A 55,517-nucleotide genomic window follows, 5' to 3' on the forward strand; every position below is an offset into this window, starting at 1 on the left:
CGTGCTCCGTCGTGGGGGGGCTCGGCCGGGGTGTTTTTCCCCCCCCCCCCCCCCCCCCCCCCCACGCCGGTCTTCAGCCCACTCAGCACCACGGCGGTCTTCGCGCCGCTGTCATCGGTGATGATCCACTGCTTCAGCGCCACCGGCGCATCGGTGAACACCAGCCGGATCGTGCCGTATTCCGGATGATCGGGGTCCTGCGCGACGATCGTGGTGGTGGTCGCATCGCTTTCGCGCCCGACCACCATCTTCGCCCGACCGAGGTCGACCTTCGGCGCCAGAATCAGGTTCAGCGGCGTGCGGGCGAGCGGATATTGCTCGGCCGGCTGGTTCGATTTCGGATCGAAGATCGCCACCTGCCCGCCCGAAGCCATCACCAGCGTCTTGTCGGTGGCATATTCGAACCGCACCCGCCCCGGCCGCTTGATGTAGAGCACGCCCTTCGCGGTGGAACCATCCGCGTTCACCTGCAGGAAATCCGCCTGCGCGGTCTCGAGCCCGTTCAGATAGGTCGAGATCTGGTCGAGCGACAGCGCCCCGGCCATGGCCGGAACCGCAAGAACCAGGGCGAAGACGGGCGCGAGGGCGAAGCGAAGCAGGGTCATGGCGGAAATCTAATCCAAGTGCGGCAAAGAAAAAGCCCCGCCCGATCACTTCGGGCGGGGCGTCGCATCACGTTCGTGCCAGATCACTGCTCGGGCACGAGGATCTCGCGCTTGCCGACGTGGTTCGCCGGGCTGACGACGCCCTGCTCCTCCATCTGCTCGACCAGCCGCGCGGCCTTGTTGTAGCCGATGCCCAGCTTGCGCTGGATGTAGGAGGTCGAGCACTTGCGGTCCTTGATGACGATCGCGACCGCGGTGTCGTAGAGCGCGTTCTCGGCGTCGTCGCCCGAGCCGAGGCCCAAGACCGCGTCGATATCGCTCGCCACTTCCTCGTCCGGCCCCTCGAGCACGCCCGACATGTATTGCGGCGGGCCGAAGCTCTTCAGGTGGTTGACGATCTCCTCGACCTCTTCGTCGGAAACGAAGGGCCCGTGGATACGGGTGATGCGCGAGCCGGCGCCCATGTAGAGCATGTCGCCCATGCCCAGCAGCTGTTCCGCCCCCTGCTCGCCCAGGATCGTGCGGCTGTCGATCTTCGAGGTCACCTGGAACGAGATCCGGGTCGGGAAGTTCGCCTTGATCGTGCCGGTGATGACGTCGACCGACGGGCGCTGCGTCGCCATGATCAGGTGGATGCCCGAGGCACGCGCCATCTGTGCCAGACGCTGGATGCAGGCCTCGATCTCCTTGCCCGCGACCATCATCAGGTCGGCCATCTCGTCGACGATGACGACGATGTAGGGGAAGGGCTGGGGCTGGAATTCCTCGGTCTCGAAGACGGGCTCGCCGGTCTCCTCGTCAAAGCCGGTCTGGACGGTGCGCTTGAACATCTCGCCCTTGTCCATCGCCTCGCGGACGCGGCCGTTGTAGCCCTCGATGTTGCGCACGCCCATCTTCGACATGCGGCGATAACGCTCCTCCATCTCGCCCACGACCCATTTCAGCGCCACGACCGCCTTCTTCGGGTCGGTGACGACCGGGCTCAGCAGATGCGGGATGCCATCGTAGACGGAAAGCTCCAGCATCTTCGGGTCGATCATGATCAGCCGGCATTCCTCGGGCGACAGCTTGTAGAGAAGCGACAGGATCATCGTGTTGATCGCCACCGACTTGCCCGAACCGGTGGTGCCGGCGATCAGCAGGTGGGGCATCTTGGCGAGGTTGGCGATCACCGGCTCGCCGCCGATGTCCTTGCCGAGCGCCAGCGGCAGGCGCAGGTTGCTGTCGCCGAAATCGCGCGCGGCCAGGATCTCGCGCAGCACGACCTTCTCGCGGTGCACGTTCGGCAGTTCGATGCCGATCACCGAGCGGCCGGGCACGGTCGAGACGCGCGCCGACAGCGCCGACATCGAGCGTGCGATGTCATCGGCCAGACCGATCACGCGCGAGGCCTTCAGCCCCGGCGCGGGTTCGAGTTCATACATGGTGACCACGGGGCCCGGGCGGACCGAGACGATCTCGCCCTTCACGCCGTAATCGTCGAGCACGTTTTCCAGCATCCGCGCGTTCTCTTCCAGCGCGTCGTCCGACAGGCTGTGGCGCTGGATCGTGGTCGGATTGGTCAGCAGGTTCAGCGGCGGCGGCTCGTAGGCCGGATGCGCCGGCGGCTCGAAGCGCAGCTTCGGCTGGGCCTCGGCGATCGCCTGCTTCGAGGGCACATGCGCCTTGCGCGGCGGCGCCATCACCCGGCGCTCGGGCGCGGGCGGGACCACCTGCCGGTTCAGCATGATCCGCGGCGCCGAAGCCGGAACCTGCGGGATCTCCTCGTCAAGATCGGCAAAGGCGTTGCGGTCGAAATCGGTCTCGGCCCAGTCGTCGGCGTCATCCGCCTCGCGGTCGACGCGCGGCGTCTCCCAGCCGGTCGCGGCCGGGTCGACCGCCTCGCGCGGCACGGCACGTTCGACATAGGCCGGAGCGGCGTCGGGATAGGTCGGCGCCGCATCGTGCAGCGGCGCCTCGTCGACGGCGGTTTCCCACATCGGCGGCAGCTCGGGAGCCACGACACGGGGCGCGGCCATGGTGGGCTCGGGCGAGCGCAGCACCGGCTCGTTCAGATGCGAGGCCGGCGCACTCGCCGATCCGGGCAGGAAGCGCGGGCGGGCCTGGATCGGCGGCTCCGAGCGCCGCACCGGCGCCGCGGGCACCGACGCCGCCGGGCGGGCACCACGGGCCAGACGCGCCGCGACCGCCGCCAGCACCGAGGCGGGCGTGGCAGGCACCGGTGCCGGCTGCGGCGCGTAATGCTGCGGCGCGGAATACGGTGCCGGCTCGACCTGACGCGGCGTCGCGCGCAGCTCGGGCATTGCTGCCGGCGCGGGCTCCATCGCCTCCCAGTCCTCGGGCTCGGCATGGACCATCGGCGCCACGGCGCGGGTCTTCACCGCCTGCGCGATGCGGGCGCGGATGCGGTCCTCGGAGGGGGCCTCGACGGCCGGCGCCGGCCAGCCGCGTTCGACCAGCTCGGAGTCGTACTCGAGGAGCCCGTCTTCCTGCGCGTAATCCGGTTCGGGCGCGCGGCGGATACGCGACAGCAGCGAGGACTTCGTCGCCGCGCTCATCGCCGGCTGCGCCGCTGCGGGGGCATAGCCACCCTGGCTCTGCTCCCAGGCGGCCTGCTGCGCCTCCCAGGCGGCCAGATCGGCGGCACGTTCGGCGGCCTCGGCCCTGCGCTGGCGCGCCCGTTCGGCCGCCTGCTGCGCCGCGCCCTGTGCCATCCGCACCGAGGCGGCGGCGCCGCGGCCAAAGGCATTCAGCGCCGCGTCATAGGCGGCCACCGAGCCGAGCAGCAGGAAGCGGGTGATGGTCTGGATCTCCGCCCGGTCGAAGCCCAGCACGAAGGCGCTCATCGCGATCGTCGCCAACGCCAGCACCAGCGACATCAGCTTGAGCCCGATCGAGCCCGAGACCGGCGACATGCCCAGAAGCGAGCCGGCGATCATGTCGCCGAAATGGCCGCCGAGACCGAAGGCCTGGCCCCAGTCGGCGCTCGGCACCAGCAGCGCGGCATAGACCGAGGCCAGCGCCACGCCGATCGGCAGGAAGACGGCACGGGTACCGAGCCGTTCCTCGCCGCGATGCAGGATGTGGCGCACGCCCCAGGCGATCAGCCCGAGCGGCAGCAGCCAGGCGCCGCGCCCGACGATGACGTAAAGCGGCGAGGCGATCCCCGCCCCGATCCGGCCGAGCCAGTTCTGCACCGGCGCATCCGACACCGCCATCCAGCTCGGATCGTCGGGCGAATAGCTGGCAAGCAGCATCCCCACCAGAACGCCCGCAAAGACCAGAACCCCGCCCAGCAATTCCTTGCCGCGCCGTTCAAGCGCTGCCTGGGTGTTCTGGTCCAGAAGCGGGTCGCGTTGCCGTGCCTGATAGGATGCCATGCTCTACCGTCCTCACGTATACAGGCAGTCGCGGAGCCGGATCAGCCCGCGCTGCGTTTCTTCTCTTGGGGCGACCAAGGCCACCCGGATATATCCCTTGCCGGGGTTTTCCCCGTTCACCTCACGCGCGAGATAGGCGCCGGGCAGAACCCGCACCCCGGTCTCGCGCCACAGCTTCAGCGCCGCTTCCTCGCCGTCGGGGACCGGCAGCCAGAGGAAGAAGCCGCCGTCGGGCAGACGGAAGCTGTTGACGCCGGCGAAGATCTCGGCGGCATCGGCGTATTTCTCGGCATAGAGCGCGCGGTTCTCGACCACATGCGCCTCATCCGCCCAGACCCGTTCGGACACCCGCTGGATCGGCAGCGGCAGCGGCGCACCGGAATAGGCGCGCAACCGGCGGATATGGCGGATGTTCTCGACGCCGCTCGCGACGAAGCCCGAGCGCAGGCCCGGCAGGTTCGAGCGTTTCGACAGCGAATGGAACACCGCCACCCGCTCGGGGTCGATGCCCTCGGCCGCGGCAACCTCGAGCGCGCCCGGAGGCGGCGCCTCGCGCCACAGCTCGGAATAGCATTCGTCGGCGAAGACGCGGAAATCGTGCTTCTCGGCCAGATGCAGCAGCTGCGCGAGATAGTCGCGCGGGGCCACCGCGCCTTGCGGGTTCGCGGGCGAGCACAGATAGGCGATCGTCGCGCGGTCCAGCACCTCGGCCGGCAGGCTCGCATAATCGGGCAGGAAGCCGGTCTCCTCGGTCGCGGGCACGAAGACGGGCTCGGCGCCGACCTCGACCGCCGCGACGGCATAGACCTGATAGAACGGGTTCGGGATCAGCACGACGGGCTTCTTGCCGCGCTTCGTCTCGGGGCTCAGCGCGACGGCGGCGTTGAACAGCCCCTCGCGCGTGCCGTTGAGCGCCATGATCCGGTTTTCCGCGACCTCGACGTGAAAGCGCCGCTTCAGCCAGCCCGAGATCGCCGCCAGCAGTTCGGGCGTGCCGTCGTTCGCCGGGTATTTGCCAAATTCCGCAAGGCTTTGCGCCAGAACCTCGCCGACGAAGGCGGGCATCGGATGGCGCGGTTCGCCGATGGTGAACGCCACCGCTTCGCCGCCGGGAGCGTGCGAATCGAGAAGCGCCCGCAAACGCGGGAATGCGTATTCGGGCAGGTTCGCAAACCGCTCGGGATAATCCATCTGTGCCTCGTTCATCGGGGTCGTGTCGCCCCGTATGATTGCAGGTTACCGAAGCCGGGCGCCCGCGTCCAGAAAAAGCACGCCCGCGCCATGGCTTGCCGGGCGTGCCTGTGGCTTTTCAGTGCAGCGCCGCCTCGGCCGCGCTCCCCAGTCGCAGCAGGCGTTCCTCCGCCATCGGCGCGGCCATGAGCGAAATTCCGCACATCGGCTCGCCGCTCGGCAGGGTCAGCGCGCACAGCCCGAAGATGTTGCCGATCCGGGTGTTGCGCAGGGCGAGCAGATTCTCGGCGGCGAAATAGTCGGGATCTGTCTGAAGCCGGTCGGCATCGGGCGGCAGGATCGGCGCCGTCGGCACCAGAACCGCATCATAGCCCGCCGTCGCCGCGTGCCAGCGCGCGCGATGCTCGTCCAGCGCCGCCCAGCCCGCGACGTAATCGGCGGCGGACGCCCCTGCCCCGCCGCGGAAACGCTCGAGGATCGGCGGATACATCTTCCCGGGCGCCGCCTCGATCTCGGCCTGCCACAGCCCATAGGCCTCGGGCGCGAACAAAAGCCCCGACAGCGCCATCGCCGGCGCCACCATCGGCAGCGCGCGCCGCTCGATCACCGCACCCGCGTGCCCCAGCCGCTCGACCGCCGCCTCGAACCCGCGCAGCGGCTCGGTCCGCGCGCCCTCGAGCGGCAAGCCCTCGAGCACCAAAAGCCGGGCCCCCGCAAGTGTCGCGCCGCGCAGATCCGGCGCGGTGCGCCCTTCAAGCGCCGCCAGAACCAGCGCACAATCCTCGACGCTGCGGGCGAGCGGCCCGACCGTGTCGAAACGCCGGCACAGCGGCACCACGCCCCGCGTCGACACGCGGCCATGCGTGGTCTTCAGCCCGACGATGTCGTTCCAGGCGGCCGGGATCCGCACCGAGCCGCCGGTGTCAGAGCCCACCGCCGCCGCGGCGAGCCCCAGCTTCACCGACACCGCCGCGCCCGAGCTCGATCCGCCCGGGGCGAGATGCGGGGTCACGGCATTCGGCGGCGTCGCGGTCATCGGGTTGATGCCAAGGCCGGAGAACGCCAGTTCCGTCATATGCGTCTTGCCAAGGCAGACCGTGCCCGCCAGCGTCGCCTGCGCCAGCACCTCGGCGTCATCCTCGGGCACCCGGCCCTCGAGCAGGCGCGAGCCCGCCTCGGTCTCGGTGCCCGCGCTGTCGAACAGGTCCTTCCAGCTCAGCGCCACACCGTCGAGCGGCCCGCGCCCAAGGCCAAGCCGCAGCCGCGCCCGCGCCGCCATCGCCTCGCCGCGCGCCCGTTCGGGCGTCAGGCGCGCATAGACGTCGGGCACCGCCGCCGCGGCCTCGAGATAGGCCTCGGCCATCTCCACCGGATCGAGCCGGCCCTCGGCCATCGCCCGCCCCTGCTCTGCCGCCGACCAGAACCGTTCGTCCATCGCGCCCTCCACTCGTTTGCGCCACGCTAGCCATTGCCTGCCCGCCGGACAATCCCACCCGGACAATCCCGCGCATGGACAATCGCGCGCGCCGCGCCATACTCCGCGCCATGACACATGATTCAGACATCCTCATCGCCGGCGGCGGGCTGAACGGCCCCGCGCTCGCCCTCGCCCTCGCGCAATCGGGGCTGACCGTCACCGTCGTCGACGCCGCCCCCGCGCGGGCGCGGGCCGAGGATGACTTCGACGGCCGCGCCTATGCCCTGGCGCTTGCCTCGCAAAAGCTGCTGGCCGCCATCGGGCTCTGGCCGATGCTGGCGACGAACGCCCAGCCGATGCTCGAGGTGAAGGCCTCGGACGGGCGGCCGGGCGAAGGCGCCGCGCCGTTCTTCCTGCATTTCGACAGCCGCGAGCTTGACCAGACGCCGGTCGGCTACATGCTCGAGGACCGCTTCCTCTACCGCGCCTTCCTGCACGCGATGGAGGTCGACCCGAAGATCACCCTGCTCACCCAGACCGCAGTCACCGCGCAGGAGGTGGTGCCGGGCGGCATCAGGGTGACGCTGTCGGATGGCAGCACGCGGCTGGTGAAGCTGCTGGTCGGCGCCGACGGCCGCCGCTCGGGCGTGGCCGAGCGCGCCGGCATCACCCGCGAGGGCTGGGGCTATGGCCAGACCGCGCTGGTCGCGGCGATCGAGCACGAACTGCCCCACCAGGGCATCGCGCAGCAGTTCTTCATGCCGAACGGGCCGCTCGCCATCCTGCCGCTGCCGGGCAACCGTTCGTCGATCGTCTGGTCCGAGACGGACGCGAATGCCAAGGTGATCTCGGCGCTGTCGGACGAGGATTTCCTCGCCATCCTGCGGCCGCGCTTCGGCGATTTCCTCGGCCAGATCCGGCTGGCCGGGCCGCGCTTCAGCTATCCGCTGAACCTGACGCTGGCGAAAAGCTATGTCGCGCCGCGGGTGGCGCTCATTGGCGATGCGGCGCATGGCGTGCACCCGATCGCCGGGCAGGGGCTGAACCTTGGCCTGCGCGATGTGGCGGCCTTGGCCGAGGTGCTGGTCGAGGCGACACGCCGGGGCGAGGATCTCGGCGCCCCCGATGTGCTCGACCGCTATCAGGGCTGGCGGCGCTTCGATTCCGTCTCGCTCGCGCTTGGCATGGACACGGTGAACAAGCTCTTCTCGAACGACAACCCGATCCTGCGGGCCGGGCGCGACCTCGGGCTCGGGATCGTGCAGGCGGCGGGCCCGTTGCGGCGCGCCTTCATGCGGCAGGCGGCGGGGCTGTCTGGCCCCTTGCCGCGGCTGCTGCAGGGCCGCGCGATCTGACCGGAAAGGCCGCCCCTCGGGGCGGCCTTTTCAGTCCAGCGGGCGGGCCTCGTCGGGCACCATGATCGGGATGCCCGCGCGGATCGGAAAGGCCAGATGCGCGGGTTTCGAGATCAGCTCCTGCCGCGCCGCATCATAGTGCAGCGGCGCCTGCGTCAGCGGGCAGACCAGTGCCTCGAGCATCCGCCGATCGAAGGCCGCACGGTCCTCTTCCTCGGGCATATCGCTCATTGCTCACGCTCCTCGCAGCCGCCGTGCAGGTGGAATTCAAGCAGTGTCACCAGCGTCTCGCGCCGCGTCGTCAGGCTCGGCGCCTCGAGCAGGGCCTGCTTGTCCTCGGGCTCGAGCGGCAGGAGCATCGAGAGCGAGTTGATCAGCAGCTCGTCCTCCGCCTCCTTCAGCGTCTCCCAGTCGGTATCGAGCCCCTGCGAGTGGAAGAACCGCGCCAGAAGCTCCAGGAAGCCGTCGCGGTCGAAGCCCGGGTCATGCTCGGCCCGGCCAAGGTCGCGCTCGAAATCGCTCCAGCCGACCTCGGCGCGGAGATAGGGGCAGAACCCCTCCTGCTCGCGCAACAGCCGGAACCGCGAGATCCCCGACAGAGTGATCATGTAGCGCCCGTCCTCGGTTTCCGAGAACCCCGTCAGCCGCCCCGCACAACCGATCGCGTTCAGCTTCGCCGTCCCGTCGCGCCCCTTGCAGGGCTGGATCATCCCGATCAGCCGGTGCGGCGTCTTCAGGCAATCCTCGACCATCTGCAGATAGCGCGGCTCGAAGATATGCAGCGGCAACCGCCCCCGGGGCAGCAACAGCGCCCCCGGCAGCGGAAACAGCGGGATCAGATCTGGCAGGTCGCAGGCTTTCATCATGCGCATGAGCTAGCCCGCCCGCGCGATCAGGCAAATATCATCGACGAAAGCCGCCGACGCCCCTTCACCGCGATCGGATCGGTGGGCTTCAGCGCGTCGAAGATGGTGAAGAGCTGCGTCTTCGCGGCGCCCTCGTTCCACTCGCGGTCGCGGCGGAACAGCTCGAGCAACTGTTCGACCGCTGCCTCGACCTCGCCCGCGGCATGGAGCGCGGTGGCATAGTCGAAGCGCGCCTGATGATCGGCGGGGTCGGCCTCGACCTTCGCCTTCAGCGCATCGAGCGGGCCGGCCTTCGCCGCCTGCTTTGCGAGCGCAAGCTGCGCGCGCGCGGCCTCGACCGGCGCGGCGGTCGCGATCTTCGCCGGCACCGCGGCGAGGAACTGTTCCGCCTGCTCGAGATTGCCAAGCGCCAGATGGGCGCGGACCAGCCCGCCATAGGCCTCGGCGTTCTCGGCATCCTCACCGAGGATCGCGGCGAAGGTCTCGGCTGCATCGACGGCGGCGCCCTCGGTCAGCATCTCCTCGGCGGCCGCGACCGCATCCGCAAGCCCGCCGTCGCCCGCAAGCGCCGCAAGCTTGTCGACGAAGGTCTTCAGCTGCGAGGCGGGCAGCGCGCCCTGGAACCCGTCGACCGGCTGGCCCTGCCAGAAGGCATAGACGGTCGGGATCGACTGCACCCGCATCTGGCCGGCGATCATCTGGTTCTCGTCGACGTTGACCTTGACCATCACGACCTTGCCCTTGGCCGCCTCGACCGCCGCCTCGAGCGCCGGGCCAAGCTGCCGGCACGGGCCGCACCAGGGCGCCCAGAAGTCGACGATCACCGGAACGGTCATCGACTTGTCGACGACTTCCGCCATGAAGGTGGTCTCGTCGACGTCTTTCACGAATTCGGAATGGGTGGTTTTCGCTTCGGTGCCAATCATGGTCGCCTCTCCCAGATCTTTTGTTCCCTATATGCGCGCCGGGGCGGCCCTCGCCAAGGGGCGGATCGCCTCAGAGATCGAAAGTCGCGAAGACCGGAACGTGGTCCGACGGCTGTTCCCAGCTCCGCGCTGCGCGCAGGATCCGGCTGCCATGCGCCGCAGTCGAGATGTCGGGCGTCGCCCAGACGTGATCGAGCCGGCGCCCCTTGTCGGCCGCGTCCCAGTCCTTGGCGCGATAGCTCCACCAGGAATAGAGCTGCCCCTCGGGGATGTCCTGCCGGGTCACGTCGACCCAGTTCCCGGCATCGCGCGTCTGCGCCAGATGCTCGACCTCAACGGGCGTGTGCGAGACGATCTTCAGAAGCGCCTTGTGGCTCCAGACGTCATCCTCGCGCGGCGCGATGTTCAGATCGCCCACCAGAATCGCCTTCTCGGGCCGGTTCGCGAAGAAGTCGTCGCGCATGTGGGTCAGGAAATCGAGCTTCTGGCCGAATTTCTCGTTCTGCTCGCGGTCCGGAATATCGCCGCCCGCGGGCACATAGAAATTGTGGATCGTCACCCCGTTCTCGAGCCGACCGGCCACGTGCCGGGCATGGCCGAGCCCGGCATAATCGCCCGCCCCCGCCTCGACGAGCGGCAGCTTCGACAGGATCGCGACGCCGTTGTAGCCCTTCTGGCCGCGCGCCACCATCCACTCGTAGCCAAGCGCGCGGAAGCGCTCGAGCGGGATCTTCTCGACCGGGCTCTTGCATTCCTGCAGGCAGAGCACGTCGGGCGCCTCCTCCCGCATCAGCTTCTCGACCAGCCCCTCGCGCAGGCGGACCGAGTTGATGTTCCAGGTGGCAAGGGTGAAGGTCATGGGCGCTCTCCTCTCAGGCCGCGCAGTTTCGCCCGCGCGGACCGGAAGGGCAAGGCACCCGGCCCCGGCGACAGATGAGTATTTTTCCAAGGAAAAGGCGCATCGGCTTTTCCCTGGCCCAAAGACTCACCTTTCAACGCCGGGGCCGGGGGCGACGGCGGGGTTACTCGACCCAGCCGCCGATCGATTTCACGTCGCAGAACTCCTCGATGCCCCAGCGGCCGCCCTCGCGCGCCCGGCCAGAAGCCTTGACGCCGCCGAAGGGGGCGCCGGCGCCGCGGCTCTTGCCGTTCGCGACGACCATGCCCGCATCGAGCGCGCGCAGCAGCCGGTTGGTGCGGGCGGGGTCCTGCGTCTGCAGGTAGTTCGTCAGCCCGTAGGGGGTGTCATTGGCGATCGCCACCGCCTCTTCCTCGGTGTCGAAGGGCATGATCGACAGCACCGGGCCGAAGATCTCCTCGCGCATGATCGTCATCTCGGGCGTGCAATCGGCGAAGATCGTCGGGCGCACGTAATAGCCCTTGTTCAGCCCCTCGGGCCGGCCAAGGCCGCCCGCGATCAGCCGCGCACCTTCCTTGATGCCGCTCTCGATCAGGCCCTGGATTTTCTCGAACTGGCTCTTGTTGATCACCGGACCGAGGTGACGGCCGGGCTCGCGCGGGTTGCCGGTCTGGGTCTCGGCCGCGGTCTGTGCCGCGATTTCCAGCGCCTTTTCGTAATAGCTGCGCTCGACCAGCATCCGGCTCGGCGCGTTGCACGACTGCCCGGTGTTCTCGAACATGTGGCGCACGCCGCGCTTCACCGCCTTCTCGTCGCAATCGGCAAAGACCAGGTTCGCGCCCTTGCCGCCCAGCTCCAGCACCACGCGCTTCAGCGTCTCGGCCGCGGCGATGGAAATCGCCTTGCCGGCCCGCGTCGAGCCGGTGAAGGAGATCATCTGGATATCGGGATGGGTCGAGAGCTGCGAGCCAACGCCCACACCGTCACCGTTCACCAGGTTGAACACGCCCGCCGGCACGCCCGCGTCATGGATGAACTCGGCAAAGAGCAGCGAGCTGAGCGGCGCCTCCTCCGAGGGTTTCAGCACCATGGTGCAGCCCGCGATCAGCGCCGGGATCACCTTCAGCGTGACCTGGTTCATCGGCCAGTTCCACGGCGTGATCAGGCCGACGACGCCGATCGCCTCATAGGCGATCATCGCGCCCGGGGTGCCGTCGCCGAGCGGATGGACCCACTCGAAGTCCTTCGCCGCCTTGATGAAGTTCTCGATGTGCCAGGTGCCGGCGCCGGCCTGCTCGGAGCGCGCGAAGTCGATCGGCGCCCCCATCTCGAGGCTCATCGCCTCGGCCATCTCCTCGTAGCGCTCCTTGTAGATCGCAAGGATCTTCTCGACATAGGCGAGGCGTTCCTCGGGCGCGGTGGCGCGCCAGGCGGGCAGCGCCGCCTTCGCCGCGGCGACGGCGGCCTCGGTGTCGGCGCGATCGCCGAGCGAGATCACCGCGCAGGGCTCTTCGGTCGACGGGTCGATCACCGCATAGTCGCGCGCCGCGGCCGGGGCGGTCCAGCGCCCGTTGATGTAGAAATCGCGTTTTTCGATCATGGAAACCTCCTGTTGGCGCGCAGGGTGGCACCCGCGCGCGGCAAGGGCAAGCCGGCGCTTCGCGCAGCGGCTGCGCAAATCGGCAAGCCCGGCGGATGCAGAAGAACGTTCCACCGACGCGATTGCGGGTGGCATTTCCTCCCATTCTGCAGCGAATTCACCGCGGGGGGATGAAACTTCGTTCCGCCTGTCTTAAGTTTCCGCCCGAAACGTCAACCAGGGAGACCAACATGGCTCTGCGCATCAACGACATCGCCCCCGACTTCACCGCCGACACCACCGAGGGCAAGATCAGCTTCCACGACTGGATCGGCGACAGCTACGCCATCCTGTTCTCGCACCCGAAGGATTTCACCCCGGTCTGCACCACCGAGTTCGGCGCCGTCGCGCAGCTCGCCGACGAATGGGCGAAGCGCAACACCAAGGTGATGGGCGTCTCGGTCGACACCGTCGAGGAGCACAAGAAGTGGAAGGCCGACATCTCCGCCTATGCCGGCGCGCCGGCAACCTTCCCGATCATCGACGACACCTCGCTGACCGTGTCGAAGCTCTATGACATGCTGCCGGCCGAGGCCTATCTGCCCGACGGACGCACCCCGGCGCATACCTCGACCGTGCGCACCGTCTTCATCATCGGGCCCGACAAGAAGATCCGCCTGATGATGATCTATCCGATGTCGGTCGGCCGCAACTTCGCCGAGGTGCTGCGTGCCCTCGACGCGATCCAGGCGACCGACGGCGCGCCCTTCGCCACCCCCGCGAACTGGGTGCCGGGCCAGGACGTGATCCTCGCGCTCTCGGTCTCGACCGAGGACGGCAAGGCGAAGTTCGGCGACGTCGACGTCAAGCTGCCCTACCTGCGCTTCGTCAAGAAGCCGGAATAAGGCGCCGGATCCGACCGATCGCAAGGCCCCGCCTCCATGCGGGGCCTTTTGCGTCCCGGGCGTTCCGTCACCGGGCGGCAGGGTAGCGCGTCACCCGGTCCTCGGGGCCGAGTTGCGCCGCCCCATCCGGGCCGAGCCACTGATCGACGCCGCGCTCGGCGCGCAGCAGGCCGAGCGCGCGGGTGCGTTCCTTCACTGCGCGGCTGCCCGCCCGCGTCTCCGGGGTGGCATAGCCGCGCTCGTGATGCAGGTGCAACGCCACGGTCGAGAACCGGATCCGCCAGGCGGTCAGCCCGAGCCGGTTCAGCCGCAGCCCGAACTCGACGTCGAGCCCGCCATAGCCCATCTCCTCGTTGAACCCGTTCACCGCCAGCGCCTCGCTGCGCAGGCAAGAAGCGGAATGGCCGTTCCAGGTCGGGCTTGCCCCGGACAGCCGGTCCATCAGCCAGCCCAGCCGGCCGTGGCCGATCACCTTCACCATCCGCCGCGCCGGCGCCCCATGCGCCATCAGCCAGTGCGGGGTGAAGCAGGCCTGGCTCGCCACCGAGGCCTCGTCGATCGCCGCCGAGGTTTCGGGCGTCTGCTTGAAATAGCTGCCCGACAGGAAATGCCCCGGCCGCGCCTGGCGGATATGGGTGTCGACGAAATCATTGCGCACGACGCAATCGCCATCGGTGACGATGATCCGCTCGCCCGCGGCCAGCGCCAGCGCCTTGTTCAGGATCCGGCACTTGCCGAAGCCCGCGTCCGGCTGCCAGACATGGGTCACCGGCACCGGGCTGCGCGCCGCCATCCGCGCCACCAGCTCGGCCGTTTCGGAGCGCGAGCCGTCATCGGCGATCAGCAGTTCGAAATCACGCCGGTTCTGCGCGAAGAAGCCCCAGAACACCTTTTCCAGCGCCCAGGGCCAGTTGTAGGTGGAGATCAGGACCGAGGCGGTCACCTTGGGGCTCATCTTCTCGCTCATGTCTCATTCTCCGTCCGCCGGAAATCCATAGTGCGCGATCATCGCCGCGATCGCCGCGTCATTGCCGCCCTCGTGCATGTTCAGGCTGCGCAGGTTGCTGTCCTGGCTGCCCGGCCATTCGATCTGCTTGTGGCCCAGTCCCAGCAGATGCGGCCGGCTGCCGCGCAGCCGGTGCATCCACCACAGCCAGACGTCATCGGCGCGCGGACACAGCGCCATGAACAGATCGCGGCGGGTCACCTCGGGGTGGAAGGCGCGCGGATCATAGAGCACCCCCATCACTCCGGTCGGAAACACCTGCGGCCCGGTGACGGCACGCTCGGGGGCACTGATCCAGTCGCGATAGCCGAGCGGCATCCCATCCGGCCCGCACCGCACCAGATGCGCCCGGTGGCACACCACCGCATGCCCCGATGCATGCGCCGCCACCAACTCCTCAAACCAGCTTGGCCAATAGTAGATGTCGTCATCCGCCGTGACCACGATGCTGTCTGGAAAGGCCTCGAGCGTCGGGATGATTTTCTTGAAGGACAGGATGTCATCACAGCCGCGAATCTCGAGACCGAAGCGCGCGAGGTCACGCACCTCCGGCGGCAGCCGGTCAAGATCGGCATGGGCGATCCAGAGCACCGTCACATCCGGCCGGACAGTCTGGAACAGCAGCGACAGGAGGGTCTGCGCCAGCCCCTCGAAGCGGGCCGGATAGCTGGTCACCGACAGCACGATGTGACGCGGCAGCCCATGCGGCCGCGCGGGCCAGGCACTCCCCTGCGTGACACGGCCCGCCAGATCGCGGCGTGCCGCGGCAAGCCGCCTGGCCTTCTTGAACATGCGGACCCTGTGCGAAAGGCCCGGAAAGAGGTTCAGCCGCAAGATCCGCTCCTAAGGTTGCCCCCCGGCACTTAGCATTCCGCCCCCGGTCATGCCAGCGCGGGCTTCCGGCCGGGCAGTGCCCGCCGCCGGAAAGGTGACGCAAAAAGGATGCATGCCATCAGCAATTCCTTTAAAGCCGAAGCATCCCGCCCCCCCTGAGGCAGGCGCCATTTCAACGAGGAAGCCGTGACGTCCGACCGCCCCCTGCATCGCAAAGCGATCAAGCTCGCCTTCCAGATTTTTGCCGGGCGCGCTCACGCTCATGCGCAAGGGACCTGGCCGCATCTGCAGCTGCAACGTGACGACACCGGGGCGGGCGGCATCCTTTATCGCGGCCGCCGCGTCGCCGGGCTCCTGCCCGCGAAGCTGCCGCAGAACCTTGCGGAAATCACCATCATCGGCTCCGGCCCCTCGCTTGCGACCCAGGATGTCACCCGGCTCGCGCCTCACAGCGCGATCCTTCTCAATGGCGCGATGACCCTCGCCGAGCGCCTGCCGCCGCTGGCGATCGCCATCGAGGATGAACGTTTCGTCTGGCGTCACCGAGAGATGATCCGCCACGCCCCGGCCGATTGCCTGTGGCTGCTCTCGCCCTCGGTGATCCGCGCACTCCTCGAGAACGATCCGGCCGCGCTGGCCGAGCGCCGCGTGGTACTGATCGACAGCCTGCTGAAACCCACCCATGCCGCACGCCGGCGGGTGGACGACCCGGTGATCGCCGGCTTCGTGCAGCGCGGCGCGGGCGGGGCGGGGTTGTCGCTCGATCCCGGACGCGGGGTGATGCCCGCAGGCACCGTCGCCTTCACTGCGATGCAATTCGCCCTTGCTGCGCGGCCCGGCCGGATCGGACTTGCCGGGATTGATCTCGCGAATGCGGCAATGCCACGCTTTTACGAAAACGCCGGCAACAGCGCGGCCTCGGGGATCGTGACGGGACTCGACCGGATTTTGAAGAACTTCGCCGTGGCACGCGACCTCGCGGCGACGCAGGGTATCGAGCTTGCCTGCTATTCCCCGGTCTCCGCCCTGCTGAAGATCGGCTACCCCCATTCCGACCGCCTCGAACACCGCTGACCGGAGCCCGTCGTGCCCGCACCTGTTTCTCCGCCGCCAGAACCCCGCATCGTCTACGTCACCGATGCCGGGCTGCTGAAACCCACGCTTGTTTCGCTTTGGAGCCTGCTGGAACACCTCTCCACGTCTGCCGAAGTGCAGGTCTGGGGGGATGGGCTGAGCACGGACGAATGGGAGGCCGTGCATCGCGTCGCAAAGGTCAACCCGCGGGTGACACTGGTGACGCGCGCCCTCTCGGCCGAGATGTTTGCGGGCGCACGAAGCCCGGCAGCACATATTTCCGCCGCGGCGATGGGGCGTCTTTTCATTCCGCGACACCTGTCTGGCCGTGTGCTCTACATCGACGGCGACACGCTGATTTGCGGCGATGTTTCGCCACTGTTCGCCACCGAATTTGGCGGGGGCCGGATCGCCGGGGTGCGGGACTACCTGATCTCCAAATGGATAGCTCTCGGGCAGGGCGACACCCCCAGTCACATTGCGCGGATCACAGATATCCGCCGCAATGCTCCCCCCGAAGGGTATATCAACTCCGGTATCCTGCTGCTGGACTGCGACTCCATCCGCGAAGCGCCCGGCCTGCTGGCGCGCCTCGAGGACGTCGCCGCCGCCTCGGCCGCCCGCTGGGGCGACCAAGATCACCTGAACTTCCTGTTCGCCGGCTGCATCCACCACCTGAACCCCGCCTGGAACGCGTCGTGGAGCCGCACGGGCGACCAGCGGCGCTTCATCAGGGCCCTCGGCGGCACGCCCGAAGAGCTGGCGCCAAGACCCGCCGCCATCATGCATTTCCACGGCCCGAAGAAGCCGTGGAAGGCCCCGCGGTTCGACCTGTGGTCGCGGCGCGCCCGCGCGGTCTGGCACTATCGCCGGGAACTGCGCCGCTTTCGCAGCCTGTTCCCCGACCTCGTCCCATGAAAAAGCCCCGGCTGCACGCAGCCGGGGCTTTCAATATCACGACGAAGAAAGGGACCGATCACTCGGCCGTTTCGTCTTTCTTCTCGGCGGCGAGTTCCTCGCCGGTCTCCTGGTCGACCATCTTCATGCCGAGCCGGACCTTGCCGCGATCGTCGAAGCCGAGCAGCTTGACCCAGACTTCCTGGCCTTCCTTCAGCGCATCCGACGGATGGTTCAGGCGCTTGTTGGCGATCTGGCTGACGTGCACGAGGCCGTCACGCTTGCCGAAGAAGTTCACGAAGGCGCCGAAATCGACGAGCTTCACGACCTTGCCGCGGTAGATCTTGCCTTCTTCCGGCTCCGCCACGATCGAATAGATCATGTCGTAGGCGCGCTTGATCGCCTCGGCATCGTTCGAGGCAATCTTGATCACGCCGTCGTCGTTGATGTCGACCTTGGCGCCCGAGGTTTCCACGATCTCGCGGATGACCTTGCCGCCCGAACCGATCACTTCGCGGATCTTGTCGGTCGGGATCTGCATCGTCTCGATCTTCGGCGCGTATTCCGAGAAGCCCTGCGGCGCGGAGATCGCCTTGGCCATCTCGCCGAGGATGTGCATCCGGCCGTCCTTCGCCTGGGCGAGGGCCTGCTCCATGATCGCCGGGGTGATGCCCGCGACCTTGATGTCCATCTGCAGCGAGGTGATGCCGTTCTCGGTGCCGGCGACCTTGAAGTCCATGTCGCCGAGGTGGTCTTCGTCACCGAGGATGTCGGTGAGCACCGCCCAGCGGCCATCGTCCTCGAGGATCAGGCCCATCGCCACACCCGCGACCGGCGCCTTCAGCGGCACGCCCGCGTCCATCATCGACAGCGAGCCGCCGCAGACCGAGGCCATCGACGAGGAGCCGTTCGATTCGGTGATCTCCGACACGACGCGGATCGTGTAGGGGAAGTCGGTCGCCGCCGGCAGCACCGCCTGCAGCGCGCGCCAGGCGAGCTTGCCGTGGCCGATCTCGCGACGGCCGGGCGAACCCACGCGGCCCACTTCGCCGACCGAGTAGGGCGGGAAGTTGTAGTGCAGCAGGAAGTTCGAGCGGAAGTTGCCGTTCAGCGCGTCGATGATCTGTTCGTCATCGCCGGTGCCGAGCGTGGTCACGACCAGCGCCTGGGTTTCGCCGCGGGTGAACAGCGACGAGCCGTGGGTGCGCGGCAGGACGCCGGTTTCCGACACGATCGGGCGCACGGTGGTGTTGTTGCGGCCGTCGATGCGGGCGCCACCGTTGATGATGTCGCCACGCAGGATCGACGATTCGAGCTTCTTGATCGCCATGTCCAGGTTCGGATCGGCAAGCTCTTCCTCGCTCAGGCCGGCCTTCGCGGTCGCCACGGCGGCGGCGATGGCGTCCTGACGGGCCAGCTTGTCCTTGATCGCGAAGGCGGCGCGCATGTCGGCCTCGCCGGCGGCTTTCACCTTGGCGTAGAGCGCGGCATAGTCGGGCGGGGTGAAGTCGAAGGGTTCCTTCGCCGCAACCTCGGCCAGCGAGATGATCAGGTCGATCACCGGCTGCATCTGCTCGTGGCCGAACTTGACCGCGCCCAGCATCTCGGCTTCCGAAAGCTCATAGGCCTCGGATTCGACCATCATCACCGCGTCCTTGGTGCCGGCGACGACGAGATCGAGCCGCTGCTCGGGGTTCTCGCGCAGCTTGGTCATCTCGTCCATCTTCGGGTTCAGGATGTAGGCACCATCCTTGAAGCCGACGCGGGCGGCGCCGATCGGGCCGCGGAACGGCACGCCCGAGATCGTCAGCGCGGCCGAGGCAGCGATCATCGCGACGATGTCGGGATCGTTCTCGAGGTCGCACGACAGCACGGTGGCCATCACCAGGACTTCATTCTTGAAGCCCGGCACGAAGAGCGGACGGCAGGGGCGGTCGATCAGGCGGGAGACGAGGGTCTCCTTCTCCGACGGGCGCGCCTCGCGCTTGAAGAAGCCGCCCGGGATCTTGCCGGCGGCGTAGTATTTTTCCTGGTAATGCACGGTCAGCGGGAAGAAGTCCTGGCCGGGCTTCGGCTGCTTGGCGAAGGTGACGTTCGCCATGACCGAGGTCTCGCCGACCGTGGCGATGACCGAGCCGTCAGCCTGGCGGGCGACCTTGCCGGTTTCCAGCGTCAGCGTCTCGTCGCCCCACTGGATGGATTTTTTCATAACGTTGAACATTCAGCGTATCCTGTCTGGGAAACTCCGGACCCTCCGGGCCTCCCGTTTGCATGGCGGCCCCATTGCCGCCGCCCCCTGATCCTTTGCATGTGCCCGGGGGCTCTGGGCGTCACGTCGCAGATGGCCCGGGCCATACAGGAAAACAAGGGTTTTGGAAAGCGGCGAGTTGGGGCGTGACAATCAGGGGCCACGGCCGGGGAGGCCGTGCCGCACGCCGCACCGCGGTTCGGTCTCACCCCCAGATCGCAGGCAAAACGAGATCCCGCGTCAGCGGCGCCAACTCGAGCTGGCCCTGCGCGCCGGGCTGCAGCCAGCGGATCTCTTCGATCTCGGCGCGAGGTTCGAGGTCACCGGTAATGCGCAGGCAGAACATGTCCGCCGTCACGATACATCCCGGCTCGTTCGCGGCGGGCGCGGAGAACCGGCCGAGATACTCCGCCGCCTCCGGGCGGATATCCAGTCCGAGCTCCTCAAACAGCTCACGACGCAGCGCCACGAGAGGCGTTTCGTCGCCGTCGATCTTTCCGCCGGGCTGCATGAAGGCCGAGGCTCCGCGTTTGCACACAAGCAGGGTTGCCCCGTCTTCTCGAAGCAGCGCGGCGGCGGCGATGCGGATCTCCATAAGAGTGTCTCCTCGTGGTTCGTGCTTTCGGCCGTCATATAACCGCCCCCCCGGCCTGGCCAACGGCCCTGCCCGCGCCGGAGAAAACCAAAACGCCCGCCTCTTGCGAGGCGGGCGTCCGGTTTTCCGATCGGAAGAAATTAGCGGCGCAGGCCGAGACGCGCGATCAGCGCGGCGTAACGGCTTTCGTCTTTCTTCTTCAGGTAGTCGAGCAGTTTGCGGCGCTGAGCCACCATCATCAGAAGGCCACGACGCGAGTGGTTGTCCTTCTTGTGCTCTTTGAAGTGCTCGGTCAGGTTGGCGATCCGCTTCGACAGCAGCGCAACCTGGACTTCGGGGGAACCGGTATCGCCTTCTTTGGTGGCGAATTCCTTCATCAGGCGGTTCTTGTCTTCGACGGTGATCGACATCGGGATCTCCTGTGTCAAAAGGGTGATGGCGCAAGCCGGGATGTCGTCCAGCAAGGCCCGTGGAGGCATCCGTTCCCGGACCGAGGACCGGAGGCGGATGCGCGCCTATAGGCGAGAATCGTCCCAAAAGGAAGGGCAAAACCCGGCGCCGGATCAGAAATGAGCGAACTCGGCCGGGGTGAGCAGCAACACGTCCCGCGGCGCCAGGCTGCCGGCCTCCAGCACCTCTGCAAGCCGCGTGCCGTTCAGCACCACCCAGGCCGCGCCCATGGTGTCGGACGGCTCGATGCTCAGCCGCGGCGCAGCGCCCGCCTCCGGGTCGTAGACGACGACGATCTGGTCCTCCCAGGCATCGTAATCGGCGATCGTGGCCGGGGCCTGCGGGTCGATCCAGGCGCCCAGCGCGAAAAGCACGCCGCCAGTGCCGTCAGGGCTGCCGCCTTCCGCCCCGGCCATCAGCCCGTCCGCCCCCGCGTCACCATCCGCGCCATCCGCCGGCCGCCGTGCTCCGCCCACTGTCCTCACTGTCGCCCCCTCGCATAAGCCTGCTGCACGGGCCTGCCCCGCGGTGCCGTCAGCATAGGCGCGAAATCCCTGACCGAAGGTGAACGGTTCAGCGCAGCCAGCGCTCGGGCTGGCGGTCGTAGCCGATATAGAGCGGGTGCTTCGGGGCGCCGGCCTTGGTCAGGCCGAGGTGCCACAGCTCGCGCCCGGTCGCGCGCAACAGCCGCTCGACCGCCGCGCCGCGATCGAGATGCGCGCCATGCGCGCCCCAGGCACAGACGATCTTCGCCCCCGCGCCCGTGGCCCAGTCGACGCTCGCGCGGATCGCCGCGTCATTCTCCGGCCCGACCGGATCGGGCTGCGCGCGCATCTCCTTCGGATCGGTGGCGCGCCAGGCGAAGATGTTCGTCACCCGGAAGGCGCCGAAGCCCAGCGTCCGCGCCCGCCGTTCGCAGCGCTCGACGGTGGGGTCGTTCTGCACCTCGGTCGCGGTCGAGGGGTTCAGCATCACGAAAAGCGCGCGCGGCCGGGTCTCGTCCCAGACCCGGGTGAGCAGATAGCGGTAGTGCTCGCAATCGGAATAGACCGCGACCGAGGGGGCATCGCCCTTGATGTGGCTGCGGGTGATCATGACCCGGCGGTGTTGAAGACGCGCGCGGGGTGCAGCTCGCCCCCCATGTAGCGCCCGACCGCCACCGCACGCCCCTCGAAGCTCGCCCAGGCCTCCTCGCCGAATTCGACGTCGCGAGCGATCACCTGCCCCGGGTTGCCATGCGACAGCCGCACCGCGCCCTCGGCCGTCGCCCGCACCTCGGGCAGATCGGCCAACCCGTATTCGAGCGGCAGCAGATGGTTTTCAAGCTCCGGCGTGCGCGCAAGCCGGTCGATCTCGTCAAGGCTCAGCCCCTCTTCGGCACGGAACGGGCCGGCCCAGTCGCGGCGCAGCCACAGCACATGGCCCAGACAGCCAAGCGCCCGGCCCAGATCGCGCGCGATCGAGCGGACATAACCGCCCTTGCCGCAGACCATCTCAAGTTCGACGGTATCGCGGTCGGGTCGGGCGACGAAATCGAGGCTCTCGACCCAGAGCGGACGGGCGGCCAGATCCATCACCTCGCCTTCGCGCGCCAGATCATAGGCGCGCTCGCCCTCGACCTTCACCGCGGAAAACTGCGGCGGCACCTGCTCGATATCGCCGCGAAACGCCTTCAAGGCCTCCTCGATCTCGACATCGGTGGGACGCAGCTCCGAGGTCTCGATCACCTTGCCCTCGGCATCGTCGGTGGTGGTGGCGGCGCCCAGCCGGACCTGGAAGCGATAGGATTTCAGCGCATCGGTGACATAGGGCACGGTCTTCGTCGCCTCGCCCAGCGCGACGGCCAGCACCCCGGTCGCCGCCGGATCGAGCGTGCCCGCATGCCCCGCCTTCTTCGCGTCGAACGCCCAGCGCACCTTGCCCACGACCGAGGTCGAGGTCACCCCCGCCGGCTTGTCGATCACGACCCAGCCCGAGATGTCGCGTCCCTTCTTGCGGCCCATCATGCCCTCCGTCTCAGAAGGCCCGCCTGCTAACGCGAAGCGGGACCCGGGTCAATCTTGCCCGTCGACGGGCGCCACCACGCCGACGATCGGCCCCATCGGCAGGCCGAGATCGGCGCGCCCCTCGGCCGGCACGATCAGCCGCGAGATCGAGCCGTCGAGATAGAGCGCATCGCGCGCGCCCAGCACGTCGCGGAAGAAGCGGGCGAAGCGGTGGAAGGTGACGGGGCGGTCCGAGATCACGAACCAGGCCCGGTCGCCCTCGGCCGAGACGCCGACGCCGTTGCGGATATTGGTGCTGTCGCTGTCGGGCAGGAAGCGCGGATGCAGCGCCCCGTCGATCACCAGCATCGGCCCCGACTGGGTGGCAAAGCGGCACGCCGGCGGCGCCGCGGCAAAGGCGCGGCTCTCGATCACCCGCAGCCGCTCGCCGATGCAAAAGACGCCATTCGGCAGCAGGCCGAAATTCCCCGGCCCCTCGGCGGTGACGATCGGACGAAGCTCGACGCCGCTCTCGATGAAAAGCCCCACCGGCTGCCGGTCGGGCGCATACATGCCGGCGTTCATCGCGAAGACCAGCCGCTCGCTCGGGGCAAGCTGCGCCCGCAACCGCTCGGGAGTGCCGATGAGCGCGCCGGTTCCGTCCTTCAGCCACAGCCGGATGTCATCGCCCGCCCGCGCCTCGCAGACCGAGAAGGGGATGCCCTCGAACTCCTGCGTCCGGCACGGATCCGCGGCCAGCGCGACGCGCGGCACAATGAGCGCCAGCGCGGCGAACAGGCTAGCCCAGATCGTCTTCGTCTTCATCGTCGTCGCGCTGCGCAATGTCGCGCTGCACCGTCTCGTCAGAGAACATCCGCCGCGTCTCGTCCAGCCGGTCGAAGGTCTCGTCCAGCCGGAAGCGCAGGTCGGGCGCATATTTCAGCGTCATCGCCTTGGCGACATGGTGGCGCAGCTCGCCGGTGTGGCGGCGCAGTGCCGCGAGCATCGCCTCGGCGGTCTCGCCGCCCAGCGTGCCGCCCAGCGGCGCGACATAGACCGTCGCCACCTTCAGGTCGGCCGAGGGCCGCACCTCGCCCACGGTGATCGAGATCTTGTTGAGATCGGGATCGTGCACCTCGCCACGGATCAGCACGTCCGACAGGGTGCGCCGGATCAGCTCGCCGACGCGGAGCTGACGTTGCGAAGGGCCATCGCCCGAGGAAAAACGGTTCTTTGCCATGACCCGCACATAGTGCCTTGTGCGCGCCCCCGCAACAAGGACTGTCGCGAGCCTTTGCCAAGCCCGCCGCAACGGGCTAGAACGCGGCAAAACAGGAGGGTTTCATGAGCGATCTGCCGGGTATCGTCGTCACCGGGGTCTCGGGCCGGATGGGCCGGATGCTGACCGAGGTCATCACCGCCTCCGGCAAGGCCCGCCTCGCCGGCGCGGTCGAGCGCAGCGGCCACGCCTGGATCGGACGCGATCTCGGCACCTGCCTCGGCACCGCGCCGATGGGTGTCACCGTCACCGACGACCCGCTGACCGCCTTTGCCGGCGCCAAGGCGGTGATCGACTTCACCGCCCCCGCCGCCACCCTCGCCTTTTCGAAGATCGCCGCTCAGGCGCGCTGTGTGCATGTGATCGGCACCACCGGCTTCGAGAAGGAGCAGATCGAGGCGCTCGCCCCGGCCGCCCGCCACTGCACGCAGATCCGTGCCGGCAACATGAGCCTCGGCGTCAACCTGCTCACCGTGCTGACCCGCAAGGTGGCCGAGGCGCTTGATGCTGAGTGGGACGTCGAGATCGTCGAGGCGCATCACAACCGCAAGGTCGACGCGCCCTCGGGCACGGCGCTGATGCTGGGCGAGGCGGCGGCCGCGGGCCGCGGCATCTCGCTCGAGGAGAACCGCGAATCGGGGCGCGACGGCATCACCGGCGCGCGCAAGCCCGGCGCGATCGGCTTTTCCTCGATCCGCGGCGGCGACATCGTCGGCGAGCATGACGTGATCTTCGCGACGGCGGGCGAGCGGATCGTGCTGCGCCACATCGCCACCGACCGCGCGATCTTCGCCCGTGGCGCGCTCAAGGCCGCGCTCTGGGGCCTCGACCGCAAGCCCGGCCAGTATGACATGATGGACGTGCTCGGGCTGTAAGCCGCCCGCGCCATTCATCTTGCCCCAAATACCTCGGGGGGCCGAGGCCTTGCCTCGGCGGGGCAGCGCCCCACCGACGCTGCCGCCATCGGCTCAGAAGTCGATGGCGAGCCCCTTCTTCTCCCAATCGCCATAGCGCACCGGCTCTGCCCCCTCGCGGCCGCCGAGCTCGGGGGGCAGGCCCAGCCCCTTGTCGGCCTTGCGCCGTTCCTCCGCCTCGGCCAGCGCGCGCAGCGCGGCGGCGGGCAGTTCCTTCTTCGGCTCTTCGCTCATCGCGACCTCCGTTTCCTTGTCAGGGCACGGCGCTTGTTATAGGCCGCCCCTCGACACGGAACAAGAAAGCTCAGGAGGGCAGCCATGGCCGGCATCGACCTTGCGCGCCGCGCGGCCGCGGCGCTGATCGCCGGGGTGACCGAGGCGCACGAGACACTTGCCGAACAGGCGGGCGTGCTCGAGGGCCTCGCGCCGCCCGACCGCGCCCGGGCGCAGCGGCTTGCCATCGCCACGCTGCGCGCCCTGCCGCGCGCCGATGCGATGCTGAAGCCGCACCTGCGCAAGGCGCCCCCCGCCGATCTGCGCGCGCTGCTGCGGCTTGCCACGGTCGAGCTGTGCACCGGTGGCGAGGCGCATGGCGTGGTCAGCGCCGCGGTCGAGCTGACCCATGCCGGCGGCCGGCGGACCGAGGGGTACGCGGGCCTCGTCAACGCGGTGCTGCGCAAGGTCGCAGCCGAGACCGACCGCTGGGCGCGCCTGCCCGAGCCCGCCCTGCCGGGCTGGCTGCGCGGCCGGCTGATGTCGGCCTGGGGCAAGGTTGCGGTGCAGCACATGGAGACCGCGCAGCGGGCCGGCGCGCCGGTCGATCTGAGCGTCAAGGCGGATGCCGAGGGCTGGGCCGGGCGGCTCGGTGCGACGCTGCTGCCCACCGGCTCGCTGCGGCTTGCCCCCGGCGCGCAGATCTCGGAGCTTCCGGGCTATGCCGAGGGCGCCTGGTGGGTGCAGGACGCGGCGGCGGCGATGGCGGCGAAGGTGCTCGCCCCTGCCCCCGGCGCGCGGGTCCTTGACCTCTGCGCCGCACCCGGCGGCAAGACGCTGCAACTCGCGGCCATGGGGGCCGAGGTCACTGCGCTCGACATCTCGCCCGCGCGGATGGAGCGGGTGCGCGAGAACCTCGCGCGCTGCGGCCTGACGGCCGAGACCGTCACCGCCGACGCGCTCGAGTGGCAGCCCGCCGCCCCCTTCGACGCCGTGCTTCTGGATGCCCCCTGCTCGGCCACCGGCACGATCCGGCGCCACCCCGACCTGCCCTTCGTCAAGGATGCGGCCGGGATCAAGCCGCTCTTCGCGCTGCAGACCGCGCTGCTCGAGCGCGCGCTCGAGCTCGTCGCGCCGGGCGGGGTGCTGGTCTTCTGCACCTGCTCGCTGCTGCCCGAAGAGGGCGAGGCGCAGCTTGCCGGCCTGTGTGAGCGTCACCCCGAGCTCAGCGTCGAGGCGCCCGACCTGCCCGGCATCGAGCCCGCCTGGCGCGCGGACAGCGGCGCGCTGCGGCTGCGGCCCGACTTCTGGCCCGAGCGTGGCGGCATGGACGGCTTCTTCATCGCCCGCCTGCGCCGGCCCGCCTGAGCCCGGAAAACGCCGATGACAGCCGCCGCCCCCCGCACTATGGTGCGCGCGACTTCGACAGGCAGAGACGGGCTGGCGCCGCGACGACCATGACGGGCACGAGACAGGGCACGGGCAGCAACGGGATGCGCGGACGGTGGGCAGGCACGCTCGACCGGCTGGCCGTGCTGCGCGCCGCCCGCGCGCGCCCGGCGACGGGCTTTGCCAGCCACCCCGAACCGCGCACCATCGGCTCCTTCGCCCGCGGCCGGCAGCTGATTGCCGGCAACTTCCTGTTCGCAGGCTACCTGATCGAGGGGCCGGGGCTGAAGATCTGGGATCTGCCGATGCCGGATCCCTCCTTCGAGGAAGAGCTGCAGGGCTGCACCTGGCTCGACGACCTGGCCGCCGTCGGCGACCGCGCCGCGCGCGAGCGGGCGCAGGACTGGGTCTTCGACTGGATCGCGCGCTATGGCGCGGGCAAGGGCCCGGGCTGGACGCCGGAGCTGACCGGGCGGCGGCTGATCCGGATGATCAACCACGCGCTCCTGATCCTGAACGGCCGCGACCGCGCCGCCTCGGAACTCTTCTTCCGCGCGCTCTCGCAGCAGACGCTGTTCCTCGCGCGGCGCTGGCACTCGGCCGCGCCCGGCCTGCCGCGGTTCGAGGCGCTGACAGGGCTGATCTATGCCGGGCTCGCGCTGAGCGGGATGGATCGCCTTGCCGGCCCCGCGGAAGAGGCGCTGGCGCGCGACTGCGCCAGCCAGATCGACGCCACGGGCGGCATCGCCACCCGCAACCCCGAGGAGCTGCTCGAGGTCTTCACCCTGCTGATCTGGGCCGCCGATGCGCTGACTGCCGCTGGCCGCACCCCGGCCGAGGCGCATCTCGCCGCCATCGCCCGCATCGCCCCCACCCTGCGCGCGCTGCGCCATGCCGATGGCGGGCTTGCCCGCTTCCATGGCGGCGGCCGCGGTGCCGAGGGGCGGCTTGATACCGCGCTTGGCGCCTCGGGCGCGCGGACGCCGGCGCGGCCGGGCCTGGCCATGGGCTTTGCGCGGCTCCACGCCGGGCGCACCACGCTCATCCTCGATGCCGCCGCCCCGCCGCAGGGCGAGGCCTCGGCCAATGCCCATGCCTCGACGCTGGCCTTCGAGCTGACCTCGGGGCGCCGGCCGCTGATCGTCAACTGCGGCTCGGGCCGGCTGTTCGGGCCGGAATGGGCGCGCGCCGGCCGCGCCACCGACAGCCATTCGACGCTGGCGATCGAGGGCTATTCCTCGTCGCGGCTCGGCCCCGAGCGCCGCTTCGGCACCGCCACCCGCACCCGGCTTGACGAGACCCCGCGCGAGGTCTGGATGCGCCCCGAAAGCGACCCCACCCGCCATGCGCTCTTCGGCCATGACGGCTATGTGCCGACGCACGGGCTGACCCATGTGCGCGAGCTGGAACTGAGCCCCGACGGCCGCACCCTGCGCGGCGAGGACACGCTGGGCGCGATGACCACGGCCGACCGCAAGCGCTTCGACACCGTGTTCGAGCGCGAGGGGATGCGCGGCATCGCCTTTCAGGTCCGCTTCCATCTGCACCCCGATGTCGATGCCGCGCTCGACATGGGCGGATGGGCGGTGTCGATGGCGCTGAAATCGGGCGAGATCTGGGTGTTCCGCTTCGACGCGCCCGTCGATCTCAGCCTCGCGCCCTCGGTCTATCTCGAAAAGGGCCGGCTGCGGCCGCGCGCCACCCAGCAGATCGTGCTTTCCGGCCGCCTCTATGACCATGCCGTCCAAATCGGCTGGACCTTGGCCAAGGCACAGGATACCCCCGCCGCCATCCGTGACACCGTTGCCGATGCGCCAATCGACCTCTGAGCATAAGGACTGCCAGCCGTGACCAGAAACGTCCCCCTCACCCGCGCCCTGATCTCCGTCTCCGACAAGACCGGGCTGATCGACTTTGCCCGCGCGCTTGCCGCCCGTGGCGTCGAGCTGCTGTCGACCGGCGGCACCGCCAAGGCGCTGCGCGAGGCCGGGCTGAGCGTGCGCGACGTGGCCGAGGTGACGGGCTTCCCCGAGATGATGGACGGCCGGGTGAAGACGCTGCACCCGAAGGTGCACGGCGGCCTGCTCGCGCTGCGCGACAACGAGGAACACCTCGCCGCGATGGCTGCCCATGACATCGAGGCGATCGACCTGCTCGTCGTCAACCTCTACCCGTTCGAGGAAACCGTCGCCAAGGGCGCCGATTACGAGACCTGCATCGAGAACATCGACATCGGCGGGCCGGCGATGATCCGTGCCGCCTCGAAGAACCACGCCTTCGTCGCCACCGTGGTCGACGTGCAGGATTACGCGGCGGTGCTGAAGGAGCTGGACGCGCAGGACGGCGCCACCAGCTACGAGTTCCGCCAGAACCTCGCGCAGATCGCCTATGCCCGCACCGCGGCCTATGACGCGGCGGTCAGCACCTGGATGGCGGGCGCGATCCACGAGGACACGCCGCGCCGGCGCGCCTTCGCCGGCACCCTCGCCCAGACCCTGCGCTATGGCGAGAACCCGCATCAGAAGGCGGCCTTCTACCTCGACGGCACGAACCGCCCGGGCGTCGCCACGGCGCAGCAGTTGCAGGGCAAGGAACTGTCCTACAACAACATCAACGACACCGACGCGGCCTTCGAACTCGTTGCCGAATTCGGCACCGAGACCCCGGCCTGCGCGATCATCAAGCACGCCAACCCCTGTGGCGTCGCCACCGGCACCAGCCTGCTCGACGCCTACAAGCGCGCCTTCGACTGCGACCGCACCTCGGCCTTCGGCGGCATCATCGCGCTGAACCAGACGCTCGACGCGGAAACCGCCGAGGCGATCACCGAGGTCTTCTCGGAAGTCATCATCGCCCCCGCCGTCGACGAGGCGGCAAAGGAAGTGGTGGCGAAGAAGAAGAACGTGCGGCTGCTGGTCACCGGCGCGCTGCCCGACCCGAAAGCCGAGATCACCACCTATCGTCAGGTGGCCGGCGGCTTCCTCGTGCAGGGCAAGGACAACGGCGACATCACCCTCGACGACCTGAAGGTGGTGACCGAGCGCGCCCCGTCGGACGAAGAGCTGAAGGATCTGCTCTTCGCCTGGAAGGTCGCCAAGCACGTCAAGTCGAACGCCATCGTCTATGCCAAGGCCGGCCAGACCGTCGGCGTCGGCGCCGGCCAGATGAGCCGCGTCGACAGCGCGATGATCGCCGCGAAGAAGGCCGAGCGGATGGCGAAGGCCGTGGGCCTTGCCGAAAGCCCGGCGAAGGGCGCGGCCGTCGCCTCGGACGCCTTCTTCCCCTTCGCCGACGGCCTGCTCGAGGCGGTCGAGGCGGGCGCCACCTGCGTGATCCAGCCCGGCGGCTCGATGCGCGACCAGGAAGTGATCGACGCGGCGAACGAACGTGGCCTGGCCATGGTGTTCACCGGCATGCGGCACTTCCGCCACTGACACGACCCCGGCCCGTGCCCTGCGGCGCGGGCCTTTCCGACAGCGAAGACAGGAGCGCGGATGCGGCTGACAGCCTGGATTGCGGCGGCGGTGCTGATCGTCGACCAGATCTCGAAATACGTGGTCGTGCACCTGATGGGGCTCGACCGGGTGGGGGCGATCGAGGTGTTGCCGCCCTGGCTCAACTTCCGCATGGCCTGGAACCAGGGCGTGAACTTCGGCCTCTTCGCGGGCGAGGATGCGCTCACCCGCTGGGGGCTGATCGTGCTGGCGCTGGTCATCGTCGTCTGGGTCTGGCGCTGGATCGCGCGCGACGGCGCGGCGGGGCGCGGGCTGCGGGTGTCGGCGGGGCTGCTGATCGGCGGCGCGCTCGGCAATGTGATCGACCGGCTCCTCTATGGCGCGGTGGCCGATTTCCTGAACATGTCGCTGCCCTTCTGGCGGAACCCCTTCTCCTTCAACGTCGCCGATATCGCGATCTTCGTCGGCGCGGTGGGGCTTGTCTTCCTGTCGGGCGAGACGGGCGCGAAACGCCGCCGCTGACGCGGATCAGGGCGTGACGGACGCAAGGCGATAGGCTAAGACGGGATCGAAACGGTGAGGGAGAGCTTCATGCACGGGTCTTTCGGCAAGATCGGGATCGCGCTCGCGATTGCCCTGCTGGCGGCCGGCTGTTCCTCGAACCGCACGCCAGAGCTGATGCACCTGCGTTCGGCGACCAACGGGCCGGACGAGTTCGGCATCCTGCCGACGAAACCGCTGCAGATGCCCAACAGCCTGACCGAGCTGCCGGTGCCGACCCCGGGCGGCAGCAACATCACCGACCCGACCCCCAACGCCGATGCCATCGCCGCGCTTGGCGGCAAGCCGCCGGTTGCCGGCAAGGGCGTGCCCGCAGGTGATGGCGCGCTGGTCGCGCGGGCGGGCCGCTACGGCACCGATGCCGGTATCCGTCAGGAACTGGCCGCGGCCGATTACGACTATCGCAAGAAGAACGACGGCCGCCTGCTCGAGCGGATGCTCAGCGTCAACGTCTATTACAAGGCCTACCGGCCGATGGCGCTGAACCAAGAAGCCGAGATCGAACGCTGGCGCAAGCTCGGCCTGACCACGCCGGCGGCCCCGCCTTCGGGCGCAGCGCAGCAAGCGCTGCCGTAACACCCGTTCAACTCCGCGTTTTTCGGCGCATCGGCGGTTGCCTCGTGCGGCGGGCGACGTAAAGTTCGCCCGTCATCAACGAGGAGCCCATGCGCGCATCGATCGCCACCGCTTTCGCGGCCTTCGCCGTCTTCCAGGCCTCCGCCCTTGCGGCCGAGGCCGGCCCTGTCAGCCATTTCACCCTGCCCAATGGCCTCGAAGCCGTGGTGATCGAGGATCACCGCGCCCCGGTCGTAGTGCAGATGGTCTGGTACAAGGCGGGCTCCGCCGACGAGCAGCGCGGCCGCTCGGGCATCGCGCATTACCTCGAACACCTGATGTTCAAGGGCACCGACACGATGGCGGCCGGCGAGCTGTCGAAGACGGTGGCGGCGAATGGCGGCTCCGACAACGCCTTCACCTCCTATGACTACACCGCCTATTTCCAGCGCATCGCCGCCGACCGTCTGCCGCTGGTGATGAAAATGGAAGCCGACCGGATGCGGCATCTGAAGATCTCGCCCGACGACTGGCAGACCGAGCGCGACGTGATTCTCGCCGAGCGCGCGCAGCGCACCGACAGCGATCCGGGCGCGCTCTTCGGCGAGCAGTCGCGCGCCGCGCAATTCCTCAACAGCCCCTATGGCACGCCGGTGATCGGCTGGCGTCAGGAGATGGAGCAGCTCACCCGCGACGATGCGCTCGCCTGGTATCGCCGCTTCTACGCGCCGAATAACGCCGTTCTGGTGGTGGCGGGTGATGTCACGCCGGACGAGGTGAAGACCCTCGCCACGGACTATTACGGCCCCCTTGCGCCCTCTGACGACATCCCGCCGCGCCTGCGCCCGCAGGAGCCGCCGCAGCTGGCCGCGCGCCGGCTCACCTTCACCGACGACCGCGTGGCGCAGCCCTATCTGAGCCGCTCCTATCTCGCGACCGAGCGCAACCCGGGCGACCAGAAGAAGGCCGCAACACTGACGCTGCTGGCCGAGATCCTCGGCGGCAACCCGCAGACCTCGGTGCTGTCGCGCAAGCTGGTCTTCGACAAGGGCGACGCGATCTATGCCTCGGCCTTCTACGACGGCATGTCGATCGACAAGACCACCTTCTCGATCGCACTGATGCCGGCGCAGGACGTGTCCCTGCCCGAGGCCGAGACGGCGCTCGACGCGGCGCTGAGCGAGTTCCTGACCGAAGGCATCGATCCGGCGCAGTTCGAACGCATCCGCACCCAGATCCGCGCCGCACAGATCTATCAGCAGGACGACGCGCAGGGGCTGGCCCAGCAATACGGCGAGGCGCTGGCCTCGGGCTTCAGCATCGCGGACGTGCAAAGCTGGCCCGACGTGCTGATGTCGGTCACCGCCGATGACGTGATGGCTGCGGCGCGCGAGGTGCTGACCCCCGCCGATTCGGTGACGGGCTATATCGAGCGGCCGAAGGACGCACCGCCCCCCGCCCCCGATGCCCCCGTCTCGCTGCCCGCCACCCAGGAGGTGACGCAATGATCCGCGTGGTTCTCTCCACCCCGCTGCGCCTGGCCGCGCTGACCCTTGCGGCGCTTCTCTTCTCGGTGCCGGCACAGGCGCTCGACATCGAGGAAGTGACCTCGCCCGGCGGCATCAAGGCCTGGCTCGTCGAGGCCCACGACATCCCCTTCACCGCGCTCGAGATCCGCTTCCGCGGCGGTGCCTCGCTCGATGCCGAGGGCAAGCGCGGCGCGATCAACCTGATGACAGCGACGCTCGAGGAAGGATCGGCCGATCTCGACAGCCAGGGCTTTGCCGCGGCACAGGAGGCGCTGGCGGCGAAATTCGGCTTCGACGTCGATGACGACACGCTGTCGGTCTCGGCCCGGATGCTGAGCGAGAATCGCGACAAGGCGGTGGAACTCTTGCGCGGCGCGCTGACCGACCCGCATTTCGATCAGGCCTCGGTCGACCGGGTGCGCGGCCAGGTGCTCTCGATCCTCGCCTCGGATGCGAAGGACCCGAACGCCATTGCGGGCACAACCTTCCGCAAGCTCGCCTGGGGCAATCACCCCTACGGCAGCTCGCTCAACGGCACGGAAGACAGCGTCAAGGCGCTGACCCGCGAGGACCTGTTCGACGCCAAGGCGCGGGTGATGGCGAAGGACCGGCTGGTCGTCGCCGCGGTCGGCGACATCACCCCCGAGGCGCTTGGCCAGATGCTTGACCGGCTGCTGGGCGACCTGCCCGCGACCGGCGCACCGATGCCCCCCAAGGCCGAGCTGAAGCTGACCGGCGGCACCACCACCGTCGACTGGGACAGCCCGCAATCGGTGGTGATGTTCGGCCAGAAGGGGCTCGCCATGGACGACCCCGACTTCTTCCCGGCCTATGTGCTGAACCAGATCCTCGGCGCCGGCGGCTTCTCCTCGCGGCTGATGGACGAGGTGCGCGAGAAGCGTGGCCTGACCTATGGCATCTACACCTATCTGGTGCCGAAGGACCTGTCGGAGACCTGGCAGGGCAGCTTCGCCTCGGCCAATGACAAGGTCGCCGAGGCGGTGACGCTGGTGAAACAGGAATGGGCGAAGGCCGCGACCGGCACGGTCAGCGACAAGGAGCTCGAGGACGCCAAGACCTACCTGACCGGCGCCTATCCGCTGCGCTTCGACGGCAATGCGAACATCGCCGACATCCTGGCGGGGATGCAGCTGAACCACATGCCGATCGACTACATCGCCACCCGCAACGACAAGGTGAACGCGGTGACGAAGGACGACATCGCCCGCGTGGCGAAGCGGATGCTCGACGCCGATGCGCTGCGCTTCGTGGTGGTGGGCAAGCCCGTCGGCCTGAACTGAGCCCCGATCCGGGGCGCGCCCGAATCAATTGGGCTCGCCCCGGGGCTGTGCTATCCCTTGTGGAATGAACGCACAGCCCCCCCAGATCAGCCTCGAACGCCCGGTCATCCGGCAGCTTGACGATGCCGCGGCGAACCGGATCGCCGCCGGCGAGGTGGTCGAACGCCCCGCCTCGGCGGTGAAGGAGCTGGTCGAGAACGCGCTCGACGCCGGGGCGCGGCGCGTCGACATCGCCTATGCCGACGGCGGCAAGACCCTGATCCGCATCACCGACGACGGCTGCGGCATGACCGCCGAGGACCTGCCTTTGGCGATGAGCCGGCACGCCACCTCGAAGATCGACGGCTCGGACCTTCTGAACATCCACACCTTCGGCTTCCGCGGCGAGGCGCTGCCCTCGCTCGGCGCCGTCGGCCGGCTCACCATCACCTCGCGCGCCGAGGGGTTCGAGGCGGCGGCGATCACCGTCGCGGGCGGGCAGATCGGCGCGGTCAGGCCCGCGGCGCTGAACCGCGGCACGGTGGTCGAGCTGCGCGACCTGTTCTTCGCCACCCCGGCGCGGCTCAAGTTCATGCGCACCGACCGCGCCGAGGCCGGCGCCATCGCCGATGCGGTGAAGCGGCTGGCGATGGCCGAACCCTATGTCAGCTTCACCCTGCGCGACGTCTCGGGCGGCGGCGAGGGGCGCGAGATCTTCCGCGCCGATGCCGAACAGGGCGAGCTCTTCGGCGCGCTGGCCGGCCGGCTTGGCCGGGTGCTCGGTCGCGCCTTCAGCGACAATGCCCTGCCGCTCGACGCCGAGCGCGAGGGCATCCGCCTGACCGGCTATGCGGCCCTGCCGACCTATTCGCGCGGCGCCGCGGTCGAGCAGTTCCTGTTCGTGAACGGCCGCCCGGTGCGCGACAAGATGCTTCTGGGCGCGCTGCGGGCAGCCTACATGGACGTGCTCAGCCGCGACCGCCACCCGGCGGCGGTGCTGTTCCTCGGCTGCGATCCCGAGCGGGTCGACGTCAACGTGCATCCGGCGAAGGCCGAGGTGCGCTTCCGCGAATCGGGCATCCCGCGCGGACTGATCGTCACCGCGATCCGCCACGCCCTGGCCGAGGCCGGGCATCGCGCCTCCTCGACCGTCGCCACCGCGACTCTCGGCGCGATGCGGCCCGAACCCGCCCAGATGCCGCCGCGGATCTATCAGATGGACCGGCCGAGCCTTGGCGCGATGCGCACGAGTTACGCCGCGCAGATGCCACTGATGCCCGAGCCGGGCCTTGCCGAGGCCCCGGCCCCCTTCGCTGCCCCCGCCTGGCCGCCCGAACCCGTCCTCTACGACGCGCCAAGCGCGCGCGCCGAAGTGCCGCCCGCGCAGGACGAGGGCCTGACCCATGCCCCCCTCGGCGCCGCCCGCGCCCAGGTGCACGAGAATTACATCATCGCCCAGACCGAGCGCGGCATCGTCATCGTCGATCAGCACGCGGCGCATGAACGGCTGGTCTACGAGCGGTTGAAACGGCAGATGGCCGAGAAGGGTGTCGCCGCGCAGGCGCTGCTGATCCCCGAGATCGTCGAGTTCTCACCCGCCGACGCGGCGCGGCTGCTGGAGGCCGCCGACGACCTCACCCGTCTTGGCCTGACGATCGAGCCCTTCGGCGGCGCGGCAATCGCGGTGCGCGAGACCCCGGCGATTCTGGGCGAGATCAACGCCGAGGCACTGCTGCGCGACGTGCTCGACGAGCTTTCGGACCTTGGCGACAGCGAGCTGGTGCTGGCGAAGATCGACGCGGTGCTGTCGCGCATGGCCTGCCACGGTTCGATCCGCTCGGGCCGGCGGATGCGGGTGGACGAGATGAACGCGCTGCTGCGTGAGATGGAGGCGACGCCGCTGTCCGGGCAGTGCAACCACGGCCGGCCGACCTATGTCGAGCTGAAGCTGAGCGACATCGAACGGCTGTTCGGACGGACATGACGACGCTTCCCGCCCTGAACGATCCGCTGGTCCTGGCCGGGCTTGGCGGTGCGGCGCTGGTCGTCGTACTGCTGCTCTTGGTGCTGCGCGCCGCCGGCCGCTCGGCCCGCGCGCTCGATCCGCTGGTGGCGCAGCTCACCGCGCTTGGCGGCCGGGTGCAGGCGCTCTCGGACGGGCAGCACCAGCTTGCCGGCGGGCTGCATCACGTCTCCGAGGCGCAGGCGGCAAGCCAGGCGCGGGTGCTGCAGCTGATGGAGGCGCGGCTCGCCGAGGTGAACCGGGCGATGACCGAAAGCCTGCATGGCACCGCCACCCGCACCGCGCGCTCGCTCGGCGACCTGCAGCAACGCCTTGTCGCGATCGACAAGGCACAGGCGAATATCGAGAAGCTGTCGGGCGATGTGCTGGGCCTGCAGGACATCCTGTCGAACAAGCAGACCCGCGGCGCCTTCGGCGAGATCCAGCTCCACGACATCGTGCTGAAGGCGCTGCCCGCCGACAGCTACACGATGCAGGCGACGCTGTCGAACGGGCGGCGGGCGGATTGCCTCATCCACATGCCGAACCCGCCCGGGCCGATCGTGATCGACAGCAAGTTCCCGCTCGAAGCCTACGAGGCGCTGCGCCGCGCGAAAAGCCAAAGCGCCCTGATCGAGGCACAGCGGATGATGCGCATCGCCGTGCGCGCCCATATCCGCGCGATCTCGGAGCGCTACATCGTGCAGGGCGAGACCGCCGACAGCGCGCTGATGTTCCTGCCCTCCGAGGCGGTCTATGCCGAGCTGCACGCGAATTTCCCAGAACTGGTGCGCGAGGGCTTTGCGGCGAAGGTCTGGATCGTCTCGCCCACCACCTGCATGGCGACGCTGCACACCATGCGCGCGGTGCTGAAGGATGCGCGGATGCGCGAGCAGGCCGGCGCGATCCGACAGGAGCTGGCCGCGCTCTACGCCGACATCGACCGGCTCGGCCAGCGCGTGGGCAACCTCGACCGCCATTTCTCGCAGGCCGCGAAGGACATCGAGGAGATCCGGATCTCCGCCGACAAGGCCGGAAAACGCGCGCATCGGCTCGACAATTTCGACTTCGAGGAGCTTGCCCCCGGCGCTGATGTGACGCGCCCCCCGGGGCTGCTGCCCTGACAGATGCGCCTTGCGCCCGCCGCCGTCTGGGGCGACACTGCAAGACCACAGGAGGTCTCCATGCAGCTGCCGATCAGCCCGTCCAAAGTCGCCCATGTCATCATTCGCGCCCGCAAGTTCGACGCCGACATTCCCGGCTCGGGCCAGGGCCGCGAGCTGCGCGCCTTCATCGCGTCGCTGAACGAGGATGAGCAGGCGGCGCTGACCGCGATCATGTGGATCGGCCGCGAGACCTTCGACGCGAGCGAATTCGACGAGGCCTGGCGGACCGCCCGGGAAGAGGCGAGCGCACCGACCGAGGATTACCTGCTCGGCGTGCCGATGCTGGCCGATTACCTCGAAGACGGCCTGAACGCGCTCGATATCAGCCTCGAGGAAGCCGAGGACGGCATCGACCCCTCCGTCTGAACGCGGATCGAGGGGCGCTGCCCCTCTTCGCCTGCGGCGAATTCACCCCGAGGTATTTGCGGCAAGATGAAAGACCATTTTTTTCATCTTGCCACAAATACCTCACGGGGGTGCGGGGGTGTGAAACCCCCGCCCTCATCGCTTACGCCACCAGCCGGTAGCCACCCGATTCCGTCACCAGAAGGCGCGCATTCTGCGGATCGGGCTCAATCTTCTGCCGCAGCCGGTAGATGTGGGTTTCAAGCGTGTGGGTGGTGACCCCGGCGTTATAGCCCCAGACCTCGTGCAGCAGCACATCGCGCGGCACCACGCCATCGGTGGCGCGGTAGAGGAACTTGAGGATGTTGGTTTCCTTCTCGGTCAGCCGGATCTTGCGGTCCTTGGCGTCGACCAGCATCTTCATCGCCGGCTTGAACGTATACGGCCCAAGCTGGAACACAGCGTCTTCCGACTGCTCATGCGTGCGCAGCTGCGCGCGCAGACGCGCCAGAAGCACCGGGAACTTGAACGGCTTCGTCACGTAGTCGTTGGCGCCACTGTCGAGGCCAAGGATGGTATCGGCATCGGTGTCATGCCCGGTCAGCATCACGATCGGGCATTTCACCCCCTGCTTGCGCAGTTTCTTGCACAGCTCGCGCCCGTCGGTGTCGGGCAGGCCGACATCCAGCACCACGAGATCATAGAGCGCTTCCTTCGCCTTCTCCACCGCCTCGGCGCCCGAGCCCGCCTCGTACACCTCGAAATCCTCGGTGGCGACCAGCTGTTCGGCCAGCGCCTCGCGCAGATCGGTATCGTCGTCCACCAGAAGGATCTTTTTCAGTCCAGCCATCTTGTTCGGGCCTCCGTTTCTGTCGGTGTCCTGCGTTCGGTGCAAAGCTGATACCCGATCACGCGCACGGCAAGGGGCGTGAAATCTTTCTCACGCGCTCGTGTCGCAGCACCGCGCCATGTTTCAATTTGTTTCAGGCATCGCTATCTCTTGGGCCATGATGACGCCCTTCTCCCTTGGCCCGACGGCCGCCGAACGCCTGAACCGTGCCCGCGCCGACCTGCGCATGGGCCTGCCCGTGGTGCTGTCGGGGCAGCTTGCCGTGGCGATCGAGACACTGAGCCCCGAGCGGCTGGCGGCGCTTGCCACCCTCGGCCCGCTCACTCTCGCGATCACCTCCTGGCGCGCCGAGACGCTGAAGGCCCGCGTCTATGACAATGACCTCGCCCGGATCGTGGTGCCCAAGGACGCCGATCTTGCCTGGCTGCGGGCGATCGCCGATCCGGCCGACGACCTGCGCATGCCGATGAAGGGCCCGCTCGCCAGCCGGCGCGAGGGCGACGCCACCCTTGCCCGCGCTGCGATCGCGCTGGCGAAAACCTCGCAGCTGCTGCCCGCGGCGCTGCTCGCCCCCCTTCCCGATCCGGCACCCGAGGGGCTGACCACGCTCGACGCCACCGAAGTGCTGCGCGAGATCTCGGCCGCCGCGGTGCTCGCCCCGGTCTCGGCCGCCCGCGTGCCGATGCGCGCCGCGGAAAAAGGCCGGCTCCACATCTTCCGCCCCGACGACGGCGGCGAGGAGCATTACGCCGTCGAAATCGGCTCGCCCGACCGGTCCGAGCCGGTGCTCGCCCGGCTGCATTCGGCCTGCTTCACCGGCGACGTCCTCGGCTCGCTGAAATGCGACTGCGGGCCCCAGCTTGACGCCGCGCTGACGCAGATGGGGCACGAGGGGGCGGGGATCCTGCTCTACCTCAATCAGGAGGGGCGCGGCATCGGCCTGGCCAACAAGATGCGTGCCTATGACCTGCAGGATCAGGGCTTCGACACCGTCGAGGCGAACCACCGCCTCGGGTTCGAGGATGACGAGCGCGACTTCCGCATCGGCGCGGCGCTGCTGAAGAAGCTCGGCTTCTCCAAGGTGCGGCTGCTGACCAACAACCCGGCCAAGGTGCGGATGCTCGAGGCGAACGGCATCGAGGTGGTCGAGCGGGTGCCGCTGAAGGTCGGGCTCAGTCGCCACAACGCCGCCTATCTGGCAACGAAGGCGGCGAAGTCGGGCCACATCCTGTAAGCGCGCCGCGGCGGGCTGATCCGCCTCGCGCTCCCCCTCCGCCCGGGCGCCGAGATCGTGATTCCCGATCTCGCCTGCTTTCATCTTGGTAAAAATACCTCGGGGTCCGGGGCAGCGCCCCGGAACCTCCGCCCCGCCCGCGACACGGCCTGAGGCTCAGCCCGCCCGTGGCCCATAATCCCGCGCGCCGAAGATCGCCGAGCCGACGCGCACATGCGTTGCCCCGGCGGCGATCGCCGCCTCGAAATCGGAACTCATCCCCATCGACAGCCCGGTCAGCCCGTTGCGCGCCGCCATCGCGGCGAGCGCGGCGAAATGCGGCGCCGGGTCCTCGCCCTCGGGCGGGATGCACATCAGCCCGACGACCGGCAGATCCATGCCCCGCGCCTCGGCCACGAAGGCATCGACGCCCTCGGGCAGCACCCCCGCCTTCTGCGGCTCACTTCCGGTGTTCACCTGGATGAAAAGCTCGGGGCTCGCGCCCCGCGCCTGCGCCAGATGAGCCAGCTTCGTCGCCAGCGACGGCCGGTCGAGGGTGTGGATCGCCTCGAAAAGCTCGACCGCGATCTTTGCCTTGTTGCTCTGCAACGGGCCGATCATGTGCACCGCAACGCCCGGAAAACCCGCGCGCCAGGCCGGCCACTTGCCCTGCGCTTCCTGCACGTAATTCTCGCCGAAAAGCCGGTGGCCGGCGCGCAGCACCGCCTCGACCCGTTCGGCCGGCTGCACCTTCGACACCGCGATCAGCTGCACCGAACCGGCAGCCCGGCCCGCAGCCGCCTCTGCCGCGGCGACGCGGCGGGTGATTTCCTCAAGTCCCATGGCATCCTCCATCGCGCCCCAGAAACCACGCGATGGCGCAAAAGAAAAGAGCGGGCCCAAGGCCCGCTCTTTCCCGATCAGGTTCTGAAGAATCAGAACTTGAACTTCACGCCGAGGTCGGCGGTGACGTTCGAGCCGTCCAGATCCGAGTCCGAGATGCCGCCGGCGACCGAGGCACCACCGCCCAGATCGTAGGAAGCACCGAGGCCCCACCAGGTCGCGCTGTCGGTGCCGGTGTCGGCAACGGCGTCGTCGATGAACTCGACCTTCTGCACGTAGCCCATGACGGTGGTGGCGCCGAAGACCGACGACACGCCGAGGCCGTAGGCCTGGTCAACCGGGTTGCCGTCGTCGCCGGCCGCGTAGTAGGCCTTCACCGAGGTGTCGCCGAAGGTCGCGACGCCGGCCAGCTCGAGCTGGGTGGCTTTGTCGTGGCCGTACTTGGTCACACCGCTCTTGAAGTCGAGGACTTCATAGCCCAGACCCACGGTGTAGTTCTGGAAGGTGTAGGCCGCGGCGATCGCGTATTCCTGATCCGAGTCGTTGGCGATGTTATAGGCGTTCGAACCGGTCGCTTCCTTGCCGTCCGACAGCGACGCGGCGACCGAGAAGGCGCCAGCCGAGTAGGTGTACAGCAGGACCGGGTTGTTCGCCGAGGTGGTGGCGCCCGAGTCACCGGTCAGGTAGGGGATGTCGTTTTCGAGCAGGCCCTGGCCGTTCAGCTTGGCGAAGCCGGTGTAGTCGCCTTCACCCGCGGTCAGGTCTTCGTAGCCGACTTCCGGCAGGTCGCCGAACAGGGCTTCCGGAGCCGAGACGACGTCGCCCATTTCGATCTTGCCGAAGGCGCCCGAGATGTAGACCGAACCGGCCGAACCGTTTTCAGCAGCGCCCGACTCGTGAGCCTTGAACGAGCCACCGAATTCGAGGCCGCCATCGGTCTGACCCGAGAGCGTGAACACCACGCGGGCGCGGCTCGAGAAGTTCCAGTCGTCGCCGTTGTAGACGACGCCCATGCGGCCGTCGCCCGAGAGCGACACTTCAGCAGCGGCGAAGCCGGCCGAGAAGACCAGGGCGGTCGTCGCGAAGAGAACCTTTTTCATCGTTTTCCCTCATTGTCTCTAAGGTAAACCCCAACTCAGGGAAATCCGAATTGGGTATGGCTGCTTTTTCCCTCCCGCCGCCCCTCATTGCAATGAAAACGACTGGCGCCGGGGCATTGCCGCGGGGCGTGGTGCACTCTTGCCACAGTCCGGCCAACCCCTTGCGCGCGGAGGCCCGCACACGCCCCGCACACGCCCACGTGAAAGCGGCAAGCCGCCGGAAGCGCGGCGCAAGGGCGCCTCCTGCCGGGAAAATCCTTGTCGCCCCGCGGGGCTTGGGCTAGAGACGGTCAAGGCCAACAGCTCGAAGCTCACGGGGACTGCATCCGATGAAAATCCGACACATCCTGCGCGCCGGGACCATTGCAGGTGTCACCCTCACGCTCGTGGGCTGCGGCGGCATTTCCAGCGGCAATCTTTTCGGCGGCGGCTCGAAAAAGGCGGCGCAGACCGAAGCCACCGGGCCGATGCCGGACCCGACCCAGGTCTCGCATTTGAGCGGCACCAACAACGACTGGGAATATCGCCAGAAATCCTCGACGGTGTGGGATCTGTTCTCGAACAGCGACGACCCGAACGTGAAGCTCGAGGTCAACAAGTACATCTGGAATGCGACGCTCGACGTGCTCGATTTCCTGCCGATCCAGACCGTCGACCCGTTCTCGGGGCTGATCGTCACCGGCTATGGCACGCCCCCGGGCGGCGGCCGCGCCTATCGCGCCACGGTGCACATCACCGATCCGGCGCTTGACGCGCGCAGCCTCAAGGTCTCGCTCGAAAGCAAGGGCGGCGCGGTCTCGCCCGATACCGTGCGCGCCGTCGAGGATGCGATTCTCACCCGCGCCCGGCAGCTGCGGATCGCCGATTCGAAGCTCTGAGCCCGGCCGGGCGGGGAATTTTGCCCCCGCCCGCCGGCTCGTCTCTGGACCTCGTGCCCTGCCACGGTGTAGCAAGCGCCTCGCAGACTTCGTTTGAGGGGCCGAGATGACGCGCTACGCACCCGCCGAGACCGAGAAGAAATGGCAAGCCGCCTGGGATGACGCCGGCGTCTTCACCGCGAAACGCGACCCGGCCAGACCGAAATATTACGTGCTCGAGATGTTCCCCTATCCGTCGGGGCGCATCCACATGGGCCATGTGCGCAACTACACGATGGGCGACGTCGTGGCGCGCTACAAGATGAGCTGCGGCTATTCCGTGCTGCACCCGATGGGCTGGGACGCCTTCGGGATGCCGGCCGAGAACGCGGCGATGGAGCGCGGCGGCCACCCGAAGGACTGGACCTACGGCAATATCGCCGACATGCGCGGGCAGATGAAACCGCTCGGCCTGTCGATCGACTGGAGCCGCGAATTCGCCACCTGCGACCCCGAATATTACGGCCAGCAGCAGGCGATGTTCATCGACATGCTCGAGGCGGGCCTTGTCTATCGCAAGAACGCGGTGGTGAACTGGGACCCGGTCGACATGACGGTTCTGGCGAACGAGCAGGTGATCGACGGCAAGGGCTGGCGCTCGGGCGCGGCGGTCGAGCGCAAGGAACTCACCCAGTGGTTCTTCCGGATCTCGGATTTCGCCGGCGAGCTGCTCGATGCGCTCGACGGTCTCGAGCACTGGCCCGAGAAGGTGCGCCTGATGCAGGCGAACTGGATCGGCCGCTCGCGCGGGCTGCAATTCGCCTTCTCGACGATCGACGCGCCCGAGGGCTTCGACCGCATCGAGTGCTATACCACCCGCCCCGACACGCTGATGGGGGCAAGTTTCTGCGCGATCTCGCCCGACCATCCGCTGGCCAAGCATCTCGAGCGGCACAACCCCGAGATGGCGAAGTTCATCGCCGAGGCGCGCCGCGGCGGCACCACCGAGGAAGCGATCGAGACCGGCGAGAAGCTGGGCATCGACACCGGCATCCGGGTGCGCCACCCGCTGGACGAGGCCTGGGAACTGCCGGTCTGGATCGCGAACTTCATCCTGATGGATTACGGCACCGGCGCGATCTTCGGTTGCCCGGCGCATGACGCGCGCGACTTCGAATTCGCCACCAAATACGGCCTGCCGATCCATTCGGTGTTCCGCCCGGTGGCCGACGAGGCGGCCGAGGCCGATCTGCCGCCCACCGAGGAATTCGTTCCGCTGAAATCGGAAAAGGTGCGCTATATCCGCGGCTTCTCGGGCGAAGAGGTGCAGACCGGCGAGGACGCCGTCGCCGCCGCGATTGCCTTCTGCGAGGCGAACGGCATCGGCCGCGGCGTGACCAACTACCGCCTGCGCGACTGGGGCCTGAGCCGCCAGCGCTATTGGGGCTGCCCGATTCCGGTGGTGCATTGCCCCGATTGCGGCGTGGTGCCCGAGAAAAAGGAAAACCTGCCGGTCCGCCTGCCCGACGACGTCACCTTCGACAAGCCCGGCAACCCGCTCGACCGCCACCCGACCTGGCGCGACTGCGCCTGCCCGAAATGCGGCGGCAAGGCCCGGCGCGAGACCGACACGATGGACACCTTCGTCGATTCGTCGTGGTATTACGCGCGCTTCACCAACCCGCATGCGACGACGCCGACGGTGGCCGAGGACGCCGATTACTGGATGAACGTCGACCAGTATATCGGCGGCATCGAGCACGCGATTCTGCATCTGCTCTATTCGCGCTTCTTCGCCCGGGCGATGCACCGCACCGGCCACCTGCCGGCGAAGGCGATCGAGCCGTTCAGCGCGCTGTTCACCCAGGGCATGGTGACGCACGAGATCTACATGACCCGCGATTCGGCGGGCCGCCCGGTCTATCACCTGCCCGAGGACATCGACCGCGAAGCGGGCACGGTGAAGGCCACCGGCGAGAAGCTCGAGATCATCCCCTCGGCGAAGATGTCGAAATCGAAGAAGAACGTCGTCGACCCGATGAACATCATCGCCTCCTTCGGCGCCGACACCGCGCGTTTCTTCGTGATGTCGGACAGCCCGCCCGAGCGCGACGTGGAATGGACCGCGGCCGGTGCCGAGGCGACGTCGAAGTTCCTCGCACGCGTCTGGCGCATCGCCGACGAGATCGCACAGGGCACGGGCGGTGACGGCGGGGCCGAGGACGAGGCGTTGCTCAAGGCCGTGCACAAGGCGATCGACGAGGTCACCCGCTCGATCGACGGCTTCGCCTTCAACAAGGCGGTGGCGGCGATCTATGGCCTGACCAACACGCTGTCGAAATCGGCCGCCTCGAACGGCGCGAAGCGCGACGCGATGAAGCTGATGGCGCAGATCATGGCGCCGATGGTGCCGCATCTGGCCGAGGACGTCTGGTCGATGCTGGGCGGCGCGGGCTTTGTCGTGCAGGCCGGCTGGCCGAAGGCCGATCCGGCGCTGCTGGCCGAGGACAGCGTGACCCTGCCCATTCAGATCAACGGCAAACGCCGCGGCGAGATCACCGTGCCCAAGGACATGCCGAAGGACGAGGTTGAAAAGCGCGTGCTGGCGGACGAGACTGTGCTCAAGGTGCTGGCCGGCGGCCAGCCGAAGAAGCTCATCGTCGTGCCGGGGCGCATCGTCAATGTCGTCATCTGATCGCAGAACCTTCCTGCTTCTTGCTGCCGCGGCCCTTGCGGGCTGCGGCTTCACCCCGGCCTATGGCCCGCAGGGCGGCGGCACCAGACTGCTTGGTGCGGTGCAGACTGATTCGCCCGCCACCCGCGACGATTTCGCCCTGACCCGGCGGCTGAGCGAACGGCTCGGCCCGCTGGAAACCGCACATTACCGGCTTGCCTACACGGTCACGACCGAGGCGCTCGGCCAGGCGATCACACCCTCGAACGCGACCACGCGCTATTCGCTCGCCGGCAAGGTCGATTACACGCTGCACGACATCGGCACCGATGCTGTGCTGCTGACCGGCAAGGTTGCCTCCTTCACCTCCTGGTCGGCGACCGGCACGGTGGTGGCGACCGATGCCGCCGAGGAGGACGCGCACCGCCGGCTGATGTCGATGCTTGCCGACCAGATCGTCACCCGGCTGCTCGCGCAGGCGGGCTCGCTGCCGCAATGAAGCTCGCGGGCGTCGCCGCGGTCCGCTTTTTCGCGAAGCCCGATCCGGCGCGCACGGGGCTGCTGATCTACGGCGCCGACGCGATGCGCGTGGCGCTGCGCCGGCAGGAGGTGATCGCCGCCCTCGTCGGCCCCGAGGGCGAGGCCGAGATGCGCCTCACCCGGATCCCCGCCGCCGAACTGCGCAAGGACGGCGCGGCGCTGATCGACGCGGTGAAGGCGGTGGGCTTCTTCCCCGGCCCGCGCGTCGTCTTCGTCGAGGATGCGACCGACACCCTTGCCCCCACCGTCTCGGCCGCGCTCAAGGACTGGCGCGAGGGCGATGCGCAGATCATCGTCACCGCGGGATCGCTCACCGCGAAATCGGCTCTGCGCAAGCTCTTCGAGCCGCATCCGAATGCCGTCGCCATCGGCATCTACGACGATCCCCCGACCCGCGAGGAGATCGAGGAGATCCTGCACCGCGCCGGGCTGCGCCACATCGACCAGGCGGCGATGACCGACCTTCTGGCGCTGGCCAAGGCGCTCGATCCCGGCGACTTCCGCCAGACCGTCGAGAAGATCGCGCTCTACAAATACGGCGATTCGGCGCCGCTGACTCCGGCCGAGATCGCCGCCTGCGCCCCCGCCACGGTCGAGGCCGAGGTCGACGACGTGCTGAACATCGTCGCCGAGGGCCGGCCGCAGGAGCTTGGCCCGATGATGCGCCGGATCGAGGGGCAGGGCGTGCTGCCGGTGACGCTGGCGATCATGGCGCTGCGCCATTTCCGCACCCTGCACGCCGCGGCCTCGGACCCGGGCGGGCCCGGCGCCGGCATCGGCCGGGTGCGCCCGCCGGTCTTCGGCCCGCGCCGCGACCGGATGCAGGCGCAGGCCAGCCGCTGGGGCATGTTCCGCCTCGAGGAGGCGCTGAAGCTGCTGATCGAGACCGATCTCACCCTGCGCTCGGCCTCGAAGGCGCCGCAGATGGCGGTGATGGAACGCGCGCTGTTGCGCCTGTCGATGCTGGCGCGGCACTGATGGCGCGGGCGCTGGTCATCGGTGGCGGGCCGGCCGGGCTGATGGCCGCGGAGGAGCTCGCGCGCGCCGGCCATTCGGTGCTGCTGGCCGAGGCGAAGCCGACGCTCGCGCGCAAGTTCCTGATGGCAGGGAAGTCGGGTCTGAACCTGACCAGAGACGAGCCGCTTGACCGGTTCCTGACCGCCTATTCGCCCGACTGGGTGCGGCCGCTGATCGCCGATTTCGGCCCGGCGGCGGTGACGGCCTTTGCCCGCGGGCTGGGGATCGCGCTGTTCACCGGCACCACCGGGCGGGTGTTCCCGACCGGGATGAAGGCCTCGCCGATGCTGCGCGCCTGGATCGCGCGGCTGACCGGCATGGGGGTCGAGATCCGCACCCGCTGGCACTGGCAGGGCTTCGACGGAGACGCCTTCGTCTTCGACACGCCCGAGGGCAGGGCTACGCTGCGCCCCGAGGTCACGGTTCTGGCGCTTGGCGGGGCAAGCTGGCCCCGGCTTGGCTCGGATGCCGCCTGGGTGCCCTGGCTGGCCGCACGCGGGGTCGAGATCTCCCCCTTCCGCCCGGCGAACATGGGGCTGATGGTCGCCTGGTCGGTGCATATGGTGCCCTTCCTCGGCCAGCCGGTGAAGGGCGCGGCGCTGGTCATCCCCGGCGCCCGCTCGCGCGGCGAATTCGTGCTGTCGGCCCGCGGCATCGAGGGCGGCGGGGTCTATGCCATCGCCGCCGCGGTGCGCGAGGGGGCGCCGCTGACGCTCGACCTCGTGCCCGATGGCGATGCCGAGACGCTCGCCCGCCGCATCGCCCATGTCAGCCCAAAGGAAAGCGCGTCGAACCGACTGCGCAAGGCGCTGCGGCTTGACCCGGTGAAACTCGCGCTGCTGAACGAATGGGGCCGGCCGCTGCCCTCGGACCCGATCGCGCTCGCACAGCGGGTGAAGGCGCTGCCGGTGCGGCACGCGGGGCCCCGGCCACTGGCCGAGGCGATCTCGTCCGCCGGCGGCATCACCCGCGGGGCGCTTGGCGAAGGGCTGGAGCTGACTGCCCTGCCCGGCGTCTTCGCCGCGGGCGAGATGCTCGACTGGGAGGCACCAACCGGGGGCTATCTGCTCACCGGCTGCCTTGCCACCGGGCGGGTCGCCGGGCGCGCGGCGGCACGGCGGCTGGGGCGTTAAACGCCCCAGGTCCGTTCGAGCACCGCCAGCCAGTTGCGGAAGGCAAGCTTCTCGACCAGCGCCGCGCCGAAGCCATGGTCGCGCAGCGCCGCCAGCAGCCGCGGCAGCCCCGCGACATCGCCCAGATCCGCCGGCACCGTCGCCCCGTCGAAATCGGAGCCGAGCCCGACCCGGTCCTCGCCCAGAATGCCGATCAGATGATCGAGATGGCGCAACACCGGATCCCAGCCGGTGAAGGTCTCGCCCACGCCATCGGGGCGCAGGAAGCCCACGGCATAGTTCAGCCCGACCATGCCGTCGCTGTCACGGATCACCGCAAGCTGGCGGTCGGTCAGGTTGCGGCTGTGCGGCGACACCGCATGGGCGTTCGAATGGGTGGCAACAAGCGGCGCATCGGACATCGCCGCGATATCGTCGAAGCCCTTCTCGTTCAGATGGCTGAGGTCGAGCATGATCTTCAGCGCATTGCATTCGCGCACCAGCCGCTTGCCCGCCTCGGTCAGGCCGTCGCCGGTATCGGGCGAGGACGGATAGGCAAAGGGCACGCCATGGCCGAAAGCCGTGGGCCGCGACCAGACCGGACCGAGCGAGCGCAGCCCCGCCGCGTGCCAGACATGCAGCGCATCGAGGTCGGGCAGGATCGCCTCGGCCCCCTCCATGTGCAGCACCGCGGCGATCTTGCCCGCCGCCATCGCGGCGCGGATCTCGGCCACGCTGCGACAGATTGCAAGCGTGCCAGTGCGCTCCATCCACAGCAGATGCCCGATCTCGGCCACCGCGACCTCGAGCGCGTCGGTGTAAGGCACAGGCTCTGGCAGCGGCACGGCATAGGGCGGGTTGCGCAGCATCGCGTCGAAATCGGGGGCATCATGCGGCACGGGCGAGGGCACGTAGACCGCGAAGAAGCCGCCCGCAAACCCGCCTGCGCGCATCCGCGGCAGATCGAGATGCCCCTCGCCCGTGCCCTCGAGCCACAGCGCCGCGCGCCGCGCGGGCTCGCGCAGCAGGCGCATCAGAAAATCGTTGTGCCCGTCAAAAACCGGAATCATCGCCCTCTCCGTCAGTCCTGAGCCTCATGCGCCGCGGCCCGCCCCCAGGCCGGCCGCGCCCTCATCCGTGCCAGATACCCCGTCAGGCGATGCTCGACGATCGGAAACTTCGCGCTCAGCGCCCAGGTCAGGCAATGGGTCAGGATCAGGTCGGGCACCGTCATCGCGTCGCCCATGACGAAATCGCCCTCGCCCATGCGGCTGACCAGCACCCGCTGCGAGTGCTCGAACTCCCATCGCAGGGTGTTGCGGATGCCCGACAGGCGCAACTCCTCGGGCAGGATGTAGCTGTGCCGCGCCGCCATCCACAGCGCCGCATCGAATTCATCAAGCAGGAACTGCGTCAGCCCGTCCTGCCGCGCCCGCGGCAAGGTGCCGGCCTTGTGGGTCAAGGCGCCGTGGCGGTCGGCGAGATACTGGATGATCGCCGTCGTGTCCGACACCGGCGTGCCGTCGACGATCAGCACCGTGCCCTTGCCGGCGGGCGCGATCTCGGCCACGCCGTCGGGCTGCGGATGGGCCTTCACATGGTCGTAGGGCTGGCCGAGCTCCTCGAGCATCCACAGCACCCGCATCACGCGTGAGCCCGCGGTTCCGATCACCGTATACATGTCGCCCCCCTTTCGCGCGCATTGGGCCATGCGACGCGGGCAGGTGCAAGCGGCATTGTCTCCCGCACAATCGCCCCGTTGACGCAGGCGCGCGGGCATGGCGAAAGTGATCCTCCGCGCGCCGGAAGATGCGCGCAGGGAGACCACACATGACCAAGGCCCGCCTCCTCACCCCCGTGCTGATCGGGGGCTGCATCATCCTGATGCTGAACTTCGCCGTTCGCGCCTCGTTCGGCGTGTTCCAGATTCCGATCGCGGCAGAGTTCAACTGGCCGCGGTCCGAGTTCAGCCTGGCGATCGCGATCCAGAACCTTGCCTGGGGCATCGGCCAGCCGATCTTCGGCGCGCTGGCGGAGCGCTTCGGCGATCGTCGCGCGATCGTCGTGGGGGCCCTGATGTATGCCGCGGGGCTGGTGCTGTCGGCCTTCTCGGTCGCGCCCTGGCAACACGACCTGCTCGAGATCCTGGTGGGCTTCGGCATCGCCGGCACCGGCTTTGGCGTGATCCTTGCCGTCGTCGGCCGCGCGAGTTCCGACGAGAACCGCTCGCTCGCGCTTGGCATCGCGACGGCGGCGGGCTCGGCCGGGCAGGTGTTCGGCGCGCCGGTGGCCGAGGCGCTGCTGGCCGTGCTGCCGTGGCAGGGCGTGTTCGTGATCTTCGCCGTGGTGATCCTCGCCAGCCTCTTTGCCCTGCCGATGCTGCGCGCCCAGCCGCGCGTGAGCCGCGCCGAGCTCGAGGAAAGCATGGGCAAGGTGCTGGTGCGCGCCTTCCGCGACCCGTCCTACACGCTGATCTTCCTCGGCTTCTTCAGCTGCGGCTATCAGCTGGCCTTCATCACCGCGCATTTCCCCGCGATGGTGACCGAGATGTGCGGCGCGGTGCCGCCCGACAGCATGCTGGCCGGGCTCGGGATTTCCTCGCAATCGGCGCTTGGCGCGGTGGCGATCTCGGTGATCGGGCTCGCCAATATCGTGGGCTCGATCTATGCCGGCTGGGCGGGCAAGCGCTGGTCGAAGAAATACCTGCTTGCGGGCATCTACACGCTGCGCACCATCGCCGCGGCGGTGTTCATCCTGGTGCCGATGACGCCCGCCTCGGTGCTGATCTTCTCGCTCGTCATGGGCGCGCTGTGGCTGGCCACGGTGCCGCTGACCTCGGGGCTTGTCGCCTATATCTATGGGCTGCGCTACATGGGCACGCTCTATGGCTTCGTCTTCCTCAGCCATCAGATCGGCGCCTTCCTCGGCGTCTGGCTGGGCGGCAAGCTCTATGACCTCTACGGCAACTACACCATGGTGTGGTGGGTCGGCGTGGGGGTCGGGGCCTTCTCGGCGCTCGTCCACCTGCCGGTGCGCGAACGGCCGATGGCGGCTCAGCCCGCCTGAAGCAGCGCCGCGAGCCCCGCGCGATAGTCGGGGTAGCGCAGCCGCACGCCCAGCTCGGTCTTGATCCGGTCGTTCCGCACCCGCTTGTTCTCGGCATAGAAGCTGCGCGCCATCGGGCTGAGGTCTGCCGCGTCGAAGGGCACGCCCGGCGGCTCGGGCAGGCCCAGAAGCGCCGCGGCATGGCTCAGCACATCCTCTGGCGGGGCCGGGTCGTCGTCGCAGACGTTATAGACCCGCCCCGGGTTCGGCCGCGCGATCGAGGCGGCCAGCACCTGCGCGATGTCGTCCACATGGATGCGCGAGAACACCTGCCCCGGCTTCAGGATCCGCCGCGCCGTGCCCTCGCGCACCTTCTCGAAGGGGCCGCGGCCGGGGCCGTAGATGCCGGCGAGGCGGAAGATGTGCAGCGGCAATCCCGGGATCGCGGCCCAGGCCCGTTCCGCCGCCACCCGCATCTCGCCGCGCGTCGTCGCCGGCGTCAGGGGCGTGTCCTCGTCGACCCAGCCGCCGGCATGGTCGCCATAGACCCCCACGGTCGACAGATACCCCGCCCAGTCGAGCTGCCCGGCCGCGGCAGCGATCTGCGCGCCGCAGGCCGTCAGCACCGGATCGCCCGCGGCATCGGGGGCGACCGAGCTCAGCAGATGGGTGACCCCCGCCAGCGGGAGCGGTCCGCCGGTCCAGACCTGCACCTCGACCCCGGTCGCGCGCAGGGCTGCCGCCTTGTCCGCGCTGCGCGTGGTGGCGACGATGCGCCAGCCCCGCGGCAGCAGCACCCGCGCCAGTGCCTGCGCCGAATAGCCGTGGCCCACCGACAGCAGCACGCTCACGCGCCGCTCCGGTCGATATGGCCGAGGTCGCGGCCCGGTTCGATGATGTCGCGGATGCGGGCCTTGAGCACCTTCGCCTCGGGGAAGCCGCCGTCGCGCTTGCGCTCCCAGACGAGAGTCTCGCCCACCCGCACCTCGTAGACGCCGCCATGGCCGGGGATCAGCGCCACCTCGCCCAGCTCCTCGCCAAAGGTCGAGAGCAGTTCCTGCGCCATCCAGCCAGCGCGCAGCAGCCAGTTGCAGCCGGTGCAATAGGTGATCGTGATGCGGGGTTTCTGAGCCTGTTCCATCCCCAAGATGTAGCGCGCGCCCCCTGTCATCACAACATCACTTGCACGGGCCCGGCACTGGTGGCACCCTGAGACATGGAACAGATGAACACCTTGAAAACATGGCCCGAGGCCGCGCCGCGTCTGATCGCCGTCGCTGCGGGCCGGTCGCCCGCCGATACCGTGATCCGGCAGGGCAAATGGGTCAACGTCCAGTCGCGCGAGGTGCTGGACGGCTATGATATCGCCATCGCCGAGGGCCGCTTTGCCGCCATCGCGCCGGATCTGTCGGACGCGATCGGCCCCGACACCCAGGTGATCGAGGCGAACGGGCGCTTCATGCTGCCCGGGCTGATCGACGGCCACATGCACATCGAATCCGGCATGCTGACCCCCGCGGAATTCGCCGCCGCCGTCATCCCGCACGGCACCACGACGATGTTCACCGACCCGCACGAGATCGCCAACGTGCTGGGCCTTGCCGGCGTGCGGATGATGCATGACGAGGCGCTGATGCAGCCCGTCAGCATCTTCACCCAGATGCCCTCCTGCGCCCCCTCGGCGCCGGGGCTCGAGACCACCGGCTTCGAGATCTCGGCCGAGGATGTGACCGAGGCGATGACCTGGCCCGGGATCATCGGGCTCGGCGAGATGATGAACTTCCCCGGCGTGATCGCCGGCGATCCGAAGATGCTGGCCGAGATCGCGGCGACGCAAGATGCACGCAAGACCGTCGGCGGCCATTACGCCAGCCCCGACAAGGGCGCGCCCTTCCGTGCCTATCTGGCCGGCGGGCCGGCCGACGACCACGAGGGCACGCGCGAGGAGGACGCCATCGCGCGGGTCAGGAACGGCATGCGCTCGATGATGCGGCTCGGCTCGGCGTGGTATGACGTCAAGACGCAGATCACCGCGGTCACCGAAAAGGGCCTCGATCCGCGCAACTTCATCCTGTGCACCGACGATTGCCACTCCGGCACGCTGGTGGACGAGGGCCACATGAACCGCGTCTATCGCCATGCGGTTGCCTGCGGCTGCCCGCCGCTGGTGGCGTTGCAGATGTGCACGGTCAACACCGCGACGCATTTCGGGCTGGAGCGCGAGCTCGGCTCGATCGCGCCCGGGCGGCGGGCGGACGTGATCCTGTCCTCGGATCTCGTCACCCTGCCGGTCGAGACGGTGATCGCCCGCGGCCGGATCGTTGCCGAGAATGGCCGGCTGCTGGCCGAGTGCCCGCATTACGACTGGCCCGAAAGCGCACGCCAGACCGTGCATCTGGGCAAGCACCTGACCGCCGCCGATTTCGCCATCGCCGCGCCCGAGGGGGCGAATACCGTCACCGCCAAGGTGATCGGCGTGGTCGAGAACCAGGCACCGACGAAGGCGCTGACCGCCGAGCTCGCCGTGGCCGACGGCCTCGCCCAGCCCGACGCGGCGAAGGACATCGCCCAGATCGCGCTGGTCGAACGGCACCGCGGCACCGGCGGCGTGGTGAACGGCTTCGTCTCGGGCTTCGGCTACACCGGCCGGATGGCGATCGGCTCGACCGTCGCGCATGACAGCCACCACATGATCGTCGTCGGCACCGACCGCGACAGCATGGCCGCCGCGGCGAACCGGCTGGGCGAGATGGGCGGCGGCATCACGGTGTGGAAGGACGGCGCCGAGATCGCCGCCGTGCCACTGCCGATCGCCGGGCTGATGTCGGACGATCCGGCGGCCGAGGTCGCCGCCCGCGCCAGCCGCATGGTCGCCGCGATGGCCGAGTGCGGCTGCACCCTGAACAACGCCTACATGCAGCATTCGCTGCTCGCGCTCGTCGTCATCCCCGAGATCCGGATCTCGGATCTCGGCCTTGTCGACGTGACGCGCTTTGAACTGACGGATCTTTTCGAATGAACGAACCGCTGACCATCCTGACGCCGCATTCTCCCGCGCCCGAACTGTTCACCGATGCAAAGGCTGCAGTGGCGCGGCTGGAACAGCTTTACGCCGAGGCGACGGAATTCCTGCTGACGAAATTCAACGAGGTGCTGGAAAGCGGCCGCGCGATGGCGCGGTTTCGCGCCTTCTACCCCGAGGTGCGGCTGACCGTCTCCTCGCATCTCAAGGCCGATGCCCGGCTCAGCTTCGGCCATGTGCCGCTGCCGGGCACCTATGTCGCGACGATCACCCGGCCGGATCTGTTCCGCAACTATCTGACGCAGCAGATCGGGCTTCTGATCCGCAACCACGGCGTGCCGGTGCAGATCGGCCCCTCGGCCACGCCGATCCCGGTGCATTTCGCCGTCGCCGCGCAGCCCGGCGTGACCGTGCCGCAGGAAGGCGTGCTCGCCTTCTCGCTGCGCGACGTCTTCGACGTGCCCGACCTCGCCACGATGAACGATGACATCGTGAACGGCACCGCCGGGCGGAACCCGGACGGCTCGGGTCATCTTGCGCCCTTCACCGCGCAGCGCGTCGATTATTCGCTCGCGCGGCTCAGCCATTACACCGCGACCGCGGCCGAGCATTTCCAGAACCACGTGCTGTTCACCAACTACCAGTTCTACGTCGAGGAATTCGAGAAGGTGGCGCGGGCGAAGCTTGCCGATCCGGCCGAGGGCTACACGAGCTTCGTCGCCCCCGGCAATGCCGAGATCACCACCCCCGACGGGGTGATCCCGCCGCTTGCCAAGCTGCCGCAGATGCCGACCTATCACCTCAAGCGCCCCGACGGGAACGGCGTCACGCTGGTGAACATCGGCGTCGGCCCCTCGAACGCGAAGACCGCGACCGACCATATCGCGGTGCTGCGCCCGCATGTCTGGATGATGGTCGGCCATTGCGCCGGGCTGCGCAATTCGCAGTCTCTGGGCGATTTCGTGCTGGCGCATGCCTACCTGCGCGAGGATGGGGTACTTGACGACGACCTGCCGGTCTGGGTGCCGATCCCGGCGCTCGCCGAGGTGCAGGTGGCGCTGCAGGAGGCGGTGGCCGAGGTCACCAAGCTCGAGGGATACGAGCTGAAGCGGATCATGCGCACCGGCACCGTCGCCACCATCGCGAACCGCAACTGGGAGCTGCGCGACCAGTCCGGCCCGGTGCACCGGCTGAGCCAGTCGCGCGCCGTCGGGCTCGACATGGAATCGGCGACGATCGCGGCAAACGGCTTCCGCTTCCGCGTGCCCTATGGCACGCTTCTGTGCGTTTCGGACAAGCCGCTGCACGGCGAGCTGAAGCTGCCCGGCATGGCGACCGAATTCTATCGCACCCAGGTGGCCAATCACCTGCTGATCGGTGTGCGCGCGATGGAGAAGCTGCGTGACATGCCGCTTGAGCGCATCCATAGCCGAAAGTTGCGCAGCTTCGAGGAAACGGCCTTCCTCTGACGCGTGGAAATCCGCCCAGCAGTGCCGAAATCGCTTGCCATGCTGAAAAAAACCGTGTGTTAGAGGGCGCACGAAGCCGCGTCACGCGGAAGCTGATGACCCCGGATCACGGGGCACATGAGAGGAAGATTCATGTCGAAACCGATGACCAAGACCCAGCTCGTGGCGGCTGTTGCCGAAGCAATGGGCTCGGACAAGAAGACCGCCTCGGCCGCGCTCGACGCCGTTGCCGCGATCGTGACCAAGGAAGTCGCTGAAGGCGGCGCCGTCACCCTGCCGGGCATCGGCAAGGTTTCCTGCAAGGCTCGTCCGGAGCGTCAGGTGCGCAACCCGGCCACCGGCGAAACGATCACCAAGCCGGCCGACAAGCAGGTCAAGGTTACCGTTGCGAAGGTCCTGAAGGACAGCGTCAACGGCTGATCATCCGCCGCCCCTTGCGGGGCGCGCCAGGATCGGACAGGGTCGCCCTTCGAGCAATCGGGGCGGCCTTTTTCTTTGTCCTCCCCCAGGCAGGAGAACAGGATGGATCTGCGCGCAATCGGCATGGGGCTGGCCTTTGCCCTGATGTGGTCCTCGGCCTTCACCTCGGCACGGATGATTGTCGCCGAGGCGCCGCCGCTTTTCGCGCTGGCTCTGCGCTTCCTGTTCTCGGGGCTGATCGGCACCGGTATCGCGCTGGCGCTTGGCCAGAGCCTGCGGCTGAGCCGGGCACAATGGCGCGCAGCGCTGATCTTCGGACTATGCCAGAACGCGCTTTACCTCGGGCTGAACTTCGTCGCGATGCAATGGGTGCAGGCCTCGGTCGCCTCGATCATCGCCTCGACCATGCCGCTGATGGTGGCCTTCCTCGGCTGGGCGGTGTTTCGCGACCGGGTGCGACCGCTCGGCCTTGCGGGGCTGATCGCGGGCGTCATC

General features: G+C 68.7%; 53 protein-coding genes (1 of these 53 running past the window's edge). 26 read left to right on the forward strand and 27 right to left on the reverse strand.

The features are described from left to right. From EOW65_RS13030 to EOW65_RS13045, 4 genes are all read right to left on the reverse strand, one after another. Positions 1 to 605 (reverse strand): LolA family protein (locus EOW65_RS13030; RefSeq protein WP_164880097.1); only part of this gene is annotated, 605 nt, incomplete at its 3' end. A gap of 83 nt (positions 606 to 688) precedes the next feature. Beyond that, the gene (locus EOW65_RS13035; protein ID WP_128150098.1) at positions 689 to 3,985 is read right to left on the reverse strand and encodes a DNA translocase FtsK; all 3,297 of its coding nucleotides are present in this window, start codon (positions 3,983 to 3,985) and stop codon (positions 689 to 691) included. Positions 3,986 to 3,997: 12 nt separating this feature from the next. After that, positions 3,998 to 5,176: an aminotransferase class I/II-fold pyridoxal phosphate-dependent enzyme gene (locus EOW65_RS13040; protein ID WP_128150224.1), complete on the reverse strand. Its 1,179-nt coding sequence runs from the start codon at positions 5,174 to 5,176 to the stop codon at positions 3,998 to 4,000. Positions 5,177 to 5,294: 118 nt separating this feature from the next. Then, entirely contained in the window at positions 5,295 to 6,611 is a 1,317-nt protein-coding gene (locus EOW65_RS13045; RefSeq protein WP_128150100.1) for an amidase, read from the reverse strand. Between the two features lie 110 nt (positions 6,612 to 6,721). Here EOW65_RS13045 and EOW65_RS13050 point away from each other — a divergent pair, with 110 nt between their 5' ends. Then, a complete protein-coding gene (locus tag EOW65_RS13050; RefSeq protein WP_128150102.1) occupies positions 6,722 to 7,948 on the forward strand; it encodes an FAD-dependent monooxygenase in 1,227 nt (408 codons plus the stop codon). Positions 7,949 to 7,978: 30 nt separating this feature from the next. On the opposite strand, the gene EOW65_RS13055 is transcribed toward EOW65_RS13050, so the two are convergent. From EOW65_RS13055 to EOW65_RS13075, 5 genes are all read right to left on the reverse strand, one after another. After that, positions 7,979 to 8,179: a Trm112 family protein gene (locus tag EOW65_RS13055; protein ID WP_128150104.1), complete on the reverse strand. Its 201-nt coding sequence runs from the start codon at positions 8,177 to 8,179 to the stop codon at positions 7,979 to 7,981. Beyond that, the gene (locus EOW65_RS13060; protein WP_128150226.1) at positions 8,176 to 8,814 is read right to left on the reverse strand and encodes an LON peptidase substrate-binding domain-containing protein; all 639 of its coding nucleotides are present in this window, start codon (positions 8,812 to 8,814) and stop codon (positions 8,176 to 8,178) included. The genes EOW65_RS13055 and EOW65_RS13060 overlap by 4 nt, the downstream gene beginning before the upstream one ends. A 26-nt stretch (positions 8,815 to 8,840) precedes the next feature. Continuing rightward, entirely contained in the window at positions 8,841 to 9,740 is a 900-nt protein-coding gene (gene trxA, locus EOW65_RS13065; RefSeq protein WP_128150106.1) for a thioredoxin, read from the reverse strand. Positions 9,741 to 9,810: 70 nt separating this feature from the next. Further along, complete coding sequence (locus EOW65_RS13070; protein ID WP_128150108.1) at positions 9,811 to 10,599, reverse strand: exodeoxyribonuclease III; 789 nt, start codon at positions 10,597 to 10,599, stop codon at positions 9,811 to 9,813. Positions 10,600 to 10,762: 163 nt separating this feature from the next. After that, positions 10,763 to 12,199: an aldehyde dehydrogenase family protein gene (locus EOW65_RS13075; RefSeq protein ID WP_128150110.1), complete on the reverse strand. Its 1,437-nt coding sequence runs from the start codon at positions 12,197 to 12,199 to the stop codon at positions 10,763 to 10,765. A gap of 230 nt (positions 12,200 to 12,429) precedes the next feature. Between EOW65_RS13075 and EOW65_RS13080 the strand changes: the two genes are divergently transcribed. Beyond that, positions 12,430 to 13,083, forward strand: coding sequence for a peroxiredoxin (locus EOW65_RS13080; RefSeq protein ID WP_128150112.1), 654 nt, complete (start codon positions 12,430 to 12,432; stop codon positions 13,081 to 13,083). Positions 13,084 to 13,150: 67 nt separating this feature from the next. Here the strand turns inward: EOW65_RS13080 and EOW65_RS13085 are convergent, their stop codons facing one another. Together EOW65_RS13085 and EOW65_RS13090 are read right to left on the reverse strand one after the other, a co-directional pair. Then, a complete protein-coding gene (locus EOW65_RS13085; protein ID WP_206364066.1) occupies positions 13,151 to 14,050 on the reverse strand; it encodes a glycosyltransferase family 2 protein in 900 nt (299 codons plus the stop codon). 3 nt (positions 14,051 to 14,053) lie between these two features. After that, complete coding sequence (locus EOW65_RS13090; RefSeq protein ID WP_128150114.1) at positions 14,054 to 14,881, reverse strand: glycosyltransferase family 2 protein; 828 nt, start codon at positions 14,879 to 14,881, stop codon at positions 14,054 to 14,056. A gap of 228 nt (positions 14,882 to 15,109) precedes the next feature. Between EOW65_RS13090 and EOW65_RS13095 the strand changes: the two genes are divergently transcribed. Both EOW65_RS13095 and EOW65_RS13100 read left to right on the forward strand, forming a co-directional pair. Then, positions 15,110 to 15,997: a glycosyl transferase gene (locus tag EOW65_RS13095; protein ID WP_128150116.1), complete on the forward strand. Its 888-nt coding sequence runs from the start codon at positions 15,110 to 15,112 to the stop codon at positions 15,995 to 15,997. Between the two features lie 12 nt (positions 15,998 to 16,009). After that, positions 16,010 to 16,915 carry a glycosyltransferase family 8 protein gene (locus EOW65_RS13100; protein ID WP_128150118.1) on the forward strand — a complete coding sequence of 302 codons (906 nt, stop codon included), beginning with the start codon at positions 16,010 to 16,012 and terminating at the stop codon, positions 16,913 to 16,915. Positions 16,916 to 16,973: 58 nt separating this feature from the next. On the opposite strand, the gene pnp is transcribed toward EOW65_RS13100, so the two are convergent. From pnp to rbfA, 8 genes are all read right to left on the reverse strand, one after another. Then, complete coding sequence (pnp, locus tag EOW65_RS13105) at positions 16,974 to 19,115, reverse strand: polyribonucleotide nucleotidyltransferase (protein ID WP_128150120.1); 2,142 nt, start codon at positions 19,113 to 19,115, stop codon at positions 16,974 to 16,976. A 232-nt stretch (positions 19,116 to 19,347) separates the two neighbouring features. Then, complete coding sequence (locus EOW65_RS13110; RefSeq protein WP_128150122.1) at positions 19,348 to 19,737, reverse strand: NUDIX hydrolase; 390 nt, start codon at positions 19,735 to 19,737, stop codon at positions 19,348 to 19,350. A 140-nt stretch (positions 19,738 to 19,877) separates the two neighbouring features. Further along, a complete protein-coding gene (gene rpsO / locus EOW65_RS13115; RefSeq protein ID WP_128150124.1) occupies positions 19,878 to 20,147 on the reverse strand; it encodes a 30S ribosomal protein S15 in 270 nt (89 codons plus the stop codon). A 153-nt stretch (positions 20,148 to 20,300) separates the two neighbouring features. Beyond that, positions 20,301 to 20,672: a hypothetical protein gene (locus tag EOW65_RS13120; protein WP_128150126.1), complete on the reverse strand. Its 372-nt coding sequence runs from the start codon at positions 20,670 to 20,672 to the stop codon at positions 20,301 to 20,303. Positions 20,673 to 20,760: 88 nt separating this feature from the next. Further along, positions 20,761 to 21,282 carry a DUF1643 domain-containing protein gene (locus tag EOW65_RS13125; RefSeq protein WP_128150128.1) on the reverse strand — a complete coding sequence of 174 codons (522 nt, stop codon included), beginning with the start codon at positions 21,280 to 21,282 and terminating at the stop codon, positions 20,761 to 20,763. Continuing rightward, on the reverse strand, positions 21,279 to 22,190 hold the full coding sequence (gene truB, locus EOW65_RS13130; protein WP_128150130.1) for a tRNA pseudouridine(55) synthase TruB: 912 nt from the start codon (positions 22,188 to 22,190) through the stop codon (positions 21,279 to 21,281). Before truB ends, EOW65_RS13125 begins: the two co-directional genes overlap by 4 nt. 51 nt (positions 22,191 to 22,241) lie before the next feature. Then, positions 22,242 to 22,997: a phosphodiester glycosidase family protein gene (locus EOW65_RS13135; protein ID WP_128150132.1), complete on the reverse strand. Its 756-nt coding sequence runs from the start codon at positions 22,995 to 22,997 to the stop codon at positions 22,242 to 22,244. Next, the gene (gene rbfA, locus EOW65_RS13140; protein WP_128150134.1) at positions 22,972 to 23,412 is read right to left on the reverse strand and encodes a 30S ribosome-binding factor RbfA; all 441 of its coding nucleotides are present in this window, start codon (positions 23,410 to 23,412) and stop codon (positions 22,972 to 22,974) included. Before rbfA ends, EOW65_RS13135 begins: the two co-directional genes overlap by 26 nt. A gap of 104 nt (positions 23,413 to 23,516) precedes the next feature. On the opposite strand from rbfA, the gene dapB reads away from it, so the two are divergent. Next, on the forward strand, positions 23,517 to 24,326 hold the full coding sequence (gene dapB / locus EOW65_RS13145; RefSeq protein ID WP_128150136.1) for a 4-hydroxy-tetrahydrodipicolinate reductase: 810 nt from the start codon (positions 23,517 to 23,519) through the stop codon (positions 24,324 to 24,326). A gap of 93 nt (positions 24,327 to 24,419) precedes the next feature. Here the strand turns inward: dapB and EOW65_RS13150 are convergent, their stop codons facing one another. Further along, entirely contained in the window at positions 24,420 to 24,599 is a 180-nt protein-coding gene (locus EOW65_RS13150; RefSeq protein WP_128150137.1) for a DUF1674 domain-containing protein, read from the reverse strand. Between the two features lie 84 nt (positions 24,600 to 24,683). Here EOW65_RS13150 and EOW65_RS13155 point away from each other — a divergent pair, with 84 nt between their 5' ends. The 10 genes from EOW65_RS13155 to EOW65_RS13200 all read left to right on the forward strand — a co-directional run bounded on the left by EOW65_RS13155 (position 24,684) and on the right by EOW65_RS13200 (position 36,881). Next, positions 24,684 to 25,946: an RsmB/NOP family class I SAM-dependent RNA methyltransferase gene (locus EOW65_RS13155; protein ID WP_128150139.1), complete on the forward strand. Its 1,263-nt coding sequence runs from the start codon at positions 24,684 to 24,686 to the stop codon at positions 25,944 to 25,946. Positions 25,947 to 26,035: 89 nt separating this feature from the next. Beyond that, positions 26,036 to 27,796 (forward strand): heparinase II/III family protein, encoded by a 1,761-nt coding sequence (locus EOW65_RS13160; RefSeq protein ID WP_240664681.1) that lies wholly within the window; start codon positions 26,036 to 26,038, stop codon positions 27,794 to 27,796. Positions 27,797 to 27,814: 18 nt separating this feature from the next. Further along, positions 27,815 to 29,401 (forward strand): bifunctional phosphoribosylaminoimidazolecarboxamide formyltransferase/IMP cyclohydrolase, encoded by a 1,587-nt coding sequence (gene purH / locus EOW65_RS13165; RefSeq protein WP_128150141.1) that lies wholly within the window; start codon positions 27,815 to 27,817, stop codon positions 29,399 to 29,401. A gap of 60 nt (positions 29,402 to 29,461) precedes the next feature. Next, a complete protein-coding gene (lspA, locus tag EOW65_RS13170) occupies positions 29,462 to 29,944 on the forward strand; it encodes a signal peptidase II (RefSeq protein ID WP_128150143.1) in 483 nt (160 codons plus the stop codon). Positions 29,945 to 30,013: 69 nt separating this feature from the next. Continuing rightward, a complete protein-coding gene (locus EOW65_RS13175; RefSeq protein WP_128150145.1) occupies positions 30,014 to 30,559 on the forward strand; it encodes a DUF3035 domain-containing protein in 546 nt (181 codons plus the stop codon). 89 nt (positions 30,560 to 30,648) lie between these two features. Beyond that, on the forward strand, positions 30,649 to 32,046 hold the full coding sequence (locus EOW65_RS13180) for a M16 family metallopeptidase (RefSeq protein ID WP_128150147.1): 1,398 nt from the start codon (positions 30,649 to 30,651) through the stop codon (positions 32,044 to 32,046). Then, entirely contained in the window at positions 32,043 to 33,368 is a 1,326-nt protein-coding gene (locus EOW65_RS13185; RefSeq protein WP_128150149.1) for a M16 family metallopeptidase, read from the forward strand. The genes EOW65_RS13180 and EOW65_RS13185 overlap by 4 nt, the downstream gene beginning before the upstream one ends. Positions 33,369 to 33,432: 64 nt before the next feature. Continuing rightward, entirely contained in the window at positions 33,433 to 35,331 is a 1,899-nt protein-coding gene (gene mutL, locus EOW65_RS13190; RefSeq protein ID WP_128150151.1) for a DNA mismatch repair endonuclease MutL, read from the forward strand. Then, positions 35,328 to 36,473 (forward strand): DNA recombination protein RmuC, encoded by a 1,146-nt coding sequence (locus tag EOW65_RS13195; RefSeq protein ID WP_128150153.1) that lies wholly within the window; start codon positions 35,328 to 35,330, stop codon positions 36,471 to 36,473. Before mutL ends, EOW65_RS13195 begins: the two co-directional genes overlap by 4 nt. A gap of 60 nt (positions 36,474 to 36,533) precedes the next feature. Beyond that, positions 36,534 to 36,881 carry a DUF3775 domain-containing protein gene (locus EOW65_RS13200; protein ID WP_128150155.1) on the forward strand — a complete coding sequence of 116 codons (348 nt, stop codon included), beginning with the start codon at positions 36,534 to 36,536 and terminating at the stop codon, positions 36,879 to 36,881. A 142-nt stretch (positions 36,882 to 37,023) separates the two neighbouring features. Here the strand turns inward: EOW65_RS13200 and EOW65_RS13205 are convergent, their stop codons facing one another. Next, positions 37,024 to 37,710 (reverse strand): response regulator transcription factor, encoded by a 687-nt coding sequence (locus tag EOW65_RS13205; protein WP_113898578.1) that lies wholly within the window; start codon positions 37,708 to 37,710, stop codon positions 37,024 to 37,026. 157 nt (positions 37,711 to 37,867) lie between these two features. On the opposite strand from EOW65_RS13205, the gene ribA reads away from it, so the two are divergent. After that, positions 37,868 to 38,944, forward strand: coding sequence for a GTP cyclohydrolase II (ribA, locus tag EOW65_RS13210; protein ID WP_128150157.1), 1,077 nt, complete (start codon positions 37,868 to 37,870; stop codon positions 38,942 to 38,944). A gap of 156 nt (positions 38,945 to 39,100) precedes the next feature. Here the strand turns inward: ribA and EOW65_RS13215 are convergent, their stop codons facing one another. Both EOW65_RS13215 and EOW65_RS13220 read right to left on the reverse strand, forming a co-directional pair. Then, positions 39,101 to 39,766, reverse strand: a complete 666-nt coding sequence (locus EOW65_RS13215; protein WP_128150159.1) for a YggS family pyridoxal phosphate-dependent enzyme — start codon at positions 39,764 to 39,766, stop codon at positions 39,101 to 39,103. Positions 39,767 to 39,858: 92 nt separating this feature from the next. Then, a complete protein-coding gene (locus tag EOW65_RS13220; protein ID WP_128150161.1) occupies positions 39,859 to 40,866 on the reverse strand; it encodes a porin in 1,008 nt (335 codons plus the stop codon). Positions 40,867 to 41,195: 329 nt separating this feature from the next. On the opposite strand from EOW65_RS13220, the gene EOW65_RS13225 reads away from it, so the two are divergent. From EOW65_RS13225 to EOW65_RS13245, 5 genes are all read left to right on the forward strand, one after another. Then, on the forward strand, positions 41,196 to 41,744 hold the full coding sequence (locus tag EOW65_RS13225) for a DUF3576 domain-containing protein (RefSeq protein ID WP_164880099.1): 549 nt from the start codon (positions 41,196 to 41,198) through the stop codon (positions 41,742 to 41,744). Positions 41,745 to 41,850: 106 nt separating this feature from the next. Next, entirely contained in the window at positions 41,851 to 44,418 is a 2,568-nt protein-coding gene (leuS, locus tag EOW65_RS13230) for a leucine--tRNA ligase (RefSeq protein WP_128150163.1), read from the forward strand. Further along, positions 44,405 to 44,896 (forward strand): LPS assembly lipoprotein LptE, encoded by a 492-nt coding sequence (gene lptE / locus EOW65_RS13235; protein ID WP_128150165.1) that lies wholly within the window; start codon positions 44,405 to 44,407, stop codon positions 44,894 to 44,896. The genes leuS and lptE overlap by 14 nt, the downstream gene beginning before the upstream one ends. Continuing rightward, a complete protein-coding gene (holA, locus tag EOW65_RS13240) occupies positions 44,893 to 45,915 on the forward strand; it encodes a DNA polymerase III subunit delta (protein ID WP_128150167.1) in 1,023 nt (340 codons plus the stop codon). The genes lptE and holA overlap by 4 nt, the downstream gene beginning before the upstream one ends. Further along, the gene (locus EOW65_RS13245; RefSeq protein WP_128150169.1) at positions 45,915 to 47,087 is read left to right on the forward strand and encodes a TIGR03862 family flavoprotein; all 1,173 of its coding nucleotides are present in this window, start codon (positions 45,915 to 45,917) and stop codon (positions 47,085 to 47,087) included. The genes holA and EOW65_RS13245 overlap by 1 nt, the downstream gene beginning before the upstream one ends. Here the strand turns inward: EOW65_RS13245 and EOW65_RS13250 are convergent. Beyond that, a complete protein-coding gene (locus tag EOW65_RS13250; RefSeq protein WP_128150171.1) occupies positions 47,084 to 48,136 on the reverse strand; it encodes a dipeptidase in 1,053 nt (350 codons plus the stop codon). The two genes, EOW65_RS13245 and EOW65_RS13250, sit on opposite strands and share 4 nt — an antisense overlap. An 11-nt stretch (positions 48,137 to 48,147) precedes the next feature. Continuing rightward, complete coding sequence (locus tag EOW65_RS13255; RefSeq protein ID WP_128150173.1) at positions 48,148 to 48,747, reverse strand: glutathione S-transferase family protein; 600 nt, start codon at positions 48,745 to 48,747, stop codon at positions 48,148 to 48,150. A 149-nt stretch (positions 48,748 to 48,896) separates the two neighbouring features. On the opposite strand from EOW65_RS13255, the gene EOW65_RS13260 reads away from it, so the two are divergent. Next, positions 48,897 to 50,132 carry an MFS transporter gene (locus EOW65_RS13260; RefSeq protein WP_128150175.1) on the forward strand — a complete coding sequence of 412 codons (1,236 nt, stop codon included), beginning with the start codon at positions 48,897 to 48,899 and terminating at the stop codon, positions 50,130 to 50,132. Here EOW65_RS13260 and EOW65_RS13265 read toward each other — a convergent pair. Both EOW65_RS13265 and EOW65_RS13270 read right to left on the reverse strand, forming a co-directional pair. Next, entirely contained in the window at positions 50,120 to 50,962 is an 843-nt protein-coding gene (locus tag EOW65_RS13265; RefSeq protein WP_128150177.1) for an SDR family oxidoreductase, read from the reverse strand. The genes EOW65_RS13260 and EOW65_RS13265 overlap by 13 nt on opposite strands. Next, entirely contained in the window at positions 50,959 to 51,252 is a 294-nt protein-coding gene (locus tag EOW65_RS13270) for a SelT/SelW/SelH family protein (protein ID WP_128150234.1), read from the reverse strand. The genes EOW65_RS13265 and EOW65_RS13270 overlap by 4 nt, the downstream gene beginning before the upstream one ends. A 75-nt stretch (positions 51,253 to 51,327) precedes the next feature. Here EOW65_RS13270 and ade point away from each other — a divergent pair, with 75 nt between their 5' ends. The 4 genes from ade to EOW65_RS13290 form a co-directional block, all read left to right on the forward strand. Further along, positions 51,328 to 53,130, forward strand: a complete 1,803-nt coding sequence (gene ade, locus EOW65_RS13275; RefSeq protein ID WP_206364067.1) for an adenine deaminase — start codon at positions 51,328 to 51,330, stop codon at positions 53,128 to 53,130. Then, complete coding sequence (locus EOW65_RS13280) at positions 53,127 to 54,602, forward strand: AMP nucleosidase (RefSeq protein ID WP_128150181.1); 1,476 nt, start codon at positions 53,127 to 53,129, stop codon at positions 54,600 to 54,602. The genes ade and EOW65_RS13280 overlap by 4 nt, the downstream gene beginning before the upstream one ends. 132 nt (positions 54,603 to 54,734) lie before the next feature. Beyond that, a complete protein-coding gene (locus tag EOW65_RS13285; RefSeq protein WP_128150183.1) occupies positions 54,735 to 55,022 on the forward strand; it encodes an HU family DNA-binding protein in 288 nt (95 codons plus the stop codon). Between the two features lie 102 nt (positions 55,023 to 55,124). Beyond that, positions 55,125 to 55,517, forward strand: the beginning of a protein-coding gene (locus EOW65_RS13290; RefSeq protein ID WP_128150185.1) for a DMT family transporter. It continues 474 nt past the right edge of the window; only the first 393 of its 867 coding nucleotides appear in the window; the start codon lies at positions 55,125 to 55,127; its stop codon lies beyond the right edge, outside the window.

Source organism: Paenirhodobacter ferrireducens, from assembly GCF_004022265.1.
In the GTDB taxonomy this organism is placed as follows: Bacteria; Pseudomonadota; Alphaproteobacteria; order Rhodobacterales; family Rhodobacteraceae; genus Rhodobacter; species Rhodobacter ferrireducens.

Coding starts and splice junctions, on each gene's coding strand:
- EOW65_RS13035 (WP_128150098.1), bottom strand. CDS start 3,985: ATGGCATCCTATCAGGCACGGCAACGCGACCCGCTTCTGGACCAGAAC.
- EOW65_RS13040 (WP_128150224.1), bottom strand. CDS start 5,176: ATGGATTATCCCGAGCGGTTTGCGAACCTGCCCGAATACGCATTCCCG.
- EOW65_RS13045 (WP_128150100.1), bottom strand. CDS start 6,611: ATGGACGAACGGTTCTGGTCGGCGGCAGAGCAGGGGCGGGCGATGGCC.
- EOW65_RS13050 (WP_128150102.1), top strand. CDS start 6,722: ATGACACATGATTCAGACATCCTCATCGCCGGCGGCGGGCTGAACGGC.
- EOW65_RS13055 (WP_128150104.1), bottom strand. CDS start 8,179: ATGAGCGATATGCCCGAGGAAGAGGACCGTGCGGCCTTCGATCGGCGG.
- EOW65_RS13060 (WP_128150226.1), bottom strand. CDS start 8,814: ATGATGAAAGCCTGCGACCTGCCAGATCTGATCCCGCTGTTTCCGCTG.
- trxA (WP_128150106.1), bottom strand. CDS start 9,740: ATGATTGGCACCGAAGCGAAAACCACCCATTCCGAATTCGTGAAAGAC.
- EOW65_RS13070 (WP_128150108.1), bottom strand. CDS start 10,599: ATGACCTTCACCCTTGCCACCTGGAACATCAACTCGGTCCGCCTGCGC.
- EOW65_RS13075 (WP_128150110.1), bottom strand. CDS start 12,199: ATGATCGAAAAACGCGATTTCTACATCAACGGGCGCTGGACCGCCCCG.
- EOW65_RS13080 (WP_128150112.1), top strand. CDS start 12,430: ATGGCTCTGCGCATCAACGACATCGCCCCCGACTTCACCGCCGACACC.
- EOW65_RS13085 (WP_206364066.1), bottom strand. CDS start 14,050: ATGAGCGAGAAGATGAGCCCCAAGGTGACCGCCTCGGTCCTGATCTCC.
- EOW65_RS13090 (WP_128150114.1), bottom strand. CDS start 14,881: ATGTTCAAGAAGGCCAGGCGGCTTGCCGCGGCACGCCGCGATCTGGCG.
- pnp (WP_128150120.1), bottom strand. CDS start 19,115: ATGTTCAACGTTATGAAAAAATCCATCCAGTGGGGCGACGAGACGCTG.
- EOW65_RS13110 (WP_128150122.1), bottom strand. CDS start 19,737: ATGGAGATCCGCATCGCCGCCGCCGCGCTGCTTCGAGAAGACGGGGCA.
- rpsO (WP_128150124.1), bottom strand. CDS start 20,147: ATGTCGATCACCGTCGAAGACAAGAACCGCCTGATGAAGGAATTCGCC.
- EOW65_RS13125 (WP_128150128.1), bottom strand. CDS start 21,282: ATGATCACCCGCAGCCACATCAAGGGCGATGCCCCCTCGGTCGCGGTC.
- truB (WP_128150130.1), bottom strand. CDS start 22,190: ATGGGCCGCAAGAAGGGACGCGACATCTCGGGCTGGGTCGTGATCGAC.
- EOW65_RS13135 (WP_128150132.1), bottom strand. CDS start 22,997: ATGAAGACGAAGACGATCTGGGCTAGCCTGTTCGCCGCGCTGGCGCTC.
- rbfA (WP_128150134.1), bottom strand. CDS start 23,412: ATGGCAAAGAACCGTTTTTCCTCGGGCGATGGCCCTTCGCAACGTCAG.
- dapB (WP_128150136.1), top strand. CDS start 23,517: ATGAGCGATCTGCCGGGTATCGTCGTCACCGGGGTCTCGGGCCGGATG.
- EOW65_RS13150 (WP_128150137.1), bottom strand. CDS start 24,599: ATGAGCGAAGAGCCGAAGAAGGAACTGCCCGCCGCCGCGCTGCGCGCG.
- EOW65_RS13155 (WP_128150139.1), top strand. CDS start 24,684: ATGGCCGGCATCGACCTTGCGCGCCGCGCGGCCGCGGCGCTGATCGCC.
- EOW65_RS13160 (WP_240664681.1), top strand. CDS start 26,036: ATGACGGGCACGAGACAGGGCACGGGCAGCAACGGGATGCGCGGACGG.
- lspA (WP_128150143.1), top strand. CDS start 29,462: ATGCGGCTGACAGCCTGGATTGCGGCGGCGGTGCTGATCGTCGACCAG.
- EOW65_RS13175 (WP_128150145.1), top strand. CDS start 30,014: ATGCACGGGTCTTTCGGCAAGATCGGGATCGCGCTCGCGATTGCCCTG.
- EOW65_RS13180 (WP_128150147.1), top strand. CDS start 30,649: ATGCGCGCATCGATCGCCACCGCTTTCGCGGCCTTCGCCGTCTTCCAG.
- EOW65_RS13185 (WP_128150149.1), top strand. CDS start 32,043: ATGATCCGCGTGGTTCTCTCCACCCCGCTGCGCCTGGCCGCGCTGACC.
- mutL (WP_128150151.1), top strand. CDS start 33,433: ATGAACGCACAGCCCCCCCAGATCAGCCTCGAACGCCCGGTCATCCGG.
- EOW65_RS13195 (WP_128150153.1), top strand. CDS start 35,328: ATGACGACGCTTCCCGCCCTGAACGATCCGCTGGTCCTGGCCGGGCTT.
- EOW65_RS13200 (WP_128150155.1), top strand. CDS start 36,534: ATGCAGCTGCCGATCAGCCCGTCCAAAGTCGCCCATGTCATCATTCGC.
- EOW65_RS13205 (WP_113898578.1), bottom strand. CDS start 37,710: ATGGCTGGACTGAAAAAGATCCTTCTGGTGGACGACGATACCGATCTG.
- ribA (WP_128150157.1), top strand. CDS start 37,868: ATGATGACGCCCTTCTCCCTTGGCCCGACGGCCGCCGAACGCCTGAAC.
- EOW65_RS13215 (WP_128150159.1), bottom strand. CDS start 39,766: ATGGGACTTGAGGAAATCACCCGCCGCGTCGCCGCGGCAGAGGCGGCT.
- EOW65_RS13220 (WP_128150161.1), bottom strand. CDS start 40,866: ATGAAAAAGGTTCTCTTCGCGACGACCGCCCTGGTCTTCTCGGCCGGC.
- EOW65_RS13225 (WP_164880099.1), top strand. CDS start 41,196: ATGAAAATCCGACACATCCTGCGCGCCGGGACCATTGCAGGTGTCACC.
- leuS (WP_128150163.1), top strand. CDS start 41,851: ATGACGCGCTACGCACCCGCCGAGACCGAGAAGAAATGGCAAGCCGCC.
- lptE (WP_128150165.1), top strand. CDS start 44,405: ATGTCGTCATCTGATCGCAGAACCTTCCTGCTTCTTGCTGCCGCGGCC.
- holA (WP_128150167.1), top strand. CDS start 44,893: ATGAAGCTCGCGGGCGTCGCCGCGGTCCGCTTTTTCGCGAAGCCCGAT.
- EOW65_RS13245 (WP_128150169.1), top strand. CDS start 45,915: ATGGCGCGGGCGCTGGTCATCGGTGGCGGGCCGGCCGGGCTGATGGCC.
- EOW65_RS13250 (WP_128150171.1), bottom strand. CDS start 48,136: ATGATTCCGGTTTTTGACGGGCACAACGATTTTCTGATGCGCCTGCTG.
- EOW65_RS13255 (WP_128150173.1), bottom strand. CDS start 48,747: ATGTATACGGTGATCGGAACCGCGGGCTCACGCGTGATGCGGGTGCTG.
- EOW65_RS13260 (WP_128150175.1), top strand. CDS start 48,897: ATGACCAAGGCCCGCCTCCTCACCCCCGTGCTGATCGGGGGCTGCATC.
- EOW65_RS13270 (WP_128150234.1), bottom strand. CDS start 51,252: ATGGAACAGGCTCAGAAACCCCGCATCACGATCACCTATTGCACCGGC.
- ade (WP_206364067.1), top strand. CDS start 51,328: ATGGAACAGATGAACACCTTGAAAACATGGCCCGAGGCCGCGCCGCGT.
- EOW65_RS13280 (WP_128150181.1), top strand. CDS start 53,127: ATGAACGAACCGCTGACCATCCTGACGCCGCATTCTCCCGCGCCCGAA.
- EOW65_RS13285 (WP_128150183.1), top strand. CDS start 54,735: ATGTCGAAACCGATGACCAAGACCCAGCTCGTGGCGGCTGTTGCCGAA.